Annotated in this window: 57 protein-coding genes and 1 tRNA gene (2 of these 58 cut by a window edge); 10 read left to right on the top strand and 48 right to left on the bottom strand. The window is 51.7% G+C overall.

Features of this window, described 5'->3' with window-relative positions:
• Positions 1–404 carry the 5' portion of a hypothetical protein gene (locus tag SH302x_RS18150; RefSeq protein ID WP_479363896.1) on the bottom strand. Its footprint begins 1246 nt before the window's first position, so 404 of the gene's 1650 nt are visible here — the first part of the coding sequence; its start codon is at positions 402–404; its stop codon lies off the left edge, out of view.
• A gap of 531 nt (positions 405–935) precedes the next feature.
• Here SH302x_RS18150 and SH302x_RS18155 point away from each other — a divergent pair.
• Positions 936–2168 carry an ISL3 family transposase gene (locus SH302x_RS18155; RefSeq protein ID WP_479363897.1) on the top strand — a complete coding sequence of 411 codons (1233 nt, stop codon included), beginning with the start codon at positions 936–938 and terminating at the stop codon, positions 2166–2168.
• Here the strand turns inward: SH302x_RS18155 and SH302x_RS18160 are convergent.
• From SH302x_RS18160 to SH302x_RS18205, 10 genes are all read right to left on the bottom strand, one after another.
• On the bottom strand, positions 2165–2797 hold the full coding sequence (locus tag SH302x_RS18160; RefSeq protein ID WP_479363898.1) for a hypothetical protein: 633 nt from the start codon (positions 2795–2797) through the stop codon (positions 2165–2167). The two genes, SH302x_RS18155 and SH302x_RS18160, sit on opposite strands and share 4 nt — an antisense overlap.
• A 292-nt stretch (positions 2798–3089) precedes the next feature.
• Positions 3090–4082, bottom strand: coding sequence for a DUF1559 family PulG-like putative transporter (locus SH302x_RS18165; RefSeq protein ID WP_479363899.1), 993 nt, complete (start codon positions 4080–4082; stop codon positions 3090–3092).
• Entirely contained in the window at positions 4079–5041 is a 963-nt protein-coding gene (locus SH302x_RS18170; RefSeq protein ID WP_479363900.1) for a hypothetical protein, read from the bottom strand. The genes SH302x_RS18165 and SH302x_RS18170 overlap by 4 nt, the downstream gene beginning before the upstream one ends.
• Positions 5042–5428: 387 nt before the next feature.
• A complete protein-coding gene (locus tag SH302x_RS18175) occupies positions 5429–6484 on the bottom strand; it encodes a hypothetical protein (RefSeq protein WP_479363901.1) in 1056 nt (351 codons plus the stop codon).
• 620 nt (positions 6485–7104) lie between these two features.
• Positions 7105–7416 carry a hypothetical protein gene (locus SH302x_RS18180; protein WP_479363902.1) on the bottom strand — a complete coding sequence of 104 codons (312 nt, stop codon included), beginning with the start codon at positions 7414–7416 and terminating at the stop codon, positions 7105–7107.
• A gap of 1095 nt (positions 7417–8511) precedes the next feature.
• Complete coding sequence (gene der / locus SH302x_RS18185) at positions 8512–9864, bottom strand: ribosome biogenesis GTPase Der (protein WP_479363903.1); 1353 nt, start codon at positions 9862–9864, stop codon at positions 8512–8514.
• Positions 9865–10208: 344 nt separating this feature from the next.
• A complete protein-coding gene (locus tag SH302x_RS18190) occupies positions 10209–10646 on the bottom strand; it encodes a hypothetical protein (protein WP_479363904.1) in 438 nt (145 codons plus the stop codon).
• A gap of 135 nt (positions 10647–10781) precedes the next feature.
• On the bottom strand, positions 10782–11531 hold the full coding sequence (gene msrA / locus SH302x_RS18195) for a peptide-methionine (S)-S-oxide reductase MsrA (RefSeq protein ID WP_479363906.1): 750 nt from the start codon (positions 11529–11531) through the stop codon (positions 10782–10784).
• A gap of 152 nt (positions 11532–11683) precedes the next feature.
• Positions 11684–12898 carry a glycosyltransferase gene (locus SH302x_RS18200; RefSeq protein WP_479363907.1) on the bottom strand — a complete coding sequence of 405 codons (1215 nt, stop codon included), beginning with the start codon at positions 12896–12898 and terminating at the stop codon, positions 11684–11686.
• Positions 12891–13778, bottom strand: a complete 888-nt coding sequence (locus tag SH302x_RS18205; RefSeq protein WP_479363908.1) for a polysaccharide deacetylase family protein — start codon at positions 13776–13778, stop codon at positions 12891–12893. The genes SH302x_RS18200 and SH302x_RS18205 overlap by 8 nt, the downstream gene beginning before the upstream one ends.
• A gap of 239 nt (positions 13779–14017) precedes the next feature.
• On the opposite strand from SH302x_RS18205, the gene SH302x_RS18210 reads away from it, so the two are divergent.
• Positions 14018–15442, top strand: coding sequence for an O-antigen ligase family protein (locus SH302x_RS18210; RefSeq protein ID WP_479363910.1), 1425 nt, complete (start codon positions 14018–14020; stop codon positions 15440–15442).
• A 24-nt stretch (positions 15443–15466) separates the two neighbouring features.
• Here the strand turns inward: SH302x_RS18210 and SH302x_RS18215 are convergent, their stop codons facing one another.
• Together SH302x_RS18215 and mntR are read right to left on the bottom strand one after the other, a co-directional pair.
• Positions 15467–16444, bottom strand: coding sequence for an Rpn family recombination-promoting nuclease/putative transposase (locus tag SH302x_RS18215; RefSeq protein WP_479363912.1), 978 nt, complete (start codon positions 16442–16444; stop codon positions 15467–15469).
• A gap of 16 nt (positions 16445–16460) precedes the next feature.
• Positions 16461–16946: a manganese-binding transcriptional regulator MntR gene (gene mntR, locus SH302x_RS18220; protein WP_479363913.1), complete on the bottom strand. Its 486-nt coding sequence runs from the start codon at positions 16944–16946 to the stop codon at positions 16461–16463.
• Between the two features lie 212 nt (positions 16947–17158).
• Here mntR and SH302x_RS18225 point away from each other — a divergent pair, with 212 nt between their 5' ends.
• The 8 genes from SH302x_RS18225 (at position 17159) to SH302x_RS18260 (ending at position 28037) form a co-directional block, all read left to right on the top strand.
• Entirely contained in the window at positions 17159–18133 is a 975-nt protein-coding gene (locus SH302x_RS18225) for a metal ABC transporter solute-binding protein, Zn/Mn family (protein WP_479363914.1), read from the top strand.
• Complete coding sequence (locus SH302x_RS18230) at positions 18126–18965, top strand: metal ABC transporter ATP-binding protein (RefSeq protein ID WP_479363916.1); 840 nt, start codon at positions 18126–18128, stop codon at positions 18963–18965. The genes SH302x_RS18225 and SH302x_RS18230 overlap by 8 nt, the downstream gene beginning before the upstream one ends.
• A gap of 4 nt (positions 18966–18969) precedes the next feature.
• Positions 18970–20421: a metal ABC transporter permease gene (locus tag SH302x_RS18235; RefSeq protein WP_479363918.1), complete on the top strand. Its 1452-nt coding sequence runs from the start codon at positions 18970–18972 to the stop codon at positions 20419–20421.
• Positions 20422–20423: 2 nt separating this feature from the next.
• Positions 20424–21728, top strand: a complete 1305-nt coding sequence (locus SH302x_RS18240) for a metal ABC transporter permease (protein WP_479363920.1) — start codon at positions 20424–20426, stop codon at positions 21726–21728.
• Between the two features lie 137 nt (positions 21729–21865).
• Positions 21866–22792: a 4-hydroxy-tetrahydrodipicolinate synthase gene (dapA, locus tag SH302x_RS18245; protein WP_479363921.1), complete on the top strand. Its 927-nt coding sequence runs from the start codon at positions 21866–21868 to the stop codon at positions 22790–22792.
• 294 nt (positions 22793–23086) lie between these two features.
• Complete coding sequence (locus SH302x_RS18250) at positions 23087–26137, top strand: DUF1592 domain-containing protein (protein WP_479363922.1); 3051 nt, start codon at positions 23087–23089, stop codon at positions 26135–26137.
• Positions 26138–26216: 79 nt separating this feature from the next.
• On the top strand, positions 26217–27542 hold the full coding sequence (locus tag SH302x_RS18255; RefSeq protein ID WP_479363924.1) for a DUF1552 domain-containing protein: 1326 nt from the start codon (positions 26217–26219) through the stop codon (positions 27540–27542).
• 111 nt (positions 27543–27653) lie between these two features.
• Positions 27654–28037 (top strand): FliM/FliN family flagellar motor C-terminal domain-containing protein, encoded by a 384-nt coding sequence (locus tag SH302x_RS18260; RefSeq protein WP_479363925.1) that lies wholly within the window; start codon positions 27654–27656, stop codon positions 28035–28037.
• Positions 28038–28609: 572 nt separating this feature from the next.
• On the opposite strand, the gene SH302x_RS18265 is transcribed toward SH302x_RS18260, so the two are convergent.
• The 35 genes from SH302x_RS18265 to SH302x_RS18435 form a co-directional block, all read right to left on the bottom strand.
• The gene (locus tag SH302x_RS18265) at positions 28610–29659 is read right to left on the bottom strand and encodes a glycosyltransferase family 4 protein (protein WP_479363927.1); all 1050 of its coding nucleotides are present in this window, start codon (positions 29657–29659) and stop codon (positions 28610–28612) included.
• Positions 29656–30126, bottom strand: a complete 471-nt coding sequence (locus tag SH302x_RS18270; protein ID WP_479363929.1) for a hypothetical protein — start codon at positions 30124–30126, stop codon at positions 29656–29658. Before SH302x_RS18270 ends, SH302x_RS18265 begins: the two co-directional genes overlap by 4 nt.
• Positions 30123–30782, bottom strand: coding sequence for a hypothetical protein (locus tag SH302x_RS18275; protein WP_479363930.1), 660 nt, complete (start codon positions 30780–30782; stop codon positions 30123–30125). Before SH302x_RS18275 ends, SH302x_RS18270 begins: the two co-directional genes overlap by 4 nt.
• A complete protein-coding gene (locus SH302x_RS18280) occupies positions 30772–31308 on the bottom strand; it encodes a hypothetical protein (protein WP_479363931.1) in 537 nt (178 codons plus the stop codon). The genes SH302x_RS18275 and SH302x_RS18280 overlap by 11 nt, the downstream gene beginning before the upstream one ends.
• 1 nt (position 31309) lies before the next feature.
• Positions 31310–33568, bottom strand: a complete 2259-nt coding sequence (locus tag SH302x_RS18285) for a hypothetical protein (protein ID WP_479363932.1) — start codon at positions 33566–33568, stop codon at positions 31310–31312.
• Positions 33568–34029, bottom strand: a complete 462-nt coding sequence (locus tag SH302x_RS18290) for a hypothetical protein (protein WP_479363933.1) — start codon at positions 34027–34029, stop codon at positions 33568–33570. Before SH302x_RS18290 ends, SH302x_RS18285 begins: the two co-directional genes overlap by 1 nt.
• The gene (locus tag SH302x_RS18295) at positions 34026–35897 is read right to left on the bottom strand and encodes a hypothetical protein (protein WP_479363934.1); all 1872 of its coding nucleotides are present in this window, start codon (positions 35895–35897) and stop codon (positions 34026–34028) included. The genes SH302x_RS18290 and SH302x_RS18295 overlap by 4 nt, the downstream gene beginning before the upstream one ends.
• Positions 35898–35982: 85 nt before the next feature.
• Positions 35983–36714, bottom strand: a complete 732-nt coding sequence (locus SH302x_RS18300) for a hypothetical protein (RefSeq protein WP_479363935.1) — start codon at positions 36712–36714, stop codon at positions 35983–35985.
• Entirely contained in the window at positions 36714–36983 is a 270-nt protein-coding gene (locus SH302x_RS18305) for a hypothetical protein (RefSeq protein ID WP_479363936.1), read from the bottom strand. The genes SH302x_RS18300 and SH302x_RS18305 overlap by 1 nt, the downstream gene beginning before the upstream one ends.
• A 3-nt stretch (positions 36984–36986) precedes the next feature.
• Positions 36987–37916, bottom strand: a complete 930-nt coding sequence (locus tag SH302x_RS18310) for a hypothetical protein (protein WP_479363937.1) — start codon at positions 37914–37916, stop codon at positions 36987–36989.
• Between the two features lie 74 nt (positions 37917–37990).
• A complete protein-coding gene (locus tag SH302x_RS18315) occupies positions 37991–38464 on the bottom strand; it encodes a hypothetical protein (RefSeq protein WP_479363938.1) in 474 nt (157 codons plus the stop codon).
• Positions 38465–38467: 3 nt separating this feature from the next.
• Positions 38468–38995, bottom strand: a complete 528-nt coding sequence (locus SH302x_RS18320; protein WP_479363940.1) for a hypothetical protein — start codon at positions 38993–38995, stop codon at positions 38468–38470.
• An 11-nt stretch (positions 38996–39006) separates the two neighbouring features.
• Complete coding sequence (locus SH302x_RS18325) at positions 39007–39426, bottom strand: hypothetical protein (RefSeq protein ID WP_479363941.1); 420 nt, start codon at positions 39424–39426, stop codon at positions 39007–39009.
• Positions 39426–39908 carry a hypothetical protein gene (locus SH302x_RS18330; RefSeq protein ID WP_479363943.1) on the bottom strand — a complete coding sequence of 161 codons (483 nt, stop codon included), beginning with the start codon at positions 39906–39908 and terminating at the stop codon, positions 39426–39428. Before SH302x_RS18330 ends, SH302x_RS18325 begins: the two co-directional genes overlap by 1 nt.
• A 35-nt stretch (positions 39909–39943) precedes the next feature.
• Positions 39944–40600: a hypothetical protein gene (locus SH302x_RS18335; RefSeq protein WP_479363944.1), complete on the bottom strand. Its 657-nt coding sequence runs from the start codon at positions 40598–40600 to the stop codon at positions 39944–39946.
• A complete protein-coding gene (locus SH302x_RS18340) occupies positions 40597–41427 on the bottom strand; it encodes a glycine-rich domain-containing protein (RefSeq protein WP_479363945.1) in 831 nt (276 codons plus the stop codon). Before SH302x_RS18340 ends, SH302x_RS18335 begins: the two co-directional genes overlap by 4 nt.
• 6 nt (positions 41428–41433) lie before the next feature.
• Complete coding sequence (locus SH302x_RS18345; RefSeq protein ID WP_479363946.1) at positions 41434–41715, bottom strand: hypothetical protein; 282 nt, start codon at positions 41713–41715, stop codon at positions 41434–41436.
• A 127-nt stretch (positions 41716–41842) separates the two neighbouring features.
• Complete coding sequence (locus SH302x_RS18350) at positions 41843–42532, bottom strand: hypothetical protein (protein WP_479363947.1); 690 nt, start codon at positions 42530–42532, stop codon at positions 41843–41845.
• A 41-nt stretch (positions 42533–42573) separates the two neighbouring features.
• Entirely contained in the window at positions 42574–43038 is a 465-nt protein-coding gene (locus tag SH302x_RS18355; RefSeq protein WP_479363949.1) for a hypothetical protein, read from the bottom strand.
• Positions 43039–43072: 34 nt separating this feature from the next.
• Positions 43073–43144, bottom strand: a tRNA-Met gene (locus SH302x_RS18360).
• A gap of 5 nt (positions 43145–43149) precedes the next feature.
• Positions 43150–45372: a phage major capsid protein gene (locus SH302x_RS18365; RefSeq protein WP_479363950.1), complete on the bottom strand. Its 2223-nt coding sequence runs from the start codon at positions 45370–45372 to the stop codon at positions 43150–43152.
• Positions 45350–46831 carry a phage portal protein gene (locus SH302x_RS18370; protein ID WP_479363951.1) on the bottom strand — a complete coding sequence of 494 codons (1482 nt, stop codon included), beginning with the start codon at positions 46829–46831 and terminating at the stop codon, positions 45350–45352. The genes SH302x_RS18365 and SH302x_RS18370 overlap by 23 nt, the downstream gene beginning before the upstream one ends.
• A gap of 2 nt (positions 46832–46833) precedes the next feature.
• Positions 46834–47154 carry a hypothetical protein gene (locus SH302x_RS18375; RefSeq protein ID WP_479363952.1) on the bottom strand — a complete coding sequence of 107 codons (321 nt, stop codon included), beginning with the start codon at positions 47152–47154 and terminating at the stop codon, positions 46834–46836.
• A gap of 9 nt (positions 47155–47163) precedes the next feature.
• Positions 47164–49089: a phage terminase large subunit family protein gene (locus SH302x_RS18380; protein ID WP_479363954.1), complete on the bottom strand. Its 1926-nt coding sequence runs from the start codon at positions 49087–49089 to the stop codon at positions 47164–47166.
• Complete coding sequence (locus tag SH302x_RS18385) at positions 49086–49667, bottom strand: hypothetical protein (protein ID WP_479363955.1); 582 nt, start codon at positions 49665–49667, stop codon at positions 49086–49088. The genes SH302x_RS18380 and SH302x_RS18385 overlap by 4 nt, the downstream gene beginning before the upstream one ends.
• A 24-nt stretch (positions 49668–49691) precedes the next feature.
• Complete coding sequence (locus SH302x_RS18390) at positions 49692–50060, bottom strand: hypothetical protein (protein ID WP_479363956.1); 369 nt, start codon at positions 50058–50060, stop codon at positions 49692–49694.
• The gene (locus SH302x_RS18395) at positions 50057–50299 is read right to left on the bottom strand and encodes a hypothetical protein (protein ID WP_479363957.1); all 243 of its coding nucleotides are present in this window, start codon (positions 50297–50299) and stop codon (positions 50057–50059) included. The genes SH302x_RS18390 and SH302x_RS18395 overlap by 4 nt, the downstream gene beginning before the upstream one ends.
• Before the next feature lie 18 nt (positions 50300–50317).
• Positions 50318–52012 carry a S8 family peptidase gene (locus SH302x_RS18400; protein ID WP_479363958.1) on the bottom strand — a complete coding sequence of 565 codons (1695 nt, stop codon included), beginning with the start codon at positions 52010–52012 and terminating at the stop codon, positions 50318–50320.
• Positions 52013–52054: 42 nt separating this feature from the next.
• Positions 52055–52561, bottom strand: coding sequence for a hypothetical protein (locus SH302x_RS18405; protein WP_479363960.1), 507 nt, complete (start codon positions 52559–52561; stop codon positions 52055–52057).
• Positions 52562–52603: 42 nt separating this feature from the next.
• Positions 52604–53146: a transposase gene (locus tag SH302x_RS18410; RefSeq protein WP_479363961.1), complete on the bottom strand. Its 543-nt coding sequence runs from the start codon at positions 53144–53146 to the stop codon at positions 52604–52606.
• Between the two features lie 96 nt (positions 53147–53242).
• Positions 53243–53626: a hypothetical protein gene (locus SH302x_RS18415; RefSeq protein WP_479363962.1), complete on the bottom strand. Its 384-nt coding sequence runs from the start codon at positions 53624–53626 to the stop codon at positions 53243–53245.
• A complete protein-coding gene (locus tag SH302x_RS18420) occupies positions 53626–53901 on the bottom strand; it encodes a hypothetical protein (protein ID WP_479363964.1) in 276 nt (91 codons plus the stop codon). Before SH302x_RS18420 ends, SH302x_RS18415 begins: the two co-directional genes overlap by 1 nt.
• A 9-nt stretch (positions 53902–53910) precedes the next feature.
• Entirely contained in the window at positions 53911–56454 is a 2544-nt protein-coding gene (locus SH302x_RS18425; RefSeq protein ID WP_479363965.1) for a DNA primase family protein, read from the bottom strand.
• 64 nt (positions 56455–56518) lie between these two features.
• Positions 56519–57352, bottom strand: coding sequence for a hypothetical protein (locus SH302x_RS18430; RefSeq protein ID WP_479363966.1), 834 nt, complete (start codon positions 57350–57352; stop codon positions 56519–56521).
• 2 nt (positions 57353–57354) lie between these two features.
• Positions 57355–57671: the final stretch of a hypothetical protein gene (locus SH302x_RS18435; protein WP_479363967.1), read on the bottom strand. Its footprint extends 463 nt past the window's final position; only the last 317 of its 780 coding nucleotides appear in the window; the start codon falls outside the window, past its right edge — the gene reads right to left on this strand; the stop codon is at positions 57355–57357.

The following is a 57671-nucleotide window of genomic DNA, read 5'->3' on the forward strand; positions in this document are numbered from 1 at the left end:
TACTTTGCGAAGGTCGCGACAAAGGTGATGCTAAGGCGATGCTGTAAATCTGCTGTAAAAACTTGGACTTGTTGCCGAAAACTCGGAGTGTAACTCGTTTCGGGAATCTGAATGACAAAAACAAGTTTGGAAGTGGATGCTGGAGCAAATGGCTCAACTGGGAAATCAAGTTGAACGCGGCCGTCATTGGCGCGGACAGAATCAAAACTTACAGAGGCATCCGTTGCATTAAGCACTTCTATTGTGCCAACGATTTTTTCACCCAATCGAACTTCGCCCAGGTCAATATTCTCAATGGAATTGCCAGCCCATTTTCTGGCAAAAGCTTGATGCTGTTCTTCTTGGGCAAGAGCGCTAGAACACAGCAGGAAAAGCAAGATCCAGACTCGTGTTGCGTAAATCATCACATGACCTCACCGAGAAACAGCCGTCCTGCTCAATCCGAAATCATAGAGGGGACGAAAACCAAAGTCAAGATTTTTTCGCACTGCTCGCAGAACGTAGACTGCGGAACGACCGCCAATGAGATGGACACACCATTGCTCAGGAATTTTTTGTGTGACGCATTTGCTTGGTGAACCTTGCGATCCACCAAACGGGATGAAGAATTGTCCCGCGTCCTTTTCGCTTTCAGCTTTTGTATTCGGAAAAACTCAACTACTCTCCTGCAGAAATGAAGTTAAAGATACTGGTGTAATTGGACTCAATCTTGTCAACATCCGGAAAGTCTATTTCCTCATTGACCTTCAGCCACTTTATGTCAACAGTCTTGGAATTATCGATACGTATTTTCTTGTCGTTTAGCCTTTCGATCCGATAACCTGAACTTGTTTTTTTCACCGGTAATGGGATGTCTTTGATCAATTTGTATTCGGGTTCTTCGTGGAATTTAGTGGGTAGGTGCGTAGATTTGGCCGTTAGCGTATTCTTTGTCTATGAAAGAAGCAACTACTACTCACTATCATGCGTTACTTGGTTTGGACGACAACTGGAGCGTGCAATCGGTTGATTTTCGCCCTGCTGAGAAGGCCGTAGACATTCACATCAATCATACCGGAACAACTCTGCGTTGTCCTCGCTGTGATGCCGCCTGCTCACAAGCCGATCTTGCCCCTGAGCGAACTTGGAGGCATTTGGATACGATGCAATTTGTGACTCGCATCCACGCCTTGGTTCCCAGAAGCAAATGCTCTCAGTGCGGCGTGTTGACCATAGCGATTCCATGGGCCCAAAGGCACGGACGTTTTACGCTTATGTTTGAACAAGTTGCCATTGAAGTCATTCAAGCTTGCTCATCGCTCTCAGCGGCCGCTAAGCTACTGGGAATAGATTGGGCGGCAACTAATGGCATCATGCAGCGTGCGGTGGAGCGTGGGCTCCAACGCCGAAACATGGACGAAATTGAGCATGTTGGTATCGATGAAAAGAACTTTGGTAAAGGGCAGGATTACGTTTCGGTCTTGACCGACTTGGATCAGCACCGCGTGCTAGAAGTTGTTCCTCAGCGGACGCAGCAGTCTGCAGAAAAGCTATTAAAAACCTTGCCCGAACCACAAAGAGCGAAGATCAAAGCGGTTGCCGCTGATATGTGGAAGGCATTCCTAGCTGCCATCAGGGAAGTGTATCCAAACGCTGCTATTGTGCACGACAAATTCCACGTCAGTAAGTACCTTGGAGAAGCAGTTGATCTTGTCCGCCGCCAGGAGAGTCGATTGCTTGCCGAGAGAGGTGATGAGCGACTCAAGGGCACTAGGCAACTACTGCTATTTGCACGTGAGAAATTGTCGGAGGCGGATCGAAACTATCTCTACCAGTTGCAGCATTCGGACATCAAAACAGGTCGAGCATGGTCGCTTAAGGAGAATTTCAGGCACTTCTGGGAATGTACCGATCGAGACACTGCTGAGATGACGTTCGCTGGCTGGTACGGATGGGCCACACGCTGCCAAATCAAACCGATGGTGAAAGTCGCCAAGATGCTCAAGAGGCACTATGAGGGTCTTATGGCCTACATAGACCATCGAATAACCAACGCGATCAGCGAAGGCTTCAACAGTCGTATCCAATCCATCAAAAGTTCAGCTCGCGGATTTCGCAACTTCGACAACTACCGTACTCGGATCCTGTTCTTTTGCGGTAAACTCAACCTCGACTTGGAAATCCCTTAATCACTAAATTCCACGAAGAACCTGTATTCGTATTGCTGGCTCTGAGATGAATCAATCAGTGAGTAGTCTTTAGAAAAATCAGAGTTCTTCACAGCGGACGACCCGAGCGGTAGCATTGTCTGATTATTCATCCGGATTTTTATGACCAAAGGGCTCGCAGGATTTTCCGGTAGAGCGAATACGGTTTCCTCTCCAAGTATTGCCTGTGCCTGGAACATTCCCAGACTCTTCAACTGCATATCAAAGAATGTGCGTCTATCCAATCCCCCGGTCGATCCTTGGATTGGAAACACGTAGAACTCTATCAGTGGTAGCCGTTGCGATTCAAACTCAGCAAAATCTTTAGCAGGCAAGTGAACGTTAACCTGCCCAAGAATTTTTGTCCTACTTACGCCGCTATGGTAGTATTCGACCGACGCACGTCCGGGCAACTCTTTTGCAGACGTAATTTTCGCCAAGTCAACTACGTTAGAGCTTGAGTACACAATCTTGACGATCAGTCCCCACTGTTGCTTTGGGGACTTGATGAGTCGGAAAAACGCTTCTTCGTACTTTTTCCCAGCCTGGTCCACTTCCAATGTAGATTTCTCACGCACAACCACATCATAAGATTCTAAAGGCTCAACCATGGCGAGATAGGCCTGTAGCAAGTTGGATTGTTCAACTTGTTGGGCCGAGCAGTCTCGAGTTCCTTTGAAACAAATTGCAGAAATGCAAAATACGATGCACGTCAAAGTGCGAATTGACACGACTTTCATTAATGCGGCCTTCCAAAGCAAGGATTCAAATCTTCAATAACGCCCAAATCATAAGTGAACGCTCAAACCGTGGACGAATCGGCCACGGCATGAATTGTATCAAGTTCGCTTCGAAGAGGCACACCAGTCGCATCCTACCAGAGGCAGAGCACGGACGGACAATTCAATCACCGCCCGCTCGCGTGCCCAAAGCGCGATAAGTTGCCAGGTCTATACCGTCGGAGATTTCTTGGACTCGTGAATCACAAAACACCATATTGACGCTTCCATAGTGACCGCTTCTTGCCGTCAAAACGCCAAAGGGTGGCGCTCCACCTTTGTCGGTACAGTCAAAGATGCCATAGTTGGGAGGCAAGATATGATTGTAACCTTGATTGACCCCCGATATCCAAAGTGTTCCATAATCACGCCATGTCTTCGTGTTCGAATCAACCGTCGCACAGCGACTGGTCCATCGATTCACTACAATTGGCGTAAGGTCTGTATTCACCAGCTCCGCTACATCGGCAGCGTTCCTGCCTCGCGCAGTTCCGATCAATCGTTCCGCGAAGGCGGCCGTATGCGAAAGTCCGTCGAGGATATCTGCTTCGCTGTTAACTCGCACATACTGAAATACACCCTGACCTTTAGCATTGAACAACGCGACGGCATGATCCATCAACATCCACGCATCCGATCCCATGCAGATTTGCATATTGATCCCGGTTTCGTGATAGCGTGGCTCCGACGGGCATCGAAACACTGGTGGGGTTGGCTGGTGGCGCACTTTCTCGTTCGCATAATTCATAACGTTTTTGGACCAATCGATTTGTTGGTACAGGTTAGACTGATCAAGAAACGGCAAAAGCTTGGCAGGCACGCTGTAATGATTGATTGAGTACAAGCCAGCTCCCACTTGTTCGGTGGGTCCTCCCAAACCCAACGGAAAAACTCGGTGCGTCGACTCGTATTGACGTAACGCCAGACCGATCTGGCGCATGTGATTCATGCAGGTAACTTTACGGGCACTTTCTCGCGCCGACTGCAGCGCTACCATGCTTACAGATGCGAGTATGCCCACGATCGCGATAACCACGACTAGTTCCACCAGTGAGAATCCCGATCGACACGCATGGTGACGCGTAAACTTTTCTAAAGCTAGTTTCTTTTCAATCATTTCCGGCGGACCAGTAATTCAATTGCAAAATTCGTGAGCTCCCCATCTTGCTGGGCCGTAAACTCAAGCTTGTGCGGCACATCACCAAATTCGATGGAAGCAGGTTCCGTAGGCTCCAACGGTTCGATTAGTAAGTGGTTATCCTCGACACGCACCTTGACCCATGGCTTGAGTGGCTCGGCAACTCGAACGGACGTGACCGTAAAATTGGCGTCTGCCGCGTTGATTTGAAGCTTGTTCGGCAGGCATTGTCCGCCGATCAAAATGGTGGCAGGTCGGCTCGAATTTCCCAGCGACCATTCTGGCAACACGTTGCAATGGACAAAGATCTTGCCCGCTGATTTTCCGTAACGCACCGTGGCCGCAAACTGTTGCTTGCCCATATCCAGCTCAGAGGGGGACAGGTCAATCCGTATGGGAACGCGATGCACCTTCAAGTCCCCAAGATAGGGTCGCACCTCCACTGCTTGACCATCAACGATGGAAACCGAGATTGCGGCAGCAGGCGACTCAAATCGCAAATCACTCGGCAGAACTTCCGTGGCACTGTGGACAAAGACAGCCCCAGTCTTGGAAAGTGTTTCTGAAGACTGAAACACTTGGCCAAAATCGAAAGCCGCTTGAGGAACCGCTACCGAGCCATCGGTAAACTTTCTGGTTACCGTGATCGTATGTGTAAGGGAATATTTTTTACCTGGCAACGTCAGTTCCAGGTCTAAGGGATAATCGACTTCACCGACAGCCATTGAGTCATTTGTCTTGAGATTCAAAATGAAGGTTTCACCTGGCTTAACTGTCTCCGGTTGGATAGATTCAACAGAAAATGGAGAGCAACACGGCAAACCAGTAAAAAATTGCTCCGCGTTCAGGCTTACGTCGGTTACGTTCTTTAGTTTCAATGAGAAGCCGGCTCGCTCGCCAGCATTGAATGTCAGCCGATCCGGTGCCTCTAGCAACATTAATTTCGATTGTTCTTCATTGAGGGAACTGGTAGATGCCGATGGTGAGCAGCCGCCGAAGAACGCTAAAGTAACGCAAACGAAGATCAAACCTCGCGAACGTCTAAGCCAAAACAATGTGACTATTGCGATGCAGCAAACAATCATTGCAGTCGCCAAGGCATATTTCCAGACGGACGACGCTGTTTCTATGGCATCCGCAGTCCCAAAAGCCGGTCCGCACCCGACTACTGTTGAGTTTGATTCGCTTGCATGCACGCAACAATTGCCGAATGCAACCAAAAGACAGAACATAATGTACAAATAGTGCGACATATTTAAACACTTTCGTAATCGACTACATTGCAACGGTTTCAGAACAGTCTTAGCAATGTGAACGGCTACAATTTACACCCTCTGTTTACGGCGTATCAGCCAGACGGAGATCGCGACGACGACAACAAACCCGACTAACCATAGCGACCAGCCGGTGGTGGACTTACTTCGTGGAGTGGCAGGTGCTTCGGAGTCACTCTGCAACTTAAAAGCTGCTCGATCCACTTCGTTCGAAGCCCTTGCTCCGCCCCCTGTGAGAAAGCGAGTTTGAGAAACCTTGTCAAACACATCCACACCTGCCGGAAACTTAAAATCCGCCAACGAAGTCGCAGAGACAACCTGATAATCGCCAATGACATTAAAGTCAGTATGCCAAAAGTTTTTTGCCAATTTAGAACTCGCAGTAATCTTGCATTCAATAGGCAGATAGACGTCACCGACTTTCAAGTTTTTGTAATCCCATCGATTAATGGAGGATGCAAGCCCTCGCTGCTCTATCGAATGTATTTGAAATCCGTCGTGCGTGCTAAACTCGAGTGTCCCATCAAGAACGGAGGATGGTTCATCGCCTAGAAAAAAACTGACTTTGAAACGATCGTCAGTTGTTTGAAGATTCTGATATCCGTACACGTTGTTAACTTCATCCGAAAGAAACTCTACCCAATCTGGCCAAAAGAGACGCCATTCCAAGTTTCCAAGTTCATCGATCCTTGAAGACGAAATAATTCCCTCTCGTGGGTACCTTCCGCGTTTGTCGGTGGGATCAAGGAACCAGAAAATTGGGCCGCGAGCCGGCGCGTGCATTAAATGATGAGCATAGTCGCTTTTCCAATCGATACGAAACGCTTGTTGAGGGTACCACGACAACTGGAAATTCAACGCATTGGACTTCAAAGCTCCGGGCGTGAAAAAGAATTCCGAAATGGATTGATATTCGGCTGGAGTGGCAACCCAATGCGAACGGTAACCTTTGCCTGCCGTAGAATTGCCATATTGCTGAAAAAGCAAGCGAATCGACTCTGAGGTTGATTCATCACCGAACGCGTGTACGAAGTTTTGTAGAACAGAGACGAATATCATCGCCCACAAGCTGATCCACGCTTTACATGTTTTGAACATAATATTCATCGTCCAATGCTTGTCGGATAACGATCAAGTAATTCGATGTTTAAAATCGTTAATCAAATTTCTACGATCTACTAAGCTATCTATTTCGCAGATCAACCAAAATCCGATAATCGCCAAATTGTGCAAAAATGGAGCAGGCATTTTTCAGCTATGGACAAGCTGTCGCTCCGCATTGTTGGCCTGTTGCGGCGCCGGCTTTGAATACTCCGCCTTGGCAAATCCCCACAAGTAAATTTCCGCAATTCGTAGTGTTACACGAATAGGTGGGATAATAGGAGCACGACCCTTGATACTTATTAGTTGATGAACACTGTGCCGCCGAGGTACCATTTGCTGAGGTGAAACACGCATAGCCGCAAATTTGGATTCCAGAGGCACCTGCTGCAAACAACTCAGCTTGTGTATACGCGCATGTGCAAATATTCTCGCCGTAGCAAGACTGAAAGTATTGTGTACCGAAGACACTTGCCGCTTCGTTATTACCAACAACCCTCGCTGTGTCTGTCGGAATGAGACTCGTAATCGCAACCACAGAACCGGTTACTACAGCCACCGCAGATAGCTGGAAGAAAACGTTGCAGAAGAAATTTTTAGCTATACGCATCTTTCGTTCCTCGTACTTATACCACCACAAGAACGGCCACCACAAGAACGGCCACCACAAGAACGGCCACCACAAGAACGGCCACCACAAGAACGGCCACCACAAGAACGGCCACCACAAGAACGGCCACCACAAGAACGGCCACCACAAGAACGGCCACCACAAGAACGGCCACCACAAGAACGGCCACCACAAGAACGGCCACCACAAGAACGGCCACCACAAGAACGGCCACCACAAGAACGGCCACCACAAGAACGGCCACCACAAGAACGGCCACCACAAGAACGGCCACCACAAGAACGGCCACCACAAGAACGGCCACCACAAGAACGGCTCGTCTCTGGCTACCTCGCCCCCAATTTAGCTATATTAGAAATGGCTTGTCAAGGATTAATTAACCTAAAGTGAGATTTATGGGGCGATTCTGCACCTCGGTTTGCCGCAAACCAGTTCGGAGCCAGCGTTACACTTGAACGCCCTTAGTGTCGGCCCCGCGGGCATAATAGTGTATAGCGTAAGTCTAAACCGTGGCCGAATCGGCCACGGCATGAATTGTAACGAGCCTTCGGCTCGAAGATGCACACCAATCGCATCCTACTAGGGGCAACACGGACGGACAATTCAATCACCGCCGGCTCGCGTGCCCAAAGCGCGATAAGTTGCCAGGTCAATACCGTCGGAGATTTCTTGGACTCGTGAATCACAAAACACCATATTGACGCTTCCATAGTGACCGCTTCTTGCCGTCAAAACGCCAAAGGGATGAACCTACCATTGCTCAGCAGTTTTTCACGCAAAGGCGCGAAGTTCGCAAAGTGACGTGCGGTGCAGACTTCGCGATCTTTGCGCCTCCGCGTGAACTTTCTTTCGTTCGTTAGCGTTATCTGCAAAAGTTAGAACTGGATTTGACATTCAGCATTGGATAAGCACGGTTGTTCGCTAGCGACACCACACGAAGTGAGCGCAGCGAATAGAGTGCTGCATGCATCTAAATCGGCGAGGTGAACATCGATATTCAGGATAAACAGGATTAGAAAAATTTATCCTGCTTATCCTGTCTATCAATGTTCATATTCAGTGCGTTCCTATACCGCTTCCATGCGGGCGGCGCGTTAAGTGGCTGACCAAGTAATGCCCCTCGTCTCCATTTCTTCGCCACACTCTCATTGTTGTCAACGAGCGAGAAGTGCCGGTTTGGTGATTATTCTTTCGGAGTAAGAATCGCTTGGGCGCCGCCTACCACGGCCAACCTTGTCGGCCCCGTGTGGTGTCTGTTATCTGTTGCTTAATTGTGAAAAGTTGGCTCAAGACAGTGCTGTCTGCCCTGCGGGCTTGTGAGATATTGGTTTAAGCGCTAACCGTGGCCGAATCGGCCACAGCATGAATTGTATCAAACCTTCGGCTCGAAGATCCCAACCAACTAATCGCCGTAGCGGATGTCGTCGCGTTCGTCGTCGCGCGATTTGGCTTGCAAGTACAGCTTGATGGGCACTTCGCCAAACGGCAAATGATCACGCAAATAACCTAACAAGTAACGCTGATACTGTGCCGTAAAACCTTGCGGATAATTGCACATCAAGATAATCGTCGGCGGTGCGGTCGCGATCTGCGTCCCATAATAAATCTTCGGTCGCTTCAATTGATACAACGGTGGTGGTTGCGATTCCAAAGCGGACTTGACCAGCCGATTCAGTTGACCAGTCGAGATACGCTCGTTGGCTTGCTTGAATAACATCTGAGAATGATTAAGCAGCGTCTTGACGTTCTTGCCCGTTTGACCGGTCACAAAAGCAATCGGACAATAAGCCATCGTTGGAAAGTGCTCTCGCAGATATCGCACCCAACGTTCTGTCGGCATGTGCTCCACCAATTTGTCCCATTTATTGACGACCAAAATACATGGCTTGTATTGTTCGCAAATGTAGTGCGCCAACTGCTTGTCGACTTTGCTGATTCGCTGCGAACAATCGAAAAACAAAAGCGTCACGTCCGCGCGACGGATACTGCGCTGAGCTCGATGGATACCGTACCAGTCCACGTCCGTGCGTACGCTTTTGTTTTTGCGTAAACCAGGGGTGTCGATAGCCATGAACTTGTGACCGTCCAACTCGAACATCACGTCGACGCTGTCACGCGTGGTCCCGGCCACTTCACTGACAATCATTCGTTCGGCGCGGACAAGGGTATTCACAAAAGTGCTCTTACCTACGTTGCGACGTCCGACAATTGCGACCTTCATCGTCGGATCGGCAATTTCCGAATCCTCAGTTACGACATCCGGCAGCCGTTCGACAATCGCGTCCAGCAAATCTTCTTTGTTGCGATTCTGCATGGTGCTGACGCGTAGCAGCCAACCGCGGCCCAAGCGATAGAACTCTTCGGCGTTGGAGTCCATCGTCTGATCGTCGGTCTTATTGGCGACCAACAAGATCGGTTTGTCGATGCGTCGCAAGCGTTCGGCGACCTCTTGGTCCAGCGGCATCATGCCCGCTCGTGTATCGACGACAAACATCAACACGTCGGCTTCATCAATGCCAACTTGGATCTGCTCTTCGATCTGGGTCGTCAAGTTATCGACGTCTTCGATGCCCATCCCGCCGGTGTCGACCAGTTCAAAATGTTTGCCGTTATGCTCGATCAACGTGATAACGCGGTCACGAGTCACCCCCGCCACATCATCGACAATGGCCAACCGACGGCCCGCAAGCCAATTGAATATGCTGCTCTTGCCGACATTTGGACGACCAAGAATTGCAACGCGGGGAACAGACATAGAAAAACTTGCGAAACTAGGGGCGGATCAAGAAAAGTGCCAAAGGGAACTTAGTCCCTGGCGCAAACGCCCATTCTAGTTGACTGGCCTGCCTTGTATAGTCGCGACAAGCCAGAGTGGCATAATGGCCGAACTTTTCGGGCCAATGTGGCTTCGAATTGGTCGCCGCCGATGCCGTTTTATTCTCGATTGGCATTGGTATCTTCCCAACGCTGGATGAATCCGCAGGCCTGACGCAGTGAACGTCGTTCTACTGCGTGCCTAACCGAACGATCTGGCAACATCGGATACCACAAACGCGGGGTGATACCCTCGCGGTTAAACTAAATACTGATCACGCAGGTTTATTTTGTCGCTGCAATTGTCGCGGCGTTGACAGCGTAAGGGTTTTCCACCCAAATCGATTGTCCGGCACTTGCCAACGGCGCCGACTCGACAGCGATCGTTTGCGGCAACATTTCCGTTGCTGATACGCAGTTGGGATTGAAAACGGTCGTCGGAGTGGCTTTCAGTTCAGCTTGATAGCTGGCGGGCACGTGAATCTCTGGTAACGCCGCAAAGGGACTGATCCCATAAGGGCGCTCGTATCTTTGGCCATAATAGACGGGTGAGTAGATGGAGAAATAAGGAGGCGTTGGCAGTCGATTGCGGAATACAAACGATGGCCCTAACGCGGCTCCGTATCCGTAACCCAACAATCCCAACGAATCAAAAGCGTGAGCAGTCGGAGCAGTTGCCAACGACGCGCCTAGCAGAGCACAACAAGCAATGAGTTTTTTCATGAGATGGATCTCGCAAATGCGGATGAGAACAAGCACAATCAGGGCAGGAATTAAGCAGTTCCCTTCCAGATTAATTGCCAGACCCAAAATCGCAACTTTTCACTGCGAAGTTCATCGCGAAAAGCTCGGAAACGCTTACTTGGTGACGGCTTTTTTCCCGATCGCGCCTTGAGGTAGAGAGCCTTCAATTTCCAAAACGTCCGCTCGCTTACCCCACACGCTGCGCATCATTCGATCGCGTCCCGACGCGTTTCGATATTGGCGATAGTGATTCGGATCGCGTTTGTGGAAATCCTGGTGATATTCCTCAGCAGGCCAAAACTCCGATCGCTCCCGCAACTCGATCGCCAATGGTACCTTGAAGACCTTCATCGAATTGACCGCCGAAATGACAAACTCAGCGGCCTTCTTTTCATCTTCGCCTTCGTAGAAAATGATTGGCTTGTAACCTTCTCCTCGATCATAGAACTGTCCGTTTGCATCCGTCGGATCAATATGTTTGATCAACCATTCGACCAAGCCGCCGAAGGTAACCTTGGACGGATCATAGGTAATCAATGCGCACTCGGTATGCCGTCCATTGTGATAAGTCTTGTAAGTGGGATTCTCACTGGTCCCACCGCTGTAGCCGGAAACGACATCGACGACGCCGGGGCATTTCTCAAAATCGGTCTCGGTACACCAAAAGCATCCGCCAGCGAGAACAGCGGTCTTTAATTCCTGTTTAGAACCGCTGCCAGCCTCGATTGCCACAGCAGCAGTCTCACTGACCGGTTGAAGTGCTGGAGTTGGCGTTTTGTCCGAGTTAGGACTCTGAGCCGTCAGCACTTGCAAGAAGACGACGGCACAGCCGATCGCCGACAAAAACATCATTGCACGATACATACCATTGATCCTCTTTGCCCTGTCCAGGAAACATGTCACTAGAGTGTCGATGGAGTTATTATACCGATGAACCAAGCCTTGGGCGACTACCAACGCGTCGGCAGGCCGATAGTGGCAGGATGTACAAGGAATATCAGTGAATTTCTAACGATTTAGCCGATAGAGCGGCGTGGACCTGCGGCCGTCGAGCTGTGGATCGCCGCGACCATCTTTTGTGCGATCCATTTTGGCCAGCGAATGCCAGCGCGTTGGCAATGCAGTTGCCATAACAACGATTCGTAGCCATGTACCATCGAATCCAGCGAGCTTTGATCGCACACGAGCTCGCGCCCCTGCTGCCCCAAACGAGCTCGTAGTTCAGTGTCTTCAATCAGCTTGATAACTGCTGACGCGTACTCGATTGGACTGCGACTTTCGATCGTGTAGCCTGTGGTGCCTTCAATAACAGATTCAGTGACCGAGCCAACTCTCGGTGCAACGGTTGGTACTTGGCAAGCAAGCGCTTCCAGAATCGAAACAGGCTTGGCTTCGTTCTTGCTCGTCAACATAAAGACATCCATCGCAGCCAGAAGCTCAGGCGTATCGGACCGCGAGCCTAACATGCGAACAGAACGCTCCAACCCGCGTTGAGCAATGGCTTGCTCTATCGAGGCGCGTTGCACTCCATCGCCAACGATCAGAAATTTTGACGCTGGGTATCGCTTCAAGACTTCGTCCGCCGTTTTCACAAACAACTCATGGTCCTTCTCCGGTCGCAGCGCGGCGACAATTCCAATCACAGGGTCTTCTGCCCCAATACCCAGCTCCGAACGCACCATTTGCCGAGCGACTTGATTGGCAGCGAATCGTCGCGTATCAATCCCATTGGGGATCACAAACACTTTCTCAGCAGGCAGGTGCTCGACATCCCGCAAGTAATCGCGATGCGCATCGGCCACCGCAATAAAGGCATCGGTCATGGGCGTGAGTAGCTTGTTAGCCAAACCGATTTCATCTGGCCAACCTGTCGAATGCAGTGCAGAAGCAATGATAGGCACGGAAGCCCATTTAGCAGCCAGCCGCCCCCAAAACATCTTGTCGCCAGCTCCGACGGTAATGACAGCGTCGATCTCCAATTCACGGTAGATATTCACCAGCCGCGAAAAAACACGAATATCAAACTTGCTGGACGTCAACGAATGGAAGACAGGAATTGTTTTCGCTAGTTGCAGGCCAAGCTCTCCTGGCTCTTTCAAACAAATCAGATGCGGAGTAAGCCGCGAGGGGTCCGATTTTTCAATCAGATTGGTGAGCAATGTTTCAGCCCCCCCCACGTGCATGCTGGTGATCACAAAGCAAGTGCGAAGTGGTTTACTGCGACTAAGCATGATCGCTCACAAGCTCGCGATCTGAAGTTTGTTCATTCGGCGAATTGCGTTTGGCATAGCTCAATTGCGATCCGCGTCGCAGTTTGCGAGGGTCCAAAGTCAGCCAGTTGACTAAACTAGCAATCCCCGGCTCGCCATGTATGCGTTGAATATGATAATCATCTTCACCTGGCCAATTCCAACCGCCATAAGCACTGACAAACCCCTTATAGCCACTTTCGTAAACGACATCGATCGCCGCTTGACTGATCTTGCTGGGCAAACCATAAGGGAACGCAAAATAGTTGATCGGCTGGCCGGTCCAATCTTGAAGCTTATGTCGTGTATCCCGAATCTCCCGCAGCAGGAAATCGCGACAATACTCTTTTCCTAAGTCTGGGTGACTCTTGGAATGGCAACCGATTTCAACACCACATCTAGCTAGTTCCAGTATCTGCTCTTTGGTGTTGGTGGGCAACTCTCGCCCCAAATCTACATCGTGAGGAAACGAAACGCCAAACTCGACGTTATCGGTGGTGACAAAGTAGGTGAAAGGAATCTCACGTCGCAGCAATTCAGGAATTGCCCACTGACAGTTTTCAGCGTAACCATCATCAAAAGTGATCGCCACTTCCAGCTCTGGTCGCACACTAGCGGCTTGTGAAAGTTGAATCTCAGGCAACGTTACAAATTTGGCATTCGCAGCGAGCCAATCTAAATGCCGTCCAAAATCCCGAGGAGTAATTGTCCAATCATTCAAATATTCATTTGCGACGCGATGGTAGAACAGCACCGCCGCTGGCATTTGTTGACGTGCACGCAAATCATCCGCGATGCGTTCTCGCCACTTTTGAGTCGCAATCTGATAAGACTGCAAAATTCGTTGTCGCAAAATGGACATGGTTTAGATACTCACACAATTCAAACTCTAGTCGTACGCCATTTATGTCGCTCATGACTACCATGGGAGCAATTTGATTAGCACGGTAAAAACCGAACATTGAAAAAGGTTTGACGGTTCTGTCGATTGCAACAGTTGTAGGCTTTAGAATTTCTACAAAAGATTTTCTAGCTCAAGTATTCTCAAGAAATTTCCGTTCCGTCCAGCGCATGGGTTATCGTTACGCGGGAGTTTTCTGAATGCTGTTCGTAGCTGTCATCTTTGTTCTCGCATTCGCGGTTTGGTCGTTTACCATTTTAAGGTATCACGATTTGCCGTTGGGCTGCGCGATCTTCTTGGTGGTCAGCAGCACATTCTCGTCGGACTTTTTTGGTTTGGACGCTGGCGGACTAACGTGGACGTTAGACCGATTCTGGATTGTATTTCTGCTACTGCAGATCGCATACAACTTGTATATTGGTCGAATTCGCTGGCGTGAAATACAAACCGGCGATCTATTGCTAATCGCATTCGTCCTATGGTTGATTGCCAGAACGTTGCCATTCCCTCTGGGGCAGACACTTCCTGAGCAACCGCCGACACTGATGCATTTGCTGAACGGGTACTTGATACCAGTTTTCCTGTACGCGTTAATTAAACATTCACGAGTGACCCCTGCTTCGATTTACCCTGCGGTGGTCGTCTTGCTCATGTTTGGGCTGTACCTATCGCTGACAGCCGTCTTTGAATCGATGGGCGCATGGTCGCTGGTGTATCCCAAGTTTATTGGCGATCCCACCTTGGGCATTCACTTTGGACGTGCTCGCGGTCCAATGCTGCAATCAGTACGGTTGGGAGTCTGCCTGAACTTCTGCTTGCTGGTCCTGTGGACGTATATTTTGTATCTACGTCGCTTTGATCGATGGGCTTGGGTATTGACCGCGTTTTTGACGCCCGTTTTGCTGCTTGGCATTTTCCTTACCAAGACTCGCAGTATATGGATGGGCACGATCGCAATCTTGCTGATTTCACTCTTTATGATGCTGCGCGGTAGATTGCGCTATGTCTCGATCGGTTCGTTGATGGTATTTGGATTGATTGGAGCCATCGTTATCGGGCCTAGCCTAGTGGCTTTCAAACGCGAATATGGGGAAGCGGAAACGCTGGAGAGTACGCGGATGCGAGGAGCGTTCGCTTATGTTTCATACAAGATGTTTCTGGACAAACCAATCACTGGCTTTGGATTCAATCAATTTCAGATTTACAACCGACCGTACTTGGATGACCGTACGACCAACATTCGATTGGAATCGATACGCGGTTACGTGCATCATAACTCGTTTGCAAGTATCCTGGTCGACCTCGGCTTGGTCGGCGGCGTTCTGTACTTTGGATTGGTCGTCGCGTTCGCTCGTTCGACCTTACGGCTGTATCGCAATCAAGCGGCACCAGAGTGGTCGCGGGCAAGTGCCGTACTAGCGACGGGAGTGGCGGTTTGCCATGCGATCCAAATGGTGTTTCATGAAGTCTCCTTCTCGACAATCGAGAATTCGCTCTTAGCGATCAGTTTAGGGCTGATGAATGCTTGCTCGCTGGACTTCGCGACGTCACGGTCGCTGGGCAGTCGCTGGATCCGCTGGCGATTCCGAGACCGACGGCAGTCTAGGCAGCAAGTGGCTGTCTAAACTCGGCTGCTACCATTCAGCGGTTCAAATTTTGCGATCGCGAAGTCGTTTTCGAAGTGTAGAGACTTTGCTCAAAAGACCGTCCAGATCAACCTGCTGTAATGATGCTGCTTCTGAAATGGGTTCACCGAGCAGCTCTTCTAGCATCATCAGTGTTTCAATCACCGATTTCCGCCCCTGCTCCAGGCCCTCTTCCCGCCCCTTCTGGCGCCCCTGCTCCAGTCCCTGCTCCAGTCCCTTCTCCAGTCCCTGCTCCAGTCCCTTCTCAATTCCCTCAGCAAGCCCGGCATTTCGCGAGCTTTCCATGGCCCATTCGTAATCGCGTTGGGCTTTTTCACGTTGGTCGTACATCTGTTTGTCCTCCGTCTTGGCCGAAATTTTTTCGATCGTCGAAATTGCTTTTCCCAAATCAATACCTGGCAATAGCTCTCGCAACGTCGCAGCATCATAATCCTGAGCTCGCAAAAGCAAAAATGCCCATTGCTCAATCGTCGAAGCTGTCGCAATCGTCGCTGCCTCTAAATTATACTTTGATAACTCCACCGTGTGTACTTCAATCCCAATGGGCAGTCCACGGCCGCTTTCAAGGTCAATCAACTGAAAGCGATGATGCGCCTGATCCCCTTTGAACACATTGGGCCTCAGCAAACAAATCGAAATCGACGACCGCAGCGTGGCATAGCTACCCCCGGAAAATAGCTGGCCGATGTACATATCGCAAGCGTAGTAAACCAGTCGCTGTAACAAGCCGGCAAATAAGGACACTTGCATTTCCACGTTAAACCAACGCCCGCCGGAATCCAGACACCGCAAATCAAGGACAATCGATTTTTGGTTCTCGAACTCTTGAATGTTGAACGGATTCTTGATCTCCACGTCCACAATTGGCTTGGGGAAATTGAGGATTGCGTTAAGCAAACCAAGGAGCGAATCGGAATTTTCCGGCGATCCAAAGATCTTCTTGAACGCAAAATCGTTTGTTGGTTTAATTCCTAGTCGCATCGTGTGGACCTTTCACCTACCGACACATTTTGCTGTCGACGAACGCTCGCATTTTCGCCAGCGTTTCGGAACTACAGTGATGCTCGATACCCTCGGCGTCAATGGCTGCAACATTAGCCGAGACACCGATGGCTTGCAGGAACGCCAGCACAATCTCATGCCGTTGTCGTGACTTGGCGGCCATCTTTTCTCCGGCAACCGTCAAACTAATGGGGCGGTATGGCTGAGTATCGACCAAGCCCTCGTTCTGCAACCGCGACACAATTCGTGTCACCGTCACATGCGAAACCGCAAAACGTTTCGCTAAATCCACCACCCGGCAGCGATCCTGTACTCGTAGAATATCGTCGATGGCTTCGACATAATCCTCTGCCGTCTCACTGGCATGAGCATCGCGAGTTCGCTTGTGGGATTCGGATGGAGAGTGCTGTTTCGACAAAGGTCTATCCGCCGTGGAAATTGCTGTGGTGGGGGGCTCCTCGCAAGAGTGTCCAACCGGCAAAGTGTACGCATTTTGAACGTTTCATCCAGCCTATTGCGATTGCGTCCGACCGCCAACACGTCCGCCGTTCTCTATTGACAACGATCTGGCCGACACTAGAATCACGAATTGTAGCAATTGCTACAATTGGCAACATAAGCTGGAAGTTCGGCTGCCAAGGAAGAAGCTGCACGAAAATCAACGAAGCAGGCCGACGTAAAAATCGACGACGTATGACAAGATGGTTCTTTCTGGTTTTGGTATTGATCGCGACCGGCGGTTGCAGTTCGAGCCAGCAACCACCGACAAAATCGGACAAATGGCTAGCAGTCGCAACCGTCGGAATGGTGGCGGAGTTGGTGCGCAACGTCGGCGGCGATCGAGTCGATGTCCAGCAGATGATGGGTTCGGGCGTTGATCCTCACCTGTACAAAACAACGCGAGATGACGTCGCCATTATCCTTTCCGGCGATATGGTTTTTTACTGCGGATTGTTGTTGGAAGGCAAAATGAGCGACACGCTCCAGAAGCTCGCTAGACGGCAACGTGTCCACGCTGTGACTGGGTCGCTACCGCCCACACAACTGATTGCCCCCAGCGAGAAATCGGACAGCTACGATCCGCATGTCTGGATGGATGTTTCGCTGTGGAGTGAAGCGGCGGGAGCTGTGGCCGATGCGCTGTCAAACTTGGATCCGGAGCATCAACAAGAGTACGAAGCGAACTTGCAGCGTTACCAAAGCGAACTGGCGGGCCTGCATGCGTACTGTAAGTTAGCGATCGAATCGATTCCACCCAAGAGCCGGATACTGATTACATCGCACGATGCGTTCAGCTACCTTGGTCGCGCCTATGGGTTAGAAGTGATCGGGGTGCAAGGACTTTCAACGGAATCGGAAGCGGGTTTGCAGCAGATCAATCAGTTGGTCGACTTGCTGGTCAACCGTAATGTGCGCGCGGTCTTCGTCGAAAGCAGCGTTTCGCGAAAGAACATTCAAGCGTTAATGGATGGCGCTCGGTCACGTGGGCATGTCGTCACGATCGGTGGCGAACTGTATTCCGATGCGATGGGTTCCCAGGGAACTTACGAAGGGACCTACATCGGTATGATTGATCATAACATTACCACTATTGTCAATGCCTTGGGGGGGGCGGTCCCTGCCGCAGGTTTCAACGGTCGACTTAGCCAGAATGCAACGCATGAGTAGCGACATCATCCAGGAATCCAAGTTCAGTCAACAATCCACGGGAAAAAACAACGATAACCAGGCCGCTGCGGTAGCGCCGTTGTCGGTTTACGATTTAACGGTTGCTTATCATCGCAAGCCAGTGATCTGGGATGTGGAGTTCGATATTCCGGCCGGTTCGTTGGTGGGCGTGGTGGGGCCCAACGGAGCTGGAAAAAGCACGCTGCTCAAAGCGATCATGGACTTGATCCCGCGTGCTTCGGGGCGAGTGCAAGTCTTCGGTAAAAGCTATGCGGAGAATCGCCATCGCGTGGGCTATGTACCTCAGCGAGAAAGTGTCGATTGGGACTTTCCCGTCGATGCGTTAGATGTCGTGACAATGGGGCTGTATCGCAAAGTCGGCTGGTGCATGCCTGTGCGAAAGAAGCATCGCGAGCTGGCGTTGCAGGCTTTGGAGCGTGTGGGCATGGCGGACTTTGCCAAACGACAGATCAGCCAATTGTCAGGCGGGCAGCAGCAGCGTACGTTCTTGGCCAGAGCTCTGGTGCAAGATGCCGAGCTGTATTTGATGGATGAACCGTTTGCAGCAGTGGATGCAGCGACTGAACGGGCGATTGTTGAGATCTTGCGTCAAATGCAAGGCGATGGAAAGACGGCGATCGTCATCCATCACGACTTGCAAACGGTCCAGGAGTATTTCGATTACGTCATTCTGCTGAATATGCGAGTCGTTGCTCATGGTCCGACCGATACGATCTATACATCGGAGAATCTACAGAAGACTTATGGTGGGCGATTGACGCTGTTGGATGAAGCGACCGAAGCGATGCGTCGTCGTGAAAGGACGCTGTAACACGATGTTGCATCAGTGGTTTGAATCAAGCGTTTCTATCGCGTCGACATTGACGGAGCGAGCCTTTGAGTTGCCGTCATGGGAAGAGATTTTACGCGTGGTGCGATTGGAAGATTACAACACGCGTGTCGTCGTGCTGGGGACCGCATTGTTGGGCCTAGCCGCTGGCCTAGTCGGCAGCTTCACTTTGTTGCGTCGTCGTGCGTTGATGGGAGACGCTTTGGCGCATGCCACACTGCCCGGCATTTGCATCGCCTTTATGCTGGCGACCTATCTAGGACGCGACGGGAAATCGTTGACATTTTTATTATTGGGCGCGGCCGTCAGCGGACTACTGGGCGTGGCAGCGATCCTTGGCATACGCCGTAATACAAATTTGAAAGAGGATACAGCCCTTGGGATTGTGCTGAGCGTTTTCTTTGGTGCGGGTACAGCTTTAATGACGTTGGTACAGCAAATGGAAGCTGGCCATGCGGCTGGCTTGGAAGCGTTCATTTACGGCAAGACCGCTTCGATGACCGCTGGGGACACACAACTGATTTTGGTCAGCGCGATCGGTTGCATCATTGTCAGCGGGCTGTTATTCAAAGAGCTCAAGCTGCTCTGTTTCGATGATGCATTTGCTGGTTCACGCGGCTACAGTGTGCTGTTTCTGGATATCGTATTGATGGCGTTGGTCGTAGTGGTCACGATTGTCGGACTGCAAAGTGTCGGATTGGTTTTGATTATCGCTTTGATGGTCATTCCAGCGGCTTCGGCGCGATTTTGGACCGACCACATGACATCACTGGCGATTTGGTCGGCCCTATTGGGGGCGATCAGTTGTCTCCTGGTCGCCTCGGTCAGTGCGCTATTGCCGCGGTTGCCCAGCGGTGCCATGATCGTTCTGGTATCAGCAATGGTCTTCGGATTCAGCATGCTGTTGGGCCGTCGCCGAGGTGTATTGATTCGCGCCTGGCGTCGCCGGACGGTGAACCAGCGAAACGACGAGCGGCATTTGCTGCGCGGGATGTTCGAGTTCTATGAAAGCCAAGGCGTACCGAACGAACAAACCGATGCACCGGAAATTGAACTAGACTTTCAACAAATCATGCAACAGCGCAGTTGGACTCGTGCGCGTTTGCAAAGTGCAATCAATCGAGAGTTACGCAATGGTCGCATGGAAGTCAGTGTCGGAAGTCGATATCGATTAAGCCCATCGGGCTGGGCCAAAGCCAAACGCCTAGCACGCGAACATCGACTTTGGGAGATTTACTTAATCACGCATGCAGATGTGGCTCCTAGCCGTGTGGACCGGGATGCGGATGCGATTGAGCATGTATTGGAACCCGAACTGATCTTGGAGTTGGAATCGGTGCTTTCGGGCAATGTCGATGCAGACAAGCACGTACCACCGGACCCGCATGCCCGGCACATGCCGGAGCCACTGGGGCAAGCTTCGAAGGTGGAGGGCTAAGTATGCATTTGGCGTGGAACTGGTGGTTGGATGGTTGGATCATCATTGCGGGGATGTTGTGTGCTTTAGCTTCGTCATCGATAGGAACGTTTTTGGTTTTACGCCGAATGAGTCTGCTGGGCGATGCGATCAGCCATGCGGTATTGCCTGGTCTGGCGGCTGCGTTTTTAATCAGCGGCTCACGCAATAGCGTTACGATGTTCCTAGGTGCCGTTGTGGTCGGCGTTTTGACGGCATTGGCGACGCAGTGGATACGTAACTATGGTCGCGTCGATGAAGGAGCGTCGATGGGAGTGGTTTTCACTTCGTTTTTCGCGTTGGGCTTGGTCATGATTGTGCAAGCGGCCGATCATGTCGATTTAGATCCTGGGTGCGTACTGTACGGAGCGATTGAGTTGACGCCGATCGATACTTGGAGTTTGTTCGGTGTGGATGTCCCTCGTGTCGTAATCACGTTGTCGATTGTCAGCGCGATCAATTTGTTGTTTGTTGGCTTGTTCTACAAGGAACTGAAGTTGACTTCGTTTGACCCTGCGCTGGCAACAACAACGGGCTTTAATGCAACTTTGATGCATTACAGTTTGATGACATTGGTGGCCGTCACTGCGGTTGCATGTTTTGAAAGCGTCGGCAACATCTTGGTCATCGCGATGATGATTGTGCCAACAGCGACCGCGTTGCTATTGAGTAGCCGCCTATCGATGGTGCTCTTGCTTAGTCTGGGGATTGGCATGGCGGCAGCAGTGCTAGGACACCTCAGCGCAGTCTTTGTTCCGGGTTGGTTCGGGATGCGCAGCACGACGACTGCGGGCATGATGGCCGTGTCGGTAGGAGCGATGTTCCTGTTGGTCAGTTTGTTCGCTCCGCGGCAAGGAGTTGTCGTGCGGTATGTGCGCAGCCGCAGCTTGTCTCTGCAGATCTTGGCTGAAGATATCATCGCGATGCTTTACCGCGATGAAGAACGCGGCGGTAAAGGCATGTCCACGGACCAGCTTGCAGAGAATCTGTACGCGTCGCGATGGTCGCTGTGGCTGGCAGCCAGAAAGCATTTTCGGCAAAGCACTGTCGTTGCTACCGATCGCTATTTGACATTGACCGATTCGGGACGCGAGATGGCCAAGCAATTGGTACGATCGCATCGATTATGGGAGCACTATTTGGCTGACCAAGCGAGTGTCCCTTCTGGGCGAGTCCACGCCAAAGCGGAAAGACTGGAGCATTTTACGGACGAAGAACTGCGGACCAAATTGGCGGCCGAAAGTTTGTCTCCAAGCCTCGATCCGCACGGACGCGAGATTCCGCAGTGACCAATGGCGGCCTGCAGGGCTAGGATTTAGGCTGTTCGACCGCGGGAATTGTGGTTAATCTGTAAGCTTGCGAGTCGGCGAATTCCCGCAGACTATCGCGTTTTTTTATGTTCACTTCAAAGAGCTGAGTGCTTGTCGTGCGAAAAGGCAGCGAATTTTCTGGTGTTGGTGTTGCGATTGTTACTCCGTTTCGCGATGGACAGCTCGACATCCCCAAGCTTCATGAGCAGATCGATTTTCAAATCGAAGCTGGCGTTCAATTCCTGGTTCCGGTGGGAACAACCGGTGAATCACCGACGTTGTCTCACGACGAACACGAACGTGTGATCAGCGAAGTGATCCAAAAAGTAGCTGGTCGCTGCAAAGTCATGGCCGGTACTGGCAGTAATTCCACAGCGGAAGCTTTGCGATTGACGCATCGTGCGGCCAAAGAAGGTGCGGATGCAACGTTGCAGGTGGCTCCGTATTACAACAAGCCGATGCAAGAAGGCTTCTACGAACATTTCAAGGCCATCGCTGAAGAATGCGACCTGCCTGTCTGTGTATACAACATTCCAGGTCGATCCGCTAAAAACATCGAGCCTGAAACCATCATTCGACTAGCTGAGCTTGAGAACATCACGATGGTCAAAGAAGCCACCGGCTCGATGGACCAATGTTCGCAGATTCTCAACCAAACGGACTTAACGGTTCTCTCTGGGGACGATTCGATGACACTGCCCATGATGAGCGTGGGAGCGGAAGGAGTCATCAGTGTGGTCGGCAACATTGTGCCACGAGATTTGTTGGCCTTGGTGCAAGCGGCCTCTGAAGGCGATTTGACAGAATCGCAGCGACTACACCACAAGTTGTTTTACTTGTGTCGCGAGATGCTATCGATGGCTACCAATCCGATTCCTATCAAGATGGCGATGCAACTACTGGGGCGAGACACCGGTGACGTGCGATTGCCGATGACGCGCTTGAATGCTGCTTCGACCGCCAAACTGCAGCAGCTATTGGTTGAGTATGGATTGACGCTGGAATCTGCCGCCACTGCCCAGGCCGTCCAGTCCTTGGTATAAGTTAGTTCGTCATCATTCAAATTAATTCGTCATCCCGCCACTAGCCGGTTCTTGGTTCGTAGTCCCGGCTTTAGCCGGTCTTTGGTTCGTAGTCCCGGCTTTAGTTGGTTCGTAGTCCCGGCTTTAGCCGGTCTTAGTTGCGATTGTCCGCCTGAAGGCGGTACTACAAATGTTGCGGCGCACAGATTGTGCCTACTACCATCGTTGAAAATTTCGGTCTGTTGAGCAAGCACAGATGCGAAAAGTAGGTTAAAATAGGAGTCCCGCCTTAACTCCTTCCTTTTGAAAGTCGCTATGACTTGCCGCATTCCAACACTTGCGTTGATCTTGTTTGTACTTGTGTTCGGAAGTTCGCTCGCCGGACGCTTGTTACTTGCCGACGATGCGACTCAAGCAATGGACGCCGATAACCCCCAGATGCTTAGCCAGCAGTTTCAGCGCGTGGTGCTGCCATTCATGCAAGACAATTGTTTGGATTGCCATGGAACGCAATTGCAAGAAGCAAAACTGGATTTGTCCTCGTTCCAGTCGTCGCAAGAGGTCTCAAGTCATCACGCCTTGTGGGAAATTGTCCGCGATCGATTAATAGCAGGTGACATGCCGCCTGCCGATTCCGGCTTTGAGCCCAGTCAGCAGGATCGGCAATCAGTGATCGATTGGATCAATGCCTTGCGGCAATCCGATGCCGCCAAATCGGCGGGCGATCCCGGACGAGTCTTGCCGCGTCGCTTAAGCAACTCAGAGTACAATCACTCGATTCGCGATCTAACCGGCGTTGACCTGCGTCCAACCGACACTTTTCCAGTCGACCCAGCGAACGAAGCGGGCTTTGACAACACGGGTGAAGCTCTGTCTGTGACGCCAGCGCTTTTTGCCAAGTACTTAGATGCGGCGCGTGGAGTCGCTGAGCATCTGGTGCTTACACCCACTGGCATCAGCTTTGCCGAATTCCCTGTTGTCACCGATACGGACCGTGATAAGTATTGTGTTCGGCGCATCGTTGCGTTCTACCAACAACAGCCAGTGGACTTAGCGAACTACTTTTCTGCCTGTTGGCTGTTCCGCCATCGCGATACCGTTTTGACTCGCGATACAACGTTGGATGAAATTGCCCAGCGCGAGGGCTTGAGCGAAAAGTATTTGCAGATGGTCTGGACGATCTTGAACGACCAGCAGGATGACTTTGGCCCAATTCGCCAATTGCGTTTGCGATGGGAAGCGTTGCCTGACAGTACTGCAGAGCGTGAGCTGGTGATGACGCAGTGCCGTCAGATGCGAGATGCGGTGGTTGAATTACGTTCGAAGTTGCGAACGGAGTTCGACAATTTATCCGTTCCGACAATGCACTCTGGGTCGCAGCCGCTGGTCATGTGGAAGAACGAGCAGTACGCACAGCATCGACGCACTTTGAATCGCCAGTCCTTGCACATCGAGGGCGTTGAAGTGCCTGTCGCAAAGGGTAAGTCCGACGCGAAAGCGAATTCGATTGTATCCGATCCAGAGTTGCAGTTGCCGGCAGACGAGCGCTTGCAACGCAAGCATGTAGCTGCGTTTGAGCGATTCTGCAACGTCTTTCCTGATAGCTTTTTTGTGATTGAACGGGGCCGTGAATACTTGCGACGTAAGGACGGCGAGGTGGAAGAGGAGCAGAAGGGCCGTTTATTGAGTGCTGGTTTTCACAGCATGATGGGTTACTTTCGCGACGATCAACCGTTATGCGAATTGATTCTTACGGATGAGGCGAAAGCGAATCTAGATTCGCTGTGGGAAGAGCTGGATTTTGTCACAGCGGCACCGGTTCGCCAGCATACAGGGTTCGTCTGGTTTGAGCGGACGGATTCGCGTTATATGCTGAGCGAAGAATTCGATTTTGCACGAGCGGAAGACAAAGATGTTACGTCCGAAGAGAAGATCCAACGTTTAGCGGAAGTGTATTTAGCCAAAGCGGTTCGCAATGGCGGCAGCGGCGATGCGTTGCACGCGATTCAACGGCATTTTGAAAATATCAACAAACGCGTTCGTTGGATGGAGTCGGCTCGCGCGGCGGCGGAGTCGGTGCATGTTGCAGCCGTGGTGCAGTTTGCCGAACGAGCGTTTCGCCAACCATTGACGGACGTGCAACGAGCGTCGCTGTTACAGTTTTATCATCAACTGCGCAGCGAAGACGGTGTTAGCCACGAGGACGCTATCCGTGATACGCTGGTAAGTGTATTGGTTTCGCCGCATTTTTGCTTCTTGACCATGCTTCCTCGCGATGATCAGGCGGAGGCTAGCGGAAACGCGGACGTCGCTATATCGGACGAATCGTTGGCCAGTCGGTTGAGCTATTTTTTGTGGGCTAGCACACCCGATGCAGAGTTGATGCAAGCCGCTCGCAATCAAACCTTAAGTGATCCTCAAGTTTTGATCCAGCACACGCAGCGCATGTTGCGCGATGCTCGAGCGCGTGGGTTAGTGACTGAGTTTGGCGCGAACTGGCTCGATATCCGCCGCTTCGAGCAGCACAATAGCGTAGATCGCGAGCGTTTTCCAAGTTTCGATAATGACTTGCGACAAGCGATGTTTGAAGAGCCCGTGCGATTTTTGCAGGACACCATTCAAAATGATCGCTCGATCTTGGAATTGGTGTATGGTCGCCACACGTTTGTCAATCAAGCGCTAGCGGACCATTATGGATTAGAAGTCAACACGGGTGGCCAATGGATCAGGGTGGACGATGCTAGCCATGTTGCCAGGGGTGGGCTATTGCCGATGGCGGTATTCCAGACAGCGAATTCGCCTGGCTTGAGAACTAGTCCTGTGAAACGCGGTTATTGGGTTGTGCGACGAGTCTTAGGGGAGCGTATTCCGGCACCGCCACCCAACGTGCCAGAGTTGCCTGACAATGAAGAGTTGCTGGGTAAGCTTACGTTGCGAGAAGCCCTTGCGCTACATCGCGAGGATAAGAGTTGTGCCGTGTGCCACGATCGCTTTGACTCGTTTGGCTTGGCGTTTGAGAGCTTTGGACCGATAGGCGAGCTTCGCTCGAAAGATTTAGGCGGCCGAGAAATCGATACGACGGCAATCTTTCCTGATGGCTCCCAACGGATAGGCATCGATGGATTGAAGGCATATATCCAAGCCGAAAGGGAAGCGGACTTTGTCGACAACCTATGCCGTAAACTGCTGGCCTATGCATTGGGCCGATCGTTGCAGCTATCGGATGATGCGCTCATTGCCCAGATGAAGACTCAACTCGCCGCCAACGATTACCGCATCGGCGCCATGTTCGAAGCGATTGTGGTCAGTCCCCAGTTTATTCGCATGCGTCCAGTGACCGAGGCTGACGCGCTGGCAGCCAATTAGTTGCAGCGGCGTCAAGCTTAAAACGATAGAATAGAAACGACGTAAAGTCATCCCGCCAGAAACTTATACGAGGAATACCATGAGCAATCTTGACCACAGCCCGCTATCGCGACGAGCGATGTTGTACGGAACCGGCGTAGCGATGGCGCTGCCTTGGCTGGAATCCATTCCAGTTTGGGGAACCGAAAGCAACTTGGTTGGTGAGTATCCGAAACGCTTCGCGGCGCTTTTCATGGCCAACGGGGTGAATCCAGATCGGTGGACGGCTACCGGGAGCGGAGCCGACATGCAGTTGGGCGAATGCCTGCAACCACTGGAACCTTTCAAGACGAAAATGAACTTCATCACTGGCCTATTTAACAAAGCGGCCACTGGTGTGGGGATTCATCCTGGTCAGACCGGCAACTTGTTATCGGGCGTGCGGTTGCAGAAGGGCTCGGAGCTCAAAGGCGGAATCAGTATGGACCAAGTACTAGCCAATAAGCTAGGCAACGATACAGCGATGGCAAGCTTGGTATTGGGCTGCGAACAGCCGGTGACCGGCTACCATGAAACAAATTTCTCAATGGCCTATGGCTCGCACATTTCATGGCGCAGTGCGACTTCACCCGTACCGATGGAAGTGTATCCTTCATTAGCCTTTGATAGCTTGTTTGATAACCGCGGCAGCGCTCGAAACAAAAGCATCCTTGATCGTGTGCAAGAAGAAGCCAGCAGTTTGAACCGTCGCATCAGCATGGGCGACCGCAGTAAGCTTGAGGAATATTTGACCAGCGTCCGTGAGGTGGAACAGCGAATCGACCGCATGCGTGGCCAAGCGGAAAAAGCGAATTCGAAGGCGCAAGACAAAGGCATCGCGTTGCCAACCATGGCCAGACCGGACAATGGTTTGCCCGAAGACATCCGCGAGCATATGCGCATGATGTGCGACATCATCGCGATTGCTTTCCAGACCGACAAGACGCGCATTGCAACGTTGCTGATGTGTCGCGATATATCCGGTTTGTTCTATCCATTCTTGGATGTTCGAATGGCACATCATCCTGCGTCACACCGCGACACTTCGGATGACTATGCGAAGATTGTCAGCTACTACTGCAGCCAGTTGGCCTATCTCGCTCAGCGGCTTGAAAGCATGCAGGAAGGTGATGGTACAGTCCTGGATCATTCTTGCTTAGTTTTTCTTTCCAACATGTGGTCTGGCAGTAAGCACGACAGCACGAAACTGCCCGTGTTAACGTTGGGCGGACTAGGTGGTTCGATTGAGACCGGCCGAGTGCTGGACTACACCGACCGTGGTGACGATCAACGCAAGTTGTGCAGTTTGTACTTAAGCTTGATGGATCGGATGCATGTACAAGAGCCAGCTTTTGGCGATGCTACCGATCGTTTGGCCGACTTTTAGCGATTATTCGAATTTTGTTTTAGTTTGTCTCAAGTTTATGACGATGAGTGAAGAGAGCGGGTAGCGATACCTGACTTGCAAGAGCTCTATGGTCGAACTTCAAGACAAACAATGGCAACTCTTCAAAATCTTTCCACCGACCAAGCTGCAAAAACCATCTACTGGAAGAGTCTTTTGCAGATTGAAATGCCTGTTTGCGTGACGCTGGCAAGGAAGACGGTGCCAGCCGACCAAGTGTTGAGCTTGGTACCTGGATCGATGATCCACTTTAGTATGCCATGCGACAAGCCCTTGAGCTTGGATGTTGACGATCAGGTTATCGCTCGCGGAGATGTGGTCAAAGTCGGCGATAAGTTTGGCTTGAAGCTTTTAGCGATCGAACCGCTGCGCGAGCAGTGGTTGGACGTATTCGCCAAAGAAAAACAAGCTGCTGCTAAAAACAAGTCGGTCAAAGCAGAAACTGCGACTGCGGGCCAAGCGACTAAAAATGCTTAGCGTAGATAGTGCGCACGTTTAAGTGCTGCTAACTTGCGAACCAGCTTCACCGGACCGGGACACGAGGCATCGCCGCTTCGGTTTACGCCGGCAGACTTCTCAAGAAAGCGAAACGCTATTCGAATGCGACAGCCGAGTTTTCTGGCAGTGATTCGCCAACATAGAGATTGCAATGCACGCTGCAGAAAACGCAAGGACCGCATTAAGAGCTAAAACAACGTGCACAAAACTCAAGTAGCGAAGGCCGGACTTGAACCGGCGACACCCGGCTTATGAATACTCAAAACGCAAAATTAGAACGCGACAACTACAAAGAAACGCCCGAATTACTTGCAAACTAGTTACAAGAAACACGGAACGCAATCGCGAAATTTTCGTTTTAAGAGCGTCTGAAAATTTTCGACGCCCGACGCGACGCCTGTGCAAGAAATCGCAGCATGAGGTTTTTAACCGAGCTACTTACAAGGTTTTTCCAAGTGCCTTGCACATAAAAGTGCGTCGATATACGTGCGAAGCACCGCGCCCCCGCCCCCCCAGGAAGGACCCGCCGTTTTGGCAGTCTCCTTTGCCTCTCACGTCGTCGTTTCTGGCCCTAGAACGCTTCGCCACCGTCGCACATGAGCATCCATCCCATAATCGCTCTGAATGATTCTCAACGCATTCTTCGCAATACCACCGCCTCTTGCTCTGCTTAGTATCGCGCTGACCCATTGGCTCACATCATCAGTGTCAACCTGAGTCACTAGCCTAGCGTCAGTGGCGATACCTCTCGGCATTGCAACCACTGGTACACCGCTGGCTATAGCCTCCCCTACAGCCAGGCCGAAACCCTCCTTGTTCGCTGTGCTCAGGAACACGTCAGCAATCGCTAGTAGATCGCATGGGTTATTCACGCGGCCGATGAGCCGAACGCGATCACTCTCTGGCTGGCGTGTAGGCCACCATCCTGATCCTGCGATAATAGTCACCCAGTCATGGGGCATGGTCTCCCCAATGCTTACTGCTAGATCAGGCTGCTTTTCGTCTGAAAATCGATGTGACCAAAGCAAGACCTTCGCGCCGTCTGGAATTCCGTAACGTGCTTTCACCCTGGCTGGCTCCTCCGTGCTGGCCGTTGCCGTTCGGCGTGGATCGATCGCGTTAGGGATACAGTGCACTGGCTTGCCGCATCCTTTGTGCTGTGCTGCTACGGCGGGGCATACGCAAACGATTTCGTCTGTGATGTCCAGCGAAGATTTTAGTAGATTGTCAGACCATTCTTGTCCGACTGCCCCATGGTGCACATTGATAATTTTCGGCTTGTTGAATCGCAAGTATTGTCGCAGATGAGCGATGCCCCAACACACTGCAATATCGCAATGGTCAAGCAAACTCATTGCCGCTGCTGCCCCTTGGTACGCTGGTACGCCTAGCCGAGCTCGGTCGCCATCGCCATCCAGGTAAGCGAAACCAATTACGTTCGGCAAATGCGGCAACAACAACTGGTGAAACGATTCGGTACCGCCGATCGAATTGTAAGTCACAGCGAGAAATCCGACTTTCGGCCCTTGGACTTGCCGCCATTGGTAAGGCGATCGCATGCGAGCATGCTGCAATCGCAAGACGTCCTTGATCGAAGTCACCCAACCCTCCGAAACATTGCACTGGCATAGATTGCCCCGGCTGCAGCGGTGATCGATCTAGCAATGCGAAAATCATTGCGAGTCATCCAGCGTTGCACGATGACCGCTCGGCCTTCGTTCAGGCCAGTGTCCGTGTGGTTGTGCATGCTGCTGGTGATTGTTGTGTCACGGCTTAATTGAGTTGCAAAACTTACGTTGTTTGCCAAGTTTGGAATTGTTGCTCGATTGCCGCCAGCTACGTCCAGCTCCTGGATGGATACGATCTCGATCAAGTTGTTCCGCGGGTTACGAAATATCACGTCGGTAGTTGATATGAATTCTTCTTCGTCGAAGTAGATTCCGAGCCCAAACATCGAGCCATGCAGAATCGTGTCTTCGTTGAACCCATAGAACGAATTGACATTCCACAGATACAGATTCTGAGCAAAGCAATAATCTTCAATCTTGCCAACTCGGCTTTTGGTCATGCTGCCCTCACTGCATCAACGAAATCGATTTGATCATTCAGCCTGTAGAATTGCACCTGAGCGTTTAGCGTGATCGTTCCACCGGTTGTAACTGGCCAAATCTCGTTTTTGAATTGGAACTTTGCTCCCGCGCTGCACTTGAGAATAGACCAAGCGTAATGCCGTATCGGAACAGATCCACCGGCAACCGTGAATGGAATCGTGTAAGTGTTCGTGGTGCCACTGCTGAGCGTGTGATTGTGGCTGGTGTTGGCCGTCGGCAAATCGTAGCGGATCGGCCTGAGCATTTCGACTTCACCGGCAAACGGAATCACCGATACTTCCCATGGATCATTCAACGCGGCAATGTACGTCGAATCGAATGTCTGAGTCAGCCCACGGAACAGAAACACGTTGATCAAGTAATACGTCGGCCGAAAGACCTTGAACACATCGACCGTTGAACCATAACCTAGATCGCCAACGCCGCTTAGTTCTTCGGTCGTGATTCCTGCGTGATATTCTCCGGTGAGCCGCGGGGATGAGCCACCCAGGGGATTATTCTCGATCGCCGTCGAAGCAAACGTCTGCGTAATCGTTGGATTGTCGAACATGCGCGTCGATTCGATCACGCTGCATTGATACCGCACGTAGGGCAACGGAACATTACTCTTCATCGAATCGGCCCTCGTACGCTAGATATTCCAAGCCTGTCCCATACCGACGAATCTGCAAATCGGCTTTGATGATCGGATCTTCGCTTGGAGTATTCTCGAAATCAAACGCGATGTGGAAATCGCCTCGCGCCAGCACGCCTACGAAGATAAACTGCTGGAATGATCGCGGTGCGAATCGGTCATCGACACCAGTTTCGCCATCGGTGACGTGATAGTGTTTATGCGACCCGCAAAGCTCTTGATGCTTACTTGGCCGAATCGCTGAGCCCGCCGCAGCGGCAATCGAAATATCGATCAGTCCTAGGTCATCAGACTCGCACTCGCGGAAGTCAATTTGCAGATCGATCCAGAATGCTCCCGGCACATCAACGCGGAACGTTGCATCGTCATCTAGTCGCGAGATACCCAGCAGCGGCATATTGCCATGTTTCTCGGTCGCTTCGACGATCGCGAGTTTGCCGTCGATGACCTGCATGTTCTTGAAGTAAATCCAGCCAGGTGTGTGGCCAATTGCGGGAGTCTCCATGCTAAACGCTCGCTTTCGGTGCCATGGCTAGAAAATCAAGTTCACCGGCTGCAGTCGTTAGCGAGAATGAAGCAGCTCGTACACTTCCTGGCTGGCCTAACGAAGCGGCAATCGATATTTCGGTGATCACCGTGTTGACCTGGATTGCATGAGCGGTATCGGGATTGAGAACCGAAATCATCTTGCCAATATCCAGTACGGCCGAAGCTCGCGACGAATCAAGCTTTAGCACTCGGCGATCCTGGTTGTAGAACTGAAACGCCTGCTTGGCCAAATCGGCGAGCTTATCGCTGTCGTCTCTGAGCAAGATATCGCTTGCGGTCTTTAGCTCGGTATTTTCATCGCTGATCGCGGTTGTGGTGCCTTCCAGGATGGTAACGTGCTGGAACACATCGCCAAACTCTAACACGCGTCGGCGAACTGCATCGACGTCGGCAACATCAGCGTCAGCCGGGAATCGAGCTTCCAGAATGCGGTCCTCTTCAATCGCAACGGTCGCGTACAAATCCGATCGATTGTAACGCGATAGATGCGGAGATTCGGCCAGCGGAGCAAATGCAGTCAACTGCGAGTTCTCATTGACCAGCGTTTCGCGGTTGGCCCCTTCGACATTGAGCGCCACGGCAATTCGGCCATCGTTTGGTAGCGGTTCCAGCTCGATATCAAACGGCAGTTGATCAAGCCCAGTTATTAAATGCTGCTTTTTGCGATTGGCGAACAGCACGAACCTATCAACCTGGCGTTGCAAAGCTGTCCCGCTGTATTCCAACGCATGCCCGTACACGATCGGCTTCATATACTTGCTGGTTGCACCAACGTCGAAATCTTTGCTTGCGTCCTGGTACGAATATCCTTCGCGGAATGGCAATCGATCTAATATACGGATCTCGTACGGATCAGGAAAATATTGCACGATCGTCGGCGCTTCAGGGTCCGGTGCCTCTGGGTCTGGCGGCCCTTCACGCGTGAATATCTTCTGGCCATCCTTAAGCAGCCAGTCCCAAGTGTGCTTTAGCTTGTACCCACGTAACCACAATCGATTTTGCGGATGCTCCAGCCACTGTTGATAGTTCGCCTCGTTAGTGTACGGGTCATCGGTCGCGACTGGCTGATCAGTTAAATTCTCTTCCAGCGTCATTGGGTCCCAGATCACCGGCTGATCACCTAGCCCACCGCGGCGAAACGGAAGCGTACATACCACTTGTTTGCGAGCCCCGCGGCATATCACCTGGTTGGCCCGCGTCGTCAAATCTAGCGTTGTCGCAGCTCGCGTTGCCGGGTCATCAACGTACGTTACATCGATCGTGTTGGGATTAGCTGCGATGGTCGAATCGCTAAGCGTCAAAGCATCTTTCAGCAGCGAATAGACAACCAAGTTCACTTCATCCAGGGCCCCTTCTTCTTCCGGGTCCGCTTCGACAACTTCGGCATAATATCCGATCATCAAGCGACCGGTGCACAGCTCATCAAAGATCGATAGCAGCGTCCGGTGGTCTGTGTCGATCGATGGTCGATCGTTGGCCGGCAACAGATCAGGATTCTTCCAGAAGAACGGAACGCGAACTTCGTTGTCTTCATCCACCGGCGGGAAAAACGCAAGTAGATGCTTGCAGATGTCGTGCGTCGACCAAGTATCGTTTGAGTCCTCATCATCAGGAGCAATCCATGTAGCACCATACATACCATTTGGGAAGTGAATAAAAACATCGACAATGTCATCTGGAACGCCTGGATTGTCTGTTGTCCAACCCTTGGTCTTAATGATCTGGCCATTATCGACTCGATTAAAAAAATGGCCTTTATTCGAGTAGTCAATACCAGCAGTCCTCAAGAATACTGTTTGAGTAATCAATGCATGAGCCAGCACGTTGATAATGCCCAAGCATTGAAACGTTTGCACTCCGCAGGCAACTTGATCACCGGCGAATTGTACAAACCCATCAGGCTGATCGCCGATCACATCCACGTATCCATACCATTTACGCGTCCCGTCCGCACACTCGATTTCGATCTTGACGAAGTAGCCGTCGATTGCCAGTTTGCTGCGTATGGTTGGCGTCGCAGCTTCACGTTCCAGCGTCGGCCCGTATCGGCGATAGAGTGACGCGACTGGTACTGCAGGCTGAGCGGACCATGTGACCTGAGTTGCGAATAGCTCAGGATTTTCCACCCAAGCGTCAGACCAGCGAGCGCGAGTGTAAACGGTTTGGGCTCCGGTGTACGATAGCCCTCCAGAGAAGGTAACTTCTTCCGCAGCCATTATGGTTCCTCTTCAGGTTCTTCTTCTTCGGCTTCGAGATAGATCGGTATCATCGTCCAATCGCAGACCAGTTTGAACGCTGGCGATAGTGCCGCGCTTGCATGGTTGATCGCTCGCGAAGTGAACGGAATCATGCGAGCTTCGGTAACTTGGATATCCTTCAAGATGTAGACCGTATCGAACGCCGTGTAATAGTTCACGCCTTCATGCGTCACGATCACTGGGTTGATACCCCTCAAACTCATCAGCAGCACTTTGGCCGCGATCCCGTTGGCGTAGTTGTTGTGATACGAGATCGTTTGGAATTGGAACGGTGTACCATGCCTGCCAGTGGCGATGATTGCCATTCCATCACTACCTGGCCGGATCTCTTCTTGCGTGTGCTGCGTCGGCAGCATCAAGCTGCCTTTTCCGATATCGAAATCGTAGTTGCTTGACCCTACAGTAAATCGCGTACTCATTTGGATAACCCCAAAGCGTTTTGTGCTCGAATAGCGTTTGGCGGAGGAGCCACTGGAGATCCAGAATCAGCAATCGTATCAGTTTGCTTGTCCATCTTCTGGTTGTTCTTTCGAAGCTCTTCTACAACCAATCGTTGCAAATTTGCAATTTCTTGCATGGCTGTGTCTAAAGCTGCAATTCGATCTAAGTTTGTCGCTGATCGATCGCCGCTCATTGCTAGTGAGTCTCGACGTTGTTGCAACTGACCGCGGCTGATAGAAAGCTGATCTTCACCAGCCATGCCAGAGATAAAACGTTCAGTTGCAAAGAAGCGTGAACCGATTGAATCCAAAGTGCCTCGCGTGGTCGACGCAAGGACTTCTTCAGTTATTTGTTTTGCGGCTGCATTTGCCTGGGCTTGGACGTCACCACCCTTCAATACATTTCCAAAAGCTTTGCTTCGTTCTACAGACGAAGCGATTGAAAGCTGAGGCGTTGCGGAAGTGACTTGTTGTTGCAAGTTTGCGGCTGTTTCCGGATTGAAAGAAATATCATTTCGAAAAGAATCATAGCGGTTCGCCATTTCAGAACCGCTAATCAATAATTGACGATTCAGTTCTTTGAATTTTGCTTCTCCAAAATCCTTTTCAAAAGTCATCGCAAACAGTCGTTTATCACTTCGAACCGCTTTGATTCGAGCGTCAAGTTCTCCTGGATCGACAATTGGATTTGCAATCAAATCTTGAAGCTCAGTGAGTCTTGCTGTTTCCTTCTCGTTTAAGCTGTCATCCATCTTGCCAGTTCGGCGATTAAACTTCGTTGTTTCTTTGCGCTTTTGAAGAAGCTTGTCGAGTTCTTTTTGATTCTCTTCTGTGCTACCTAGTCCTCCAAATACTTCATTGAGCTTTGCTGCCAGCACGATTGTATTGGTATTTGCCGACTCACCTTTTGGATCGGCAATTGTGAATGCTGAAAACATAGCTCCGATATCAACTGCGGCTTCGGTCGGGTTTTGATTCGGAACTGTTGGGCGAATTGCACTGAGCGGTTGGCTCATCAATTCATTCACCTTGGCCGGATCTCGAATATTAGACAGAACACCAACGTCAAGAGCGTACCCAAGATTGGCCAAAGGGTCAGCTACGCCAGTTTCTCTCCCGATTGATAACGCTGCAATCGTCGTAGGAATAACTGATTCTGGTGTCAGTCTGTTAAGCTTCGCTGATTCTTTGACTGCAGAAATGATGTTTTCTAAGCTTCGACCGTCTGTTGAATTTCCGGCTCCCAATGCATCAATCAACAAAGGGATATTAGAAAACCCCGTTTCCTTTGCGATGTCTGGCGCGATTTTCGTAAATAACGCCTGGAGTTCCGGCGTTGTTGCTCCTGCAAAGTTTTTGGAAGCTTCTTGTTGCGACTTCGCGAGCTGATTCGAGAACTCCAGAGATTTCTTTTGCATCTCTAGAAAATCTTCATAGCCTTTGGTCAGTGTCCCTACGGCTGTTGACACCGACAAGTATCCAGCAGCCATGCCTAAGACTTTAGATACTCCGACTCCAAGCAAGCTGTTCTTTTCTGCTAACGCATCTTTTGCTTGGTTGATTCTTTGAACTTCGCGATTGTAAGCAGTTTCATTGATTAAGCCTTTTTCTTTTAATCTACTTGCTTCAGCCAGTTCATCATTCAATTTCTCTAATGCTGTCGTGTTTCTCTTCACGATAGCTTCAGATTGCTTTAGATCGCTTTGCATTTTGCGATCTGCATTGCCAATCTTCTGCGAAGATTTCGCGCCAGATTTACCCAGCTTGTTAAACTCTTGCTGAGCTTTCAGCATTGACTTTACAAGCTTAGCTTCGTCGCCGCTGAATTCGATTACTACAGACGCCATGATTATCCCTCAGTCAACAATTGAAAGTCAGCCAGCGTCGGGCAGTACCGGCTCTGGTTACCGGCCATCACTTGCCGTGACCAAATCAGGTAGTCCCAGTATCGTGGCGAATTTTTTTTTGAAGCTCTGCCAAGCCTGGTTGATCGGTCACCAGCCGCATGATCTCAATCGCTGTCTGATCGGTTGCGATGCCCATCAACCCAAACTCCAGCGAACTCAATCGGTAATTCGCTCCGATCGCAATATTGACCACATCCGTCATATCGCCAACCTCATACGAGTAACTGGACTGGCCAGCCAGGTGAGCGTCCGCGATCGCTGTAACTCGATTGGCTTCGCATTGACACGCGAGCTTCCACAGTGCCTCGTACTTGGTTTGCACTCCCTGCAGCACGAACTTGCCATCGTTATCCAGCCCGTAGTACGTTGGCACTGCGGTATAGTACGAGATCTCGCCGTCGGACAACTGGAATTTGCGAGCGACTGGAATCTGCCAAGTGTTGCCCTTCCAGTCCTTCCAATCGTAGCCTGCCAGGATGGATTCACGCTGAAACATCGCAGGCTTGGGATCAATGCCCGTAAACCATCCGATCCATCGGCCAGCAATACAACGCCACTCCTGCAGCTCCGGCTTGTAGATGACTTGGCGGCAATCCATCTTTTGACCGATGATCCAACCACGCTGCGAATCGGGACCAAGCCCCATAAGCTGCTGGCATTCGATATCGCTGGCTCGATCGTCGTAAAGATAATCAAGCCCGAGCTTTTTCAAGTCGGGCCTGTTGTTCGATTCCGAAGGGTAGAAGTACAAATACATTAGTCAGTGGTCTCAGTGGTCTTTTTTGGTTTCGATTTCTTCGCCGCGACGGCCGCAGGATCTTCCCCTGGCTGGCCCTCTTCCACCGGTGCCAGTAGTTCACCAATCTTCACCGCGTCACCCGCTTCATACGCTGCGATGATCTCGGCTTCTTTGTCGGCATGTTCAGCGGCCAGTGGCTCGCATTCCAGCTTGCCTTTACCGGTTACCGCGCACAGTACATGCAGCAGGGTTAGCTTCCGAGGTTTCTTCGTTGGTTCAGTTGGCATGGTTTAATCAAGTTCGTATTCGGTAATAAAAGTGAACGGAGCATTCGTGCCATCAAAACGCGAAGTCAGCTTCAATGCAACTTCACCGCGACGATTGCCAGATGCGTTGAACGCGGAATCGATGGTCAACATCCCGGCAGATGTGATCAAAATGTAGTTGTCGCCGCCAAGATAGACACTGCCATCTTGCGAACGCTTTTGAAGCACGATCTCTGTATTTGCATGCGTCCCAACAATGCCATTGAGCCCAACTCCGCCGGATGACGCGAACAGAGCAGCATTCAGCGTCCGGAACGTAATGCTTGGCTGGACCGACTCAATCGAAAGATGTTCGTTGTAAGCTTTGCTGCTGCAGGAATCCATCGTGATGTTCAAACCGAAATCGATATCGATATCCTGCAGGCACGGAATCGCGACACCACCGACCGTTGCACTATGGATCGTGTAACGTTCCGAATCGCTTGGCAGCGTCGGCAATGCGACACTTCCCGTTGGAACCAATGGATTGTTCGTGCCATCAAACAATGGCAACACTTCGATATCGGCCTGAGCATCTTCGCGATTGGCAACGCTGATTCGCCGCAGGACCACGCGGCCCTTACGCACTTGCAGTTTGCGATGATGCGATCCAGACTTGATCACGCCGTTTTCCAGTTGAGCTTGATACGCTTCCACGCCCGGATTGGTGACCGCGACGATGTTCAAGCCAAGCAGTCCGAACGTGTCGATCGCTTTCTTGATGCTGCGAGTCGAAAACGTCATTCGCGGATCAACTGACTGGACGTTGACCTGGCCAGCGTAGGGACTACCCGCGGTGACTTCATTCAGGAGTTGGACACCCAGGGGACAATCAAAGTTAGTGATCGCGCCGAAGTCTACAGCAGATGCACTGTCAGGATGGATGCGAACGCAGTGGCCGGTATACAGAGTCATTTGATTGCTTCCTGAGAAAAACGGATCAGAAAGCAATGTTGTCAACTAGCCGTGATGCCAAGTCTAAATTCGACTTACTGCATGCGATTTAAGCGGTTGGCAAGATTCAATTCGTACTGCTGCGCGAGCAGATTCGCTTCCTCTGGCAAGATCTTCGCAAACTCCGCCCGAGCCCATGGAATGCGATTGAGAACATTTAACCCGTATCGCAGCTTCACGCCTTTGGAAGTGGCTGTGATCGATACCATGCGTTGGGCTCGATCGCGAGTTTCGCCAGTGAAGACCAGCGGGTCTTGTGTCTTTTTACGTTTCAACTTCTGCCCGACGTAAGACTTCCAGAATGCTTTACTACCGAACGGCAAGTCTTCGCCAGAACGCTTTTTGTAACCAGCCTTCTTGGCATGTGCGGCCGTAAATCGTCTGGCTCGCATATCGCGATGAAACGTCTTGGCCAGGATGTCCCATTCTGCAGCTTTAGCCTCACGCATCGCTTTCGCAAGTCGACGCGGAGTCACACCGAATTCTTTGATCTTGATCAAGCCAAGCATGGATTAACCCCACTCGACTAGCAGCAGAACGATATAGCAATCGCCGTAGTCTTTGACTTCGTTTTCGGGAGTGCGGCCGAACAGATCGACCTTAATGTTTTGGATCCGCAGCCCACCAGGTGTAGATCCCAGTTGTAGCAACCCTGGCTGGCCTTCTGCCTGGTTATTCACAATCGCTTCGATATCGCCCATCAATTCCAACCAGAACTCTTCAGGAGTCTTGTTTGGATCGATTGGTGTTTCCAGCGTAACAATTGCTGAACCGGTGATGTCGAAACATTCTGGCTCTCCAACGCGAGCTGCAGTATGCGATTCTCCTTCATGGCCATAGACGATTGCAAACGGCCGCAAAGCTTCGTAATCATCCTTGGTAAAGCTGTCTTGGCCTGTTGGTCGAGGAACACCTTCGATGTAAACCTTGGCAGCAGCAGCAGCAACCGGATCAACTGCTTCATCGACTCCCAACCAGGATTGGAACGCGGTGCAACTGGCGAGCATCGACTTCAGCGTTGTAATTGGCGTGACAAGCATCCCCACGTGAACTATCTCCTACGGTAACCTGGTCTGGCAATGTCGCGAGCTTCCGCGCGAGAAAGATGGACAGCAGTCTTGGAAGCTGACTTGCGATTGATTTCATCCACGCTGTAGATCACATCATCGATACGGACTTCTGAGTTCAGCGAAAGATGGAACAGCGATTCAGGCTGAGCGAAGATCATACGCGAGATTCGCTTTGTCCAGCCAGAGGAGGATCGCACTTGCTTAGTGATCTCGGAATGCACCACAGCGATAATATCATCCCAGCTAGACGTTGGCGTTTCGCGAAACTCGATCTTCTTGCCGTAGTATTCCAGATGCAAGTCCGTATTTTGCTGGTTCGCTTCGTACAGGCTCGCTTCACCGGTCGACGGATCGTAAAAGTCATCATCCGGAAAGACGTGATCGAAAATACCGCGTGGCATTATTCTTCTAGCTCCTCGATACGAACATCATCATAGCCCTTACCATGATTCAAGTTTCGCCAGCGATACGTTTGGCCGAGCTTCAGAGATTCGTTTTCCACCGCCTCCTGAATCGCATCTAGCTGCTCTTGTTGCTCTGGGGGAAAGTCAACCACTCTCGCCCTTTGCTCAAGCGTCGCCACGTACTCATCGTCGATATACTCTAGCCAACGAAACGACACGTCATCACCATGCACAAAGTCCGACGGCAACGTGTAGGCGTATCGAAAGCGATCTACCTCTCCACCGATGTTTGGACCGATGAAAATCGTCGTCAGCGGCACATAGCTACTGTTGCGAAAGACTTGTACTCGTGCCAATTCCGTAGCCGTTGGCTTCACCGGGCAAACAAGATTTACGACCGAACCTGAAGCATAATGACCAAGGAACGTTACGCCTTGCATTTGCTTGATTAGGATTAAGTCTGCATCAGTTAGTGCCATATCGTTTGCTCTGCTTTGCGGTTGTTGTTGCCATGCTACTCGATCTCCTCAGCCACCGGCCAATAGTCAGTAAAATATCCAGCCTCAGTAGCTTGTGCTTTGTCCATGACGTACGGCTGCCAGCTAGGCGGTATGAAATCAGCAATAGCCACTGACTGGCCAGCCATAGCTTGCACCGCTTGGACGATGCCGTCTTTGTCGGCTTGCGTTAGTGCTTGCTCGTCAACTGTAATTTGCAACACTTCGGCCAGTTGACTCGCATCGTTGCCTATTGAGATTGGTACAACGTCGTTAGCTCTAAACTGCAAAAGCGGATAACCAAGCCCTTGCGGATGGGGTATCACACCAGCAAATAAACCATCACCATTTGGCACAACTAACGAGTACAAAGCACGGCTTAGCCGCTCTGCAATGTGTGGTGCCGCTGGAATGTAGAGATGCCCGTCATCAGGGAAAGTCCACGATGCCGTGTCAGTGTCCAAGTCGTAGTTGTAAGCGGGCTGGGGCGGCATAAACAGATCATGCTCTGGTAAGTACCGATAGCCGATACCCGCATAGTTGCCGCGAATCGAAGCTGTGTAACTTGTCTGCACCCAAGTACCACCAAGCCTGGATTGACACCAATCAATTGAGTCAGCCACTATGACGCGAATCACTTCGCCTTGGTCGTTTATCTCTGCAAAATGGCTCATATCGGATACCTGATTATTACTATGCCACTGCCACCGTTGCCGCTGTTAATGGGATGACCACCGCCGCCACCGCCGCCACTATTGGCAGTCGCGGCAGTGCCAGTGTTTGCCGTCGTGCCATTCCCGCCTCCACCTGACCCGCCCGTACCAGCGGTTACGGATGATCCTCCTCCACCACCGCCTGCGTAAAAGCTTCCAGAACCAGAGGGCCACTGGATACCAACACCACCATTGCCTGCTACTCCAGTCGTGTTTGCATTGCCACCTACCGCACCGGCCCCGCCCCCACCGCCGGACGCGGCGGGATCACCAGACACAGAACCGTTACCACCAGCATTGCCTTGCCCCGCAGTGCCAGAGCCACCTAAATAATTGCCGAAAGTAAAATAGTGGCCACCTCCGCCTGACCCGCCAGAAGCTGCGTTGGTGTTATTAAGCCCACGGCCACCGCCCACCGCCGTCAACGACAATGCGATTGAGTTTGATCCGTTAGTTGAGGATACAGGCCCAAAAGTTCCTACGCCGCCAGCTCCGATTACGACTGGCCAAGTGCCCGCAGCAATCGTATTGCTGCCAGTGATCGCACCGCCCGCACCTCCACCACCGCGAGCCGCACCCCCACCACCTGCCACAATCAAATATTCAACATTTAGCGTTCCACCGCTAACGACAAAATCACCACTGCTTGTAAACGTATGGATTTTGTAGCCGCCTGCCTCTGTGATCGTGCCACCAGTAGCCGTAGCAATGCCGCCATCACCACTGCCAACGACGGGACGGCAAACTGGACGGGCTATGTTGCGAGCTATTGATCGTGCGACGCTCATGGATAATTAAGCTCCCGTTCGTCTTGATCGCACAGTGATTGCGCTGACGTAAGTGGTAACGTTCAAGCGATAAGTATTCCCGCCAGGAAGTAAGATCGTGTCGTCACCTGTGATCGAAACTGCTGCACTGCCTTCGCGAACCGGGCCCCACTGATTGGCTGCCGCATCGCCAGCTTGCAATGCTGCGACTGTTCCCGCCGGAGCTTTAATCAAAATTAAATGCTCACCTTCAGGCAAGGAAAACGCTGAGCTTGCGCCAGTTGCAGTCGCGGTCACTTCAAGATTCATGATTGTCGCTTTCTAAAGTTGCGTATAACAAAAAAAGCCAGTGCCTGAATCACTTCAAACACTGGCTTCAGGCGAATCGATTGGCGTTGTAGTTGTGGATTTATCGATTCGTGGTTCAGTAGTTCAATTAAGCGATCACCGGTGCTGTTACGCCGTCAGTATCGTTTCCGACTTCAATGGCAACCCAAGCAGCACCATTCCACATGAGAATCGCGAAATCGCCAGCATCAGCAAACGTGATGGTCGTACCGTTGGCAAAGTTCGCTGGAGTTAAAGTTCCATCGCCACCGTCGACAATCTGCTTGATCTTCTTCAGTTGACCTCGGAACAGACCATCGGCCAGCGTTCCCGCATTGGCGCCAGTGGTTGTCCAAGCGGTGTAGTACGAGGTTACGTTGACTGCGCCAGCTCCGGACAGAGCTTGCTGAGCTGCCGCGATATAGCCGTTGTTCATGTTGCTGCCATTGAGCAACACTTTTGCAACTAGTTGGCCAGCTACTTTAGCTTTCGAGAACACTCCGATTGGAATGATGTTCGCGCCAGCAGCAATAACTACAGTTCGATTTACAGTGTCATAAAAAGCGTCTTGGCCAATCGATGCTGTAACACCTGTCGCACAAGTGATTTCATATTCGCCTTTATCCTGGACGGTCGCATCAACGCCCGCGCCCAACGATTCTTTGCCGACGTAGACATAAGCACGATTCGCATCACGCCATACGTCGCCGGATACCCAGTTGCGACTGCTGACAAGTGCAGGAGTCGTGACAACGGATTGACCACCGGGATGCACCGGCCTGGAAATTGGAAGTGCCATTTTCTACACCTTAATTATGAAACAAACAAATCAACTAAAAACTACTCGCGTCCAATTGCGGCCAGAATTCGCTTCTTGCGAGTTGCCCCGATGTCTTTGATGTCGGTCAAGTCGTGGCCGGCGTCGATATAGGCAGTAACCTGAGCAACTGTCGTGTAGCCTGCTGCAGCTAATGCCTCCAATGTCCCTTCGTCGGTGATGACGTCGGATAGCAGCCAGTCGTCATCTTCGTTTTGATCGTCAAGCTGTTGGTCTTCTTCGATGCCTGCCAGGGGAGGATCTTCGCTGTCGCTGGCTGCGTCACCCAACGGCTCTGCTGTGACATCAAATACTGCTGCGTCATCAGCTACTGGAGCGAGATGACAAACGCGATATGTCACCGAATCAAGCAACTGCTTGGCGTCGATGCCTTCTCGCACAACCAACACGCCCAGGACAACTCCCTGGTCGATGTCGCCATTGCCGAAGTTCACTTTGCCGGTCGCTCGAATCTCAAATCGTGGCATGATCAAATTCCCTGGTATTCAAAAACTATCCAAATTGCGGGTGTCAGATTCGCACTGACGGTCTCTGGGTTATGGGCCCAGCGAGATACTGCTTCTCCAACCCGCTATCAATTAAGCTCCAGCACTGGTCCCGCGTTGCAGACCTTCCCAGGCTACCGCTTTGATGCCGATGTCCATTTCGCAAGTGGTACCGATACCAATACGGCCATCGCCAGGATTCCAGCGGCTGATGATCGGACCACGGCCAGCGGATCGCAAGTAAGCGAGCATCAAACCCCATCGCTTGCGAGCGTCGGCCAAGTAATAGGCTCCAGCTTGAGGAGCTGCAGTTACGCCGCTATCTGGGTTGGCGACACCAGTATCCAGTCGAGCCTCACCACGTACCTTGTATCGACCGACTGCAGGGTTCACCGTGCCATAAATCGAGTTGGCTGTGTTGTCACGACGCTCGACCGAGTTCATCAGGACTTCCGCATCCCACTGCTTGGACTTCGCAACAACCAAGTATCCTGGTGACGCTGTGATCGGTCGACCATTGTTGACCTGAGTGGCCATCTTGGTATCTAGCGTCTGTAGACCGGAAATGCTCATCGCGGTGCTGATCGTGTTGTTGCCGTGAGCGGTCGAAAACAGTTGGTTCCCGTCGCCCATCGTTGGATTGGACAGCAACGTCGAGTAAACCAAGTCTGGCCGCAGTTCCGCAGCTGCGTCACCCAGTGCCGAAGGCGTGCGCCCAAGTTGGCCGAATCGGTCGTCGATGATGTCGATGCGGTCAAGGAAGAATTGCTCGCTGAACGTCGTCAACTGGATCAGTTCCTTGGTCGCATCCATGGTCGCATGCTCTGGAACTTGCTCACGCTTGCGTTTCTTCATCTTGCTGATCGAACCGGCCTTCACAACTTCAGCAGGCTGGAAGTTCGGCAAGTCTTCTTCCGCAACCCAGTCGGTCGTGTCTTCGGCCATGGTGAACGCGTCCAAGATCATCGCGGCCAGCGTGTTGCTGAACAGCGCGGCGACTTCAGCAGTCGATGAAGCTCGCGTTGCAATGTCGTGATAATCGAAGCGTTCGTATCGCACGTTGTGGGCCGCCAACGCGAGCTCGCAAATACCGATCAAGCTGATGCCGTGGGACTTGTGAGCGACGTTCAAAGCCTTGTCGGCTTCATCGCTGAGCGTAGTCTTGCGATCCAGCGAACGAGCGGCATCAACCGCCCATCGCATATTCATTTCGTGATGATCGCCGCGATGGAAAGTCGCTTCACCCTGGCTGGTCCGGAACAACCGCGAGTTCTCAACATCGATACCCGCTCGCTTAAGCAGGACCGCTTGCAGATCCGCTCGGCTGAACGAGTTGTCGACCGAATGGACCGCAGGAGCGACCGCGCTGGTTCGACCGGAAGTGATACCGACCAAGAATCGCTTGTTGATTTCATCTTCGCTCCAGTCGCTGGATCGAGCTTCATCAATCAGTTTCGGATCGACCTTGCCGATGAAGCCGCCGATATAGCCTTGACGCTTTCGTTCGGCCTCCGCGGCTTCGCGACGAACTGCTTCCGTATCCACCTTCGGTGTCGTTTGCGTCTGAGGTTGAGTTTCGCTTCGAGTCTCAGAAGCGGTCGAAGGTGCAGCAGTTTGTTCTGCTGATACAGTGGAAGTTGTAGTCGCGGACATGGTTCTTTCCTGAGTCGTAGAGTGATTTTCATCTTTGCGATCTGAATCAATCGTTGGAGTAGAATCGTCAATCGGCCCCGCGCCTTGTCTAAATTTGTTGTCAACCACGCATCGCATTTTCGCTTGATCGTCAGCACCAATCGGCGTTGTTGAAAGCTCGCGACCAATCCACTCCTTGACTACTCGCATGCGTCGGTTCGTTGCGCGGAACTCGCGACCATTGACCATTGTCGATTGCCCTTTGGGAATATCGATCGCATTGGCAATGTCGTACTTGTAGCCCAGTGACACGTCAGTTAGATGGCCTTGCCGCGCGAGTTTGTAAACTTCTTCGACGCGTTCGATCCCTTCTGCAAAATAAACGCGTCCCTTCCATTCGTTCTTGCCGCGAGTCAGATCGCGAACTGAGCCGTAAACGCTATGGCTGCTGTATCGTGAATGTGAATCCAATAGCACTAACTGGTTGGGCATGCGGCCGCCTTCGGCCAGTAAAACTTCATCAAAGAATTCGCGGTTGTAGTAGTCGTACATCACGACCGGCTGGTCAGTGGTCAGTGTGCAACCGATCGACCGAGTTGCTTCGTCGAAGCCTGCCAGGGAAGCGGATCGCGTGACCAATCCTTCTTCGGTTCGTGCTTGTTCATTCGTCGCTGCTGTCGTCATTCTTTTTGCCTCCGCTTTCGTCTTTCAACATTGCCGCAAGTGCCATTGGGTCCGAAGGAATCGGGCCCAGCATTTCCGGCAAACCGTTCTGCTTGAAAATCTCGTTCGCTCGCTTCCATTCCGCGACGACCGTTTCGAAATCGCCACCATCAGCCATACATTCCCGTTGCGGGCTGGTGGTCTTGTTCTCCATGCGAATCCGCTGGGCCATCGCTTCTTTAACCGGGTCCACATGCGGCGGCTTTTCCCATTGCCACGTTAATTTGATTTCCCGAACATCCTTGTACCGCAGCTCGCCACGCATCATCGCTTCCAGGAGGATCAGCATTACAAAAGGGTTCAATCGCTTCCTTGCGATCTTCCCCTGGATGGATTGATTCGCGCGAGCGTACCCTTGGCCATCGAATCGGGCTGAGGAATAGTTATGCTTGCTCGCATCACGCTGCAGGCTCATCAGCGGCATACCTACTGGCCGGCCAAGGTCCCGCAAGTTCTCGTTTCGGAATTCGACGTAGTTCTGTTGGGGCTGGTTGCTATTGAGTGCCTGGGCTTGCCAGCCGACCGGAAGCTTGTTGATCGACTGACGACGCAGCGATACTGGATCAGGTTGTTCCACGCTGTCGACATCATCGCGAGTGTTGTACATCAACACGTGCATGATCGCCGCTGTTTTGGCCGCATCGCGAACCGCTTCGTCCAGTTCATCCAGTTCCGCGAGCGTTTGCAGCGAACTGGCAAGCCATGGGTACCCACGCCACTGTTGCGGTTCGTGCTTGTAAAACACGTGCTGCATATCCCTGGCAGGAACATCCTTCGGCGTCAGCCAATATCGAACTCCGTAGTTTGCCGGGTCCATTTCCAGAATGTGATACATCGTCGCTCGACCTAGATCGTTGCGACTGATGCCCAGCATTTTGTTCTTGGTTGGAGTCATTCCAGACCACAGTCGCCGAACCGAAACAGGATGCAAACGCTGCGAGCAAATCGTATCTGCGTTGGGGTCACTCACGTACTGCGAAAGGATCGCTCCTGCAGTCCACAGTCCACGAATGTCTTGCTTCAGCAAATCAGCCAAGCACATTTCGCCCGATCCGTCGATCGATTCTGACACTTCACGCCAAATCATTTCGGCACGATTGTTGAACTGATCACTGCCAGTTTCGACCTGTAGCTTAGGGCCATTTGATCCGATCACGTCATTGGCGTGATTGTTAATCGTTCCGTCGACGATACTATTCGCGCGAGCCTCGAACGTCGCACGATCGATCATCGATTCCAGTTTGTCTAGCAAGACTGAATTGATGTCTTGACCGTTTGCCCTGCCCCAGTGTGAAACAGCCGTTGGCGAATCATCGCTGGTCGCTTTCCAATCTCGCTGGCCAGGGATACTGTTGCGGTCGACTCGTTTAAGTTGAATCGGATTAGCACCCGCGTTTTTCCTGCGAAACAATCCAAACATGATTAGCCTCGCACTCCATACCGGATGTCATCTGCGGTGCGAAGCGGAACTTGCGAGATGCCGCCGCCGCCCCGCGCTGCAGCGTTCTGCAGTGCCAATTGCTTTTCTGCATTCTTAAGCAATGCGTCTAAGTGTTCGACTTGGTACTCGGTCTCATCGTTTTCAAATTTGGTTCGTGGCCTGCCAGAGATGAGCATGATCGCCGAACGCAGTTTGGTCACAACGGTAGCGTAGTCGCCAGCTTCGTTTGCTGCGACCGCTTCGTTGATCTTCGATTGGATGTTTGTGTCTAGTCCCATGCCAACCAGAGTGACACCACGCAATCCCAACGTCTAAATCTTACTTAGTGGTACTGCTTGCCAGCCCATGCGATCCAGAGCAGCCCGAGCGTTGTAACCAGCATCGAACCAGTGCTGAGCACCCTTGCGTTCCCACTTCACCACTTCGCCTTTGCCTGGCACGAATTCCACGCTGCGATGTTCGTTGGTCCAATGTTTGGACAATCGCAGGTGATGACGCTCTGGAGCATGGTAGAGCGTGATCGCTCCAGGCTTGTCCTTCGACTGGCGAATCGAATCATGCAAGCGGTCCTTCCAGTGATCAGAGTCGCAAAAGATTTGAAACGCTCGCCAGCGTTTGTTGCGGACCATATGCCAATGATGACCGATGTCGATCACGCCTCCGCCCTTTTTCGGCGGAGCGACATACATGCGTTGCATCTGGCCCGATCCGCGTCCGATGACCAACTGGACTCTTCCACGCCTGGTAGGCGTATACCGCAGCTTGAACGCTTTGAAGATCGATTCCGGTTCGTACCCTGTATCGATCCACACCTGGTTGGGAAGCATCGGTTCGGTCTTGCCTTGTTGCGTCCATCCCAGTTCGCACATATCGAACAGTTCGAACAGAGCTTGCGCGAAAGCTTGTTCTAGATCCAAGTGCTGACTCGGAACGTCGATGATTCCGTACGCTGGCACGTGCAGCATTCCGTTGGACCGGCCAGCCATGAGCATCCAGTGAGCGGCATACTTTCCAAAGTCACAACCGACAGCCAGGTGCGTAGCGTCGGCAGGGATGAGCCCTTCCGGCCAGCGATCCTCACGACGTTTCAGCACATCGCGATATTCGACCTTCTGAGCTTCCAAGTTCAACGCTCGGAACGGCATCGCCCATTTGAATTGGAACAGTTCCCGCTGAGCTAGTTCGTACTCAATCGATTCATGGTCGATCTGGTCGGCGGTCCACTCTTCGCCTCCCAGGGTTGCGGTACTCACGAATAGGTTGTGCCAGGCTGAATATCGAAACCATAGCCGGTTCGTCGGTGGAAGCGGACCAGTCACATTTCCTTGCTTGTCGACCTCCTGGCCAGAATGGACGATGACCGTCTGAGCTACGCTTTCCTGTCGCTGCCCTTCGTCGATGGTTTCTCCGCACTCAGGGCACGCCCAAATTGCGTTCTGCTGAGCTTGGCGAAGATTCTCGGCATCTTGCCAGCCGATCAATTTCTCGCGTTCTGGAGCGATCCAGCAGCCACAATGCGGGCAAGGGCTGAGCAGAACCGAATCGCTCGACTGAGCTTTAGCCGCCCATGGCAGATCTTCTTCGACGGTCACGGTTCCTTCGACGTACAGCCGCCGCTGCGGTTCATCGTACGATGCTTGGCGAGCTCGCAACTGCCGTAGCGGGTCTGCTTCGGTCGACGTCTCCGACTTGCGCGAGAATCGAGCCGCTTCGGTGATCGATACTACCCTGGTTGTAAACGCCGCTCGCGACTGGTCCGAGCCGCCAGCCGACATGAACTTGAACAGCCCACCATTCTTAAACGATACGGTATCCTTCACGCTGCCCGATTTGCTGCCTGGCCCGATGTCTGGCAGCAGCTTGTTCAACCGCGGGTTGCCTTTGATGACCGGCAGCAGGTCTAACTGCCATTTGTTATCGGCGATACGCAGATCCGGAATTCCCAGGACGTTCTTTTCGCCTAGTTCGCAGACGTGATAGAGCGCCGGCCCGACGAACCCAGTGAGTGTTTTTCCAGACTGCGAAGGACCGGTGACGAATATCTCTGTCCAGTTCCCGCTGTCGATCTCATTGATCAGTAGTCTCGAGACTGGCTGACGCGACCAGTCCCAACGTTCGCCAGAATACTTGCCGTCAGGCACAACCAGTTCTTGTTCCATCCAGTCGACCATGGATCGAATCGGACGTACGCGAGCTTCACGCAAGGCTCGCATCAGTTCCATTTTCAGAAAGCTCATAAGCTGTCATCCTTGATCAAATCTTCTTCGATCTGTTGGATGCCGTCGTTTAGCAGTTTCTGAGCGTCCGCGCCGAACCGTCGACCTAGCCGTTCGCTGATGGTACGCAGTCGGGAGGCCAGCCAGGATAGTGTCTGCTGAACCTCCGCGCGAGTCACGAACTTCCCTTCACGTTCCAGCAGCTGCTGGTCTAGCAGTGCGTTATCGCGTTTCAGTTTCTCGATCTGCTGACGCTTACGCTCTTCGTCCAGCTCGCTGCGTTTCTTCGCGATCGGTCCCCAGTCGGCCAGGATGTCATGGAATCGCGAGATCGTCTTACGCATATCGATGACCGCTTCACCGATCGGCAGTTCGTAGCGGTCTGCTTGTTCGTCGATCACTTTGTTCTGTCGACCGGCCAGCTCGCAGTAGACGCCCTTTGGCATTTCACGTAGATACTTGTTCGCGACCTCGATCGTAATCCATTGATCGTACGCTTTGATTGCAGATAGATCCTGCTTCGACATCGGCTCTTCGCGGATCTGCTTTAGCTTTGCGACCAGACCCGCTTCTAAATCGATAGGCTTTTGCCGAGGCATGTTCTGTACAATCTTCTAGCAATGTTATTGGCTCGTTTTTCGTTGGCCATGGTCAATCAGTTTGATACGAAGTCGCTCATCTAAGACGCGTTTATTCGCCCGTTCTGGATCAATTTGTGTATACGTCACTCGCGAGTATCCTGCGGTGATCAATCGCTGGATACCTGCGTCACTGTCAAACCAAGCCGCCTTGGTGCCTTGCAAGAATGTCCCACTATCAATCAACTTCCAAGCTCTGCAATGATCTTTGCCCGCTGCCCAGTTGAAGTTCCACATGATCAACTGTGTGTAGACTGGTCGACCGCATTCGTCATGGAAGTGATTAACCTCGATACTGTCAACATGCTCGTGGATGACGAACGGGTTCAGTAGTACGAGGATTAACAGGATCATCGCTGCCTCTGACCGTCGCTTCGCTCAAGATATACTTCGACTCGCGACAACACCTGAGCCGTTGCCTTCAAAGCCTCGCTATTGGCTTTCAAAGCTTCGTTGCTTGCTTCAGTCAGCGTACGGTTGAACTCGCGATCCTCTTTTCGCTGCGTTGAAATAAACGACAGAAAATGAACCACCAGATAAACAACCACCGCAAGGGCAGGAACTTGTTTTCCAAACTCGACCCACGAATCCATGTTGAACCCTTCAAATTACTAAAGTCCAGCAGCCGCAGATTGCATCAACAGCAAGTATTCCTTACTGCTGAAAGGTTTCCGAGCGTTGATCGCATCGCTAATTGGCACTCTCCAACCCGCATACCATTCGGTCCGCGAATTCCCGCGCTGAAGCAACGTTGCATTGATCGCATTGACCATGGTTTGCTTAGCTGCATCTAGCGTTGGGCATTGCCCCCGATCACACATCGCCAGCAGCTCGTCGCAAACTCGATTGATCGTGTTTTTGATCACGGTCGCCTCACCTGGCTGGCCAAGCTTCTGCGATAGCTCGCGACTTAGCAGTTCGATTTCCTTACTAGGAACAGGCTGATCTGGTTCATCCGGCTTCGGGTCCTCTGGCTGGTCTGGTTTCACTTCCGGCCCGATGATCACTTCAAACCAGTGAGGCACTTCCAAACCACGTAGCGACACGTAGAAACGCTGGCCAATTTCTCCGCGAATCAGAAATACGCCAGGCTTGTACGGTTCAACTACAGTTGGCGGAAACGGCTTTTTCGAATCATGGACTTCAGCCCATTTCGCATCTTCGCCTGTTCGCACCAAAACGCCATACTTCCGATCAGCGTCGAGCCCTTCGGCCAGGATCGCCACGCGACCTTCGCGCTGAGCGACTTCCGCAGCATCGGCCAGTAAGAACACGACCTGCTTTTGTTCCACTTGCTTGATCAACGGTGGATCAGCCCAAGTGATCTGACCAAACGCAGAAGGCGAACAAAGAATCAGCAAGAACAAAGCGACTAAGCCGATCGTCTTTTTGGCGATCCAATTCAGGATGTTCTCACTGGTGATGATGATCCCCTCTCCAAAACGAGGATCGCGGCCCACCGGCCCTGCGTCTTTCAGAAACTCTTCAGACTTCAGGAATTTTACTAGGCCGCGTGAATCCATGTACGTCGACATGCCGAGCATCTTCATGACTTGCCGAAGCAAGCCCATATCGCTAGCTGCGGTTGGCGTTGCCATCGAAGTACCCGACATCAAGACTCGGTTGTTTCGAATACCTGCGCTTAGAACCTGAGAACCACCAGCTGCGATGTCAACCCTTGGCCCTGCACTGGAAAAACCACTTGGATTGCCAGCAGAATCCACAGAAGCTACGCAAACACAATGAGGCGATAACGCTGGAGCGATCACCGTGTTGTTGCCGTTGCCTGAATTGCCAGCCGCAAAGAAACACCACTTTCCGCTATCCTCAATAGCCCTGAGCGCCGCAGTTGTCGAGCTGCCAACACTTTGTCCGCCGCCCCATGAACAGGAGACAATGTCACCAGACTCCGCAGCAGCCCATTGCAAGCCAGCTACCGTGTTTGATCCGCTACCGCTGTCGCTTAGAACTTTGCCGACCTTCAAATCTGAAGCTGGGCAAGCGGAAAGGCCTTTTCGTCCGCAATTGCTTCCGATCGTATGATTTCCGTGTCCGTGATTGTCAGTCACGTTACTGGCAGATCCGCCAGTGAAGTTGCGAGCCGCAATAGGCTTTGGTAGATCAACGTGATCTGTCCATCCAGTATCCAAGTTAATGAACACGACTCCGCGACCGTCGATACCAGCCTTCATCAGCTGTTCATAGATCGCACTTCGCCGCGTCCATGGCACCGAGTTCTGAGCGACTGGCACATGCGATAGATCTTCGAAGTCGTCTGGTATCTTACGAATCGGCTCGGTGATCATGGCAAAACCTACTAGATGGAAGAAAAGGAAATCAGATCGCGATTAACTGAACAGATCAATTAGCTGCAGAATCAGCGGCATGATCTCTTTGATGAAGGCGATCAAATTCGCCCAATCGATCGCTTGAACCGACATCGCTTGACCTTCGGCCACGGCTTGTTCAGCGACTGCTTGCTGCAAACCCTGGCGTACATTGGGAACTAGCGAAACGACTCGCAGCTTAAAGAGCTGAGCCCTTGTGATTTCGCCGCCACGCTGGGCATCTTCTGCAGCTCGTAATAGTGCGGTTCGAAAGTCAACTCGACTTGCAGCAGTTGATACTGCAGCAACACTACTAACAGACTCGGACACGACGACGACTGGAGCCACAGCCACAACCGATTCGCTGACAACAGGACTAGCAACACAGTTGCCCGTAGTGCATTGCGGAGCTGCGGCAGTGGTCGCATTGGAGAAGACCTTTTTGAATGGTCGGAACTGGGCCTGGGAAACATCACAACAGACAAACGAACAGATAGCGACAACTGTCGCCAACGCAAAGCGTAACATTTGCAAGACTCCTGCAAGGAAACAATCGTAAACCAATAAGGCTTAATGATTGGAAGGATGCAATATCGCTTGTCTAAATCTGCTACGCTCGCGAGCCTCTTCGGCAGCACACATGACACAAGGCCATACGGTCACTCGGCCATGCTTTGGACACCTACGTTCATCTTGCTTCTTAACTTCCACTGGTTGGAAGTTGCCAGCCTTTCGAAGCTCCGCATTCAATAGCTTGTTACGCAAATAGTAGATCGGGCATCGAGACGCGAGCCCCAGTCGCTTGCGTATCTCGATCGGTCGCAAGTTCGTCTCGACTAACAAACGCCGGATCTCCGCGTGTACCTCTGCTGGCAGGTTGTGCCCGCGCTGAGGCTTGACGATCTGCAGTCGCTTCTGTCGCACTAGACTGTACAGCGTGTGCTGGCTGATCAGCAGTTCCCGAGCGATCGACAGCACGGTTTGCCCCTGGTTCAACTTGTCCTGGATGGATGAAAGTTTGACTGGTTGTTGCAGTTGATTCGCAACAAAGTCTTTTGGGTTAGTTGGCTCAGTAGTATTGGCATAGAAGCCAAAGAATAGCTGCTGGATCATGGCCGGATGTGCGATTGGTGAGAACTACAACTCAACAAACAAGCCGACATCCAAGCCACCTGTACAATTTGATTCTACAGGTCTGGCCGCAAAATATCAAACGCCCTGGCGGTCTGTAACCAGCGTAACTCCTGGAATCTTCGCAGTAATCCGTAGCGGCTGCGATTCCCGACGGTTAATCGGCTGGCGATTGTATTCCACCGGCCGCTTGCAAGACCAGCAGGTCCACTTGATCGAATCAGGCTTAGAAACTTCGACTACGACGCGAGACAAGCACTCGCAGATATAGCCGTCGAAGACTAGCCAGCGTTCCCAGTAGCAGCCTGCCAGGGTAGCATCCTCGCTGTCGTCGGTCTCCTCGGCAAAGTTCTTTTCCGCGACGATCGCTTCGGTAGTTGGCTTTTGACAATCCCAGCATCGCCACTTGGTCGACTTGCGCGGAAGCCACAGCCTAACACTGCCACATTGCTCGCACTTCATTATTTATCCATCAGGCAATCGCCGTTGGTATTGTACAGATCAAAAGCATGTTCGCACTTGTAACGGTAGAGGCAAGTGTCACAGGTAAAGTAACTGGCCCGCATGCGAGTCATCCGGCTAGCTTCGTCGATCGACTTGTTACGCAGCTCGGCCAGTTGCTGACGATCGCGAATTTCCGGCATGTCTTGGAAGAATTCTTCAAGAGTTTCCACGTCTTCAACTTCGTCCCAATTGTCATCATCATCATCAAAACATTCATCTGGTTCATTGCTCATTTAACTTACCTACGTAACGTACCGATCAATAACTTTGTCTACAGACCACTTCAAACCAGCGTAACTAGAAACTCGTGAATCGCCTTCCCTGGTTCTTTTGCGCAATACAGACGGGAACGCCTTTGCAATCTCTTTACCGAATTGAGATTGGCTTAACGAGGATCGCTGCCCCATTTTCTGTGACCAATAAACGTAAATATCGTACAGTTGCTGCACTTCGACTGAATCTCTTTCAGAACCTTCAGCCAAGCATTCTTCGAAGAACTCTAAGACTGGATTGGATTCGAAACGATAGTTCTTGACCTGTTCTTGCATTGCTGCAGAAGTTGTGAATTCGCCTTGGTCCATCAGTCGCTGCAGACCGACGATTGCCCAGTTCAGAATGCCAGGCACTTCGCCAGATCGCAGCCACCAGTCGATATTATCCATCCCGCGTACGATCTTCTCGCGCGGAATGCGATAGTGGAACGGAATCAAAATCAACCGACGCCAAAGGCCATGCGATTTATCTTTGATTCGCGGTCGCTTGTTGAAACTCATCATCACCTTGGCAGTTGGCAACGCACTGATCGGCTCGCGATTCTTACGGTCAAACTGCATGATATCGCCCCCGGTATACTGCTTCAAAACCCCTTCGGCCAGGTAGTCGATTTCACCCACATCACCGCAAATGTTTGCCAGTTTGCCGATTGTTGAGCCAAGATCAAACCGAGATCCAAAGTTTTCAAGCGACACATGCGATACGTTCTCTTCGCCCAGCATCGCCGTGATCCCGCTGAAGTATACGCTTTTACCGTTCAGCCCTTCGCCTTCGAGTGCTAGGAACTTCTGCAGATGATTCTTTGGCAAGAGCAGGTAGCCAGCCCACTCTTGCAAGATCATGATGCGTTCCCCGTCGCCTTCCATGGACAGTTCCAACGCCTCTTCCCACTTCGGGCACGTTTCCGTTGGCTGATACTCGTACCGCAGCTGAATCGTCGAAAACCAATCCGGCGTATGTGGTCGCAAGTGCCGGGATTCATCTTCACCATCGAAGATAGAATCCAGATCCAGTATCCCGTTCTGGACCGTTAGCCAGTGCGGCTTCAAATCTGGCTTGGGAAGATAGCAAGGCAACTCGATATTGCCCGAGATGATACACATCGATTGTGTCGCGGCGATCACATTGCGAACCAAGCCAGTCGTCACTTTCTTTACCGGCTCGGCATCAGCCCCCTTTTTCTTCTGGTAGTCGTTGCGTCGTTTGTAGTCGTCGTCAAACTCGCGTTTGATCGAAGCGTTCAATTTGGCCGCAAAATCCTTCGGTGTCATCCGGTCGTACTTGCCACCCTTGTACTTCATCCACTCATCTTTCCAGTATCGCAGTGTTCCGCCGTAGGTGTTTTTGTAGTGTTCTAGATTCACGCGAGCCAGTCTGTGCGGATCGTCGATCTCTTCGTCGATGTACAGTTCCGATGTATCTTCGCTGGGTAGTTCAACCGTTTCGTTTATGACCGGGAAGGAGCCTGCCAGGGTGTGAAACGATTCGACTACGGCCGCTGGATCTAGTCCGCTGGAAAGCTGTTCGTTCAGCCAGTCTCGCAAGTCCTTTCCATGGTCATCGGACACTTCGTAGGGCAACTGCACGTTGCGACACGAATCTGCAACGCTTGCGATCGCCACCGACCAGCCCGGCCGCTGAGCGCCGTTGGGATTGGTTACCCACGTTGCACCGGCTTGGCCTGGTTTATCCGCGTCATGGATAACCAGCACATTTTGGCCAGCGAGCATCTGAACCATATCCGGCTTGGGAACCTCCTGAGCGCCGAACACGTTGGAAATCACCGACTGCGTAACGTCCATGCTGAGCAGACCAAGCATGTCCGATACACCTTCGACCTTAATCGTTGGCTTGCCTGGCTGATAAATACCACACCAGCCTAGCGTTCCCGAGGCGATTAGGTTTTTCACCTTGACCTTTTCGGCCGGTTTGCCGTTCTTGCCTGCCAGGAGAAGATACCCGCCGCTGGCGTTGTAGCATGCATAGCCGACGATATTCGCTGGCTCGCTGTTCCATATCGGAATCGCAATTACGTTGTAGCCCTGGTGCTTGGCCATGCGAGCCCCAACCGCTTGCAATGCCTCCAGCGTCACCGGCTTCTTGCTCGCAAGAAACTGAGCCGCAAGCTTTGCGTTCCAGTTGATAAAGTCCAGACCACGATCGGGACTGGCGTCTGGTTTCTTCGCCCGAGGTTTTCGCGATGCTGGTTTATCCTGAACACCTAAGAACGTGCAAACCTTGTCGATCGCTTCGAACAGAGTGCAACCTAGGAACCACTGCGTCAGGGCAAACCCATCTCCAAATTTTCCGCATTGATTACAGATTGCTCGGCCGTCTTGCTCCCAGTCTTTCGACATTCGGAAGCGATCTTTACCACCGCACTTTGGGCATGGCCCGTGTTGGGTTGTAAGGAAGTCGTCAGGAATTCCGACCACTCGATTTAGGATCGTCGCCCATGCACCTGCAGCGGCTGCTTTTGCGTCCGCAATTGGAACTCCGTTTCTCTTCGTCATGTTCGCCCGATTCTACCCTGATGATCACTACAACACACAACCCAACACCAGACGCAAGCAGCCGCTATTTTTCGATCTTCACTACCAATTCGCAAACGCGATCTTCAAGCTGATCTGCCAGAGCTTGGCCGCAACCCCTTGGCAGGCATTCCGAGAATGGCAATTGAGCCTTCGACATTTTTACGCGAGCGTCCTGCAAGTCGCCCAACGTAGGATATAGATCCGCGATCGCGTCGCGCTTCTTCTCGCCCACGCCTTTGATGCCTTCGATCACTTTTTCGATCGGGATGTCTCGCCAGTTGTCCGTCTCCGATACCGTGATCTGCTTGTTGTCGGTCGTTGTGATCACTTCCTGTGTTGGTTCCGATTCCTTCGGATTGTCGAACGGCAGCAACTGTTGTTTCTTCTCCCTGGATGGATACTTCGGACCATTGGTCAGCAATTGCTTGTGATACTTCAACGCTCCCTTCTCGACATCCTTGGCTTCCTTTAATTCGACCTCCAGCCGTGCGCGAGTCAGCGAAGCTTCCATATGATCGCTCAGGGACTTCTGCAAAGCATGCATGTGATCACGCTCCGCAGCTCGGCAAGCGTCCTGGTACTCTTGCACCTCGCGAGCCTTCTTGGCCGCTTCATCAACCGGATCAACCACTACAGATTCGACCGCTGGCTGTGCGACCACTTCCGCCTCCTGATTGGCTTCCTCCTCGAAAGTCTCTGTATCATCGTCATCATCATCATCGACATCATCGAACTCGTCGGTAACATCAGCCAGAGAATCTTCTACTGGAGAATCCTCTGTGTGTACCTTGAACTCTGATTTTGACGAACGCTTCTTCACTGGCGATACCACTGCATGAGAAGCAGCCAGCGAAGATGTATTAAGATTGATTGCCATGACTAAATAGAACTCCGCTCTGCGAGCTTTTGGGACTGAATGCGTTGCCGAAAGGCACGCTGGAAAATACGAAACGTTGTGACTTCAGCCAATCGCCTAGTGTCACAAAAAAACCAATGGACTCGATAGTCCATACGATAAGCCAGGATCTTACGATGCAGCATCTTGCGAGCGACTTCCACTGGTGTCTTGCCTCGCGACTCCACAGTCTTCAGCAGTTCGCCCTCGGAACATTCGACAACTACTGCACCAAACTCGATCCCTTCCAGAAACTCTAGCGTCCGTTCGAACCGCTCTTGGCGATCGCCAAACCCCAGAA

This window comes from Njordella calcicola, from assembly GCF_056494125.1.

Coding starts and splice junctions, on each gene's coding strand:
- SH302x_RS18330 (WP_479363943.1), bottom strand. CDS start 39,908: ATGGCACTAACTGATGCAGACTTAATCCTAATCAAGCAAATGCAAGGC.
- SH302x_RS18290 (WP_479363933.1), bottom strand. CDS start 34,029: ATGAGTACGCGATTTACTGTAGGGTCAAGCAACTACGATTTCGATATC.
- SH302x_RS18170 (WP_479363900.1), bottom strand. CDS start 5,041: ATGTTGCTAGAGGCACCGGATCGGCTGACATTCAATGCTGGCGAGCGA.
- SH302x_RS18305 (WP_479363936.1), bottom strand. CDS start 36,983: ATGCCAACTGAACCAACGAAGAAACCTCGGAAGCTAACCCTGCTGCAT.
- SH302x_RS18165 (WP_479363899.1), bottom strand. CDS start 4,082: ATGATTGAAAAGAAACTAGCTTTAGAAAAGTTTACGCGTCACCATGCG.
- SH302x_RS18215 (WP_479363912.1), bottom strand. CDS start 16,444: ATGCGACTAGGAATTAAACCAACAAACGATTTTGCGTTCAAGAAGATC.
- SH302x_RS18285 (WP_479363932.1), bottom strand. CDS start 33,568: ATGGCTGCGGAAGAAGTTACCTTCTCTGGAGGGCTATCGTACACCGGA.
- SH302x_RS18260 (WP_479363925.1), top strand. CDS start 27,654: ATGGCAACTCTTCAAAATCTTTCCACCGACCAAGCTGCAAAAACCATC.
- SH302x_RS18240 (WP_479363920.1), top strand. CDS start 20,424: ATGCATTTGGCGTGGAACTGGTGGTTGGATGGTTGGATCATCATTGCG.
- SH302x_RS18310 (WP_479363937.1), bottom strand. CDS start 37,916: ATGACTCTGTATACCGGCCACTGCGTTCGCATCCATCCTGACAGTGCA.
- SH302x_RS18325 (WP_479363941.1), bottom strand. CDS start 39,426: ATGCCACGCGGTATTTTCGATCACGTCTTTCCGGATGATGACTTTTAC.
- SH302x_RS18335 (WP_479363944.1), bottom strand. CDS start 40,600: ATGAGCCATTTTGCAGAGATAAACGACCAAGGCGAAGTGATTCGCGTC.
- SH302x_RS18405 (WP_479363960.1), bottom strand. CDS start 52,561: ATGTTACGCTTTGCGTTGGCGACAGTTGTCGCTATCTGTTCGTTTGTC.
- SH302x_RS18320 (WP_479363940.1), bottom strand. CDS start 38,995: ATGCTTGTCACGCCAATTACAACGCTGAAGTCGATGCTCGCCAGTTGC.
- SH302x_RS18420 (WP_479363964.1), bottom strand. CDS start 53,901: ATGAGCAATGAACCAGATGAATGTTTTGATGATGATGATGACAATTGG.
- SH302x_RS18295 (WP_479363934.1), bottom strand. CDS start 35,897: ATGGCGTCTGTAGTAATCGAATTCAGCGGCGACGAAGCTAAGCTTGTA.
- SH302x_RS18350 (WP_479363947.1), bottom strand. CDS start 42,532: ATGGCACTTCCAATTTCCAGGCCGGTGCATCCCGGTGGTCAATCCGTT.
- SH302x_RS18345 (WP_479363946.1), bottom strand. CDS start 41,715: ATGAATCTTGAAGTGACCGCGACTGCAACTGGCGCAAGCTCAGCGTTT.
- SH302x_RS18250 (WP_479363922.1), top strand. CDS start 23,087: ATGACTTGCCGCATTCCAACACTTGCGTTGATCTTGTTTGTACTTGTG.
- SH302x_RS18160 (WP_479363898.1), bottom strand. CDS start 2,797: ATGGTTGAGCCTTTAGAATCTTATGATGTGGTTGTGCGTGAGAAATCT.
- SH302x_RS18380 (WP_479363954.1), bottom strand. CDS start 49,089: ATGAGCTTTCTGAAAATGGAACTGATGCGAGCCTTGCGTGAAGCTCGC.
- SH302x_RS18395 (WP_479363957.1), bottom strand. CDS start 50,299: ATGGATTCGTGGGTCGAGTTTGGAAAACAAGTTCCTGCCCTTGCGGTG.
- SH302x_RS18300 (WP_479363935.1), bottom strand. CDS start 36,714: ATGTATTTGTACTTCTACCCTTCGGAATCGAACAACAGGCCCGACTTG.
- SH302x_RS18385 (WP_479363955.1), bottom strand. CDS start 49,667: ATGCCTCGGCAAAAGCCTATCGATTTAGAAGCGGGTCTGGTCGCAAAG.
- SH302x_RS18275 (WP_479363930.1), bottom strand. CDS start 30,782: ATGAAGAGTAATGTTCCGTTGCCCTACGTGCGGTATCAATGCAGCGTG.
- SH302x_RS18415 (WP_479363962.1), bottom strand. CDS start 53,626: ATGAAGTGCGAGCAATGTGGCAGTGTTAGGCTGTGGCTTCCGCGCAAG.
- SH302x_RS18190 (WP_479363904.1), bottom strand. CDS start 10,646: ATGAAAAAACTCATTGCTTGTTGTGCTCTGCTAGGCGCGTCGTTGGCA.
- msrA (WP_479363906.1), bottom strand. CDS start 11,531: ATGTATCGTGCAATGATGTTTTTGTCGGCGATCGGCTGTGCCGTCGTC.
- SH302x_RS18200 (WP_479363907.1), bottom strand. CDS start 12,898: ATGCTTAGTCGCAGTAAACCACTTCGCACTTGCTTTGTGATCACCAGC.
- SH302x_RS18340 (WP_479363945.1), bottom strand. CDS start 41,427: ATGAGCGTCGCACGATCAATAGCTCGCAACATAGCCCGTCCAGTTTGC.
- SH302x_RS18230 (WP_479363916.1), top strand. CDS start 18,126: ATGAGTAGCGACATCATCCAGGAATCCAAGTTCAGTCAACAATCCACG.
- SH302x_RS18410 (WP_479363961.1), bottom strand. CDS start 53,146: ATGATCCAGCAGCTATTCTTTGGCTTCTATGCCAATACTACTGAGCCA.
- SH302x_RS18430 (WP_479363966.1), bottom strand. CDS start 57,352: ATGGCAATCAATCTTAATACATCTTCGCTGGCTGCTTCTCATGCAGTG.
- SH302x_RS18270 (WP_479363929.1), bottom strand. CDS start 30,126: ATGACCAAAAGCCGAGTTGGCAAGATTGAAGATTATTGCTTTGCTCAG.
- SH302x_RS18370 (WP_479363951.1), bottom strand. CDS start 46,831: ATGTTTGGATTGTTTCGCAGGAAAAACGCGGGTGCTAATCCGATTCAA.
- SH302x_RS18210 (WP_479363910.1), top strand. CDS start 14,018: ATGCTGTTCGTAGCTGTCATCTTTGTTCTCGCATTCGCGGTTTGGTCG.
- SH302x_RS18355 (WP_479363949.1), bottom strand. CDS start 43,038: ATGCCACGATTTGAGATTCGAGCGACCGGCAAAGTGAACTTCGGCAAT.
- SH302x_RS18235 (WP_479363918.1), top strand. CDS start 18,970: ATGTTGCATCAGTGGTTTGAATCAAGCGTTTCTATCGCGTCGACATTG.
- SH302x_RS18390 (WP_479363956.1), bottom strand. CDS start 50,060: ATGATCCTGTTAATCCTCGTACTACTGAACCCGTTCGTCATCCACGAG.
- SH302x_RS18315 (WP_479363938.1), bottom strand. CDS start 38,464: ATGCTTGGCTTGATCAAGATCAAAGAATTCGGTGTGACTCCGCGTCGA.
- SH302x_RS18400 (WP_479363958.1), bottom strand. CDS start 52,012: ATGATCACCGAGCCGATTCGTAAGATACCAGACGACTTCGAAGATCTA.
- SH302x_RS18175 (WP_479363901.1), bottom strand. CDS start 6,484: ATGAATATTATGTTCAAAACATGTAAAGCGTGGATCAGCTTGTGGGCG.
- SH302x_RS18225 (WP_479363914.1), top strand. CDS start 17,159: ATGACAAGATGGTTCTTTCTGGTTTTGGTATTGATCGCGACCGGCGGT.
- SH302x_RS18255 (WP_479363924.1), top strand. CDS start 26,217: ATGAGCAATCTTGACCACAGCCCGCTATCGCGACGAGCGATGTTGTAC.
- SH302x_RS18205 (WP_479363908.1), bottom strand. CDS start 13,778: ATGTCCATTTTGCGACAACGAATTTTGCAGTCTTATCAGATTGCGACT.
- SH302x_RS18155 (WP_479363897.1), top strand. CDS start 936: ATGAAAGAAGCAACTACTACTCACTATCATGCGTTACTTGGTTTGGAC.
- der (WP_479363903.1), bottom strand. CDS start 9,864: ATGTCTGTTCCCCGCGTTGCAATTCTTGGTCGTCCAAATGTCGGCAAG.
- SH302x_RS18365 (WP_479363950.1), bottom strand. CDS start 45,372: ATGACGACAGCAGCGACGAATGAACAAGCACGAACCGAAGAAGGATTG.
- SH302x_RS18280 (WP_479363931.1), bottom strand. CDS start 31,308: ATGGAGACTCCCGCAATTGGCCACACACCTGGCTGGATTTACTTCAAG.
- SH302x_RS18425 (WP_479363965.1), bottom strand. CDS start 56,454: ATGACGAAGAGAAACGGAGTTCCAATTGCGGACGCAAAAGCAGCCGCT.